Origin of the sequence: Rhodococcus sp. RS1C4 (genome assembly GCF_002258225.1) — a bacterium.
Taxonomy (GTDB): domain Bacteria; phylum Actinomycetota; class Actinomycetes; order Mycobacteriales; family Mycobacteriaceae; genus Rhodococcoides; species Rhodococcoides fascians_E.
Genome location: NZ_NOXZ01000039.1, coordinates 171299 through 228506 on the forward strand (window position 1 = coordinate 171299; position 57208 = coordinate 228506).

The 57208-nt window shown below is 64.3% G+C and carries 47 protein-coding genes, 1 tRNA gene and 1 pseudogene (1 of these 49 only partly in view); 28 read left to right on the top strand and 21 right to left on the bottom strand.

Annotation, left to right across the window (positions count from 1 at the left end; all coding sequences use genetic code 11):
* The 7 genes from trpA to CH289_RS21315 form a co-directional block, all read left to right on the top strand.
* Positions 1–10 carry the 3' end of a tryptophan synthase subunit alpha gene (gene trpA, locus CH289_RS21285; protein ID WP_020112017.1) on the top strand. Its footprint begins 794 nt before the window's first position, so 10 of the gene's 804 nt are visible here — the last part of the coding sequence; its start codon lies off the left edge, out of view; it ends in the stop codon at positions 8–10.
* Positions 10–1044, top strand: a complete 1035-nt coding sequence (gene lgt / locus CH289_RS21290) for a prolipoprotein diacylglyceryl transferase (protein ID WP_019665854.1) — start codon at positions 10–12, stop codon at positions 1042–1044. Before trpA ends, lgt begins: the two co-directional genes overlap by 1 nt.
* A 3-nt stretch (positions 1045–1047) precedes the next feature.
* Positions 1048–1983, top strand: coding sequence for a TM2 domain-containing protein (locus CH289_RS21295; protein WP_094728494.1), 936 nt, complete (start codon positions 1048–1050; stop codon positions 1981–1983).
* A 298-nt stretch (positions 1984–2281) separates the two neighbouring features.
* A complete protein-coding gene (gltB, locus tag CH289_RS21300; RefSeq protein ID WP_026347901.1) occupies positions 2282–6865 on the top strand; it encodes a glutamate synthase large subunit in 4584 nt (1527 codons plus the stop codon).
* Positions 6858–8363 carry a glutamate synthase subunit beta gene (locus tag CH289_RS21305; RefSeq protein ID WP_019665851.1) on the top strand — a complete coding sequence of 502 codons (1506 nt, stop codon included), beginning with the start codon at positions 6858–6860 and terminating at the stop codon, positions 8361–8363. The genes gltB and CH289_RS21305 overlap by 8 nt, the downstream gene beginning before the upstream one ends.
* Positions 8364–8500: 137 nt before the next feature.
* Entirely contained in the window at positions 8501–9919 is a 1419-nt protein-coding gene (gene pyk / locus CH289_RS21310; protein ID WP_027498862.1) for a pyruvate kinase, read from the top strand.
* Positions 9920–10840 carry an acyl-CoA thioesterase gene (locus tag CH289_RS21315; protein WP_019665849.1) on the top strand — a complete coding sequence of 307 codons (921 nt, stop codon included), beginning with the start codon at positions 9920–9922 and terminating at the stop codon, positions 10838–10840. It begins immediately after the preceding gene.
* Positions 10841–10856: 16 nt separating this feature from the next.
* Here the strand turns inward: CH289_RS21315 and CH289_RS21320 are convergent, their stop codons facing one another.
* Positions 10857–11828 carry an alpha/beta hydrolase gene (locus CH289_RS21320; protein ID WP_371828575.1) on the bottom strand — a complete coding sequence of 324 codons (972 nt, stop codon included), beginning with the start codon at positions 11826–11828 and terminating at the stop codon, positions 10857–10859.
* 119 nt (positions 11829–11947) lie between these two features.
* Here CH289_RS21320 and CH289_RS21325 point away from each other — a divergent pair.
* Positions 11948–12862, top strand: a pseudogene (locus CH289_RS21325) (glycosyltransferase 87 family protein); the annotation flags it as partial.
* 198 nt (positions 12863–13060) lie between these two features.
* Here the strand turns inward: CH289_RS21325 and CH289_RS28520 are convergent.
* Positions 13061–13654, bottom strand: a complete 594-nt coding sequence (locus CH289_RS28520) for a DNA-deoxyinosine glycosylase (protein ID WP_080733928.1) — start codon at positions 13652–13654, stop codon at positions 13061–13063.
* Between the two features lie 61 nt (positions 13655–13715).
* Between CH289_RS28520 and CH289_RS28060 the strand changes: the two genes are divergently transcribed.
* The gene (locus tag CH289_RS28060; RefSeq protein ID WP_019665846.1) at positions 13716–13898 is read left to right on the top strand and encodes a hypothetical protein; all 183 of its coding nucleotides are present in this window, start codon (positions 13716–13718) and stop codon (positions 13896–13898) included.
* Here the strand turns inward: CH289_RS28060 and CH289_RS21340 are convergent.
* A complete protein-coding gene (locus CH289_RS21340) occupies positions 13895–14374 on the bottom strand; it encodes an anthrone oxygenase family protein (RefSeq protein WP_094728496.1) in 480 nt (159 codons plus the stop codon). The two genes, CH289_RS28060 and CH289_RS21340, sit on opposite strands and share 4 nt — an antisense overlap.
* A 111-nt stretch (positions 14375–14485) precedes the next feature.
* Here CH289_RS21340 and CH289_RS21345 point away from each other — a divergent pair, with 111 nt between their 5' ends.
* Positions 14486–15451, top strand: coding sequence for an AraC family transcriptional regulator (locus CH289_RS21345; protein ID WP_033188605.1), 966 nt, complete (start codon positions 14486–14488; stop codon positions 15449–15451).
* A 2-nt stretch (positions 15452–15453) separates the two neighbouring features.
* Here the strand turns inward: CH289_RS21345 and CH289_RS21350 are convergent, their stop codons facing one another.
* Both CH289_RS21350 and CH289_RS21360 read right to left on the bottom strand, forming a co-directional pair.
* Positions 15454–16182: an AAA family ATPase gene (locus CH289_RS21350; RefSeq protein ID WP_033188593.1), complete on the bottom strand. Its 729-nt coding sequence runs from the start codon at positions 16180–16182 to the stop codon at positions 15454–15456.
* A gap of 257 nt (positions 16183–16439) precedes the next feature.
* A tRNA-Leu gene (locus CH289_RS21360) sits at positions 16440–16516 on the bottom strand.
* A gap of 159 nt (positions 16517–16675) precedes the next feature.
* Here CH289_RS21360 and CH289_RS21365 point away from each other — a divergent pair.
* Together CH289_RS21365 and CH289_RS21370 are read left to right on the top strand one after the other, a co-directional pair.
* Positions 16676–17293, top strand: a complete 618-nt coding sequence (locus CH289_RS21365) for an ANTAR domain-containing response regulator (protein ID WP_019665841.1) — start codon at positions 16676–16678, stop codon at positions 17291–17293.
* A gap of 172 nt (positions 17294–17465) precedes the next feature.
* Positions 17466–18806, top strand: a complete 1341-nt coding sequence (locus CH289_RS21370; protein ID WP_020112029.1) for an ABC transporter substrate-binding protein — start codon at positions 17466–17468, stop codon at positions 18804–18806.
* 332 nt (positions 18807–19138) lie between these two features.
* On the opposite strand, the gene CH289_RS21375 is transcribed toward CH289_RS21370, so the two are convergent.
* From CH289_RS21375 to CH289_RS21390, 4 genes are read right to left on the bottom strand one after another with little or no spacing between them, the layout of a single operon-like run.
* A complete protein-coding gene (locus tag CH289_RS21375) occupies positions 19139–19948 on the bottom strand; it encodes an ABC transporter ATP-binding protein (RefSeq protein WP_037107722.1) in 810 nt (269 codons plus the stop codon).
* A complete protein-coding gene (locus tag CH289_RS21380) occupies positions 19945–20985 on the bottom strand; it encodes an ABC transporter ATP-binding protein (protein WP_020112030.1) in 1041 nt (346 codons plus the stop codon). Before CH289_RS21380 ends, CH289_RS21375 begins: the two co-directional genes overlap by 4 nt.
* Entirely contained in the window at positions 20978–21967 is a 990-nt protein-coding gene (locus CH289_RS21385; RefSeq protein WP_019665836.1) for a branched-chain amino acid ABC transporter permease, read from the bottom strand. The genes CH289_RS21380 and CH289_RS21385 overlap by 8 nt, the downstream gene beginning before the upstream one ends.
* A gap of 4 nt (positions 21968–21971) precedes the next feature.
* A complete protein-coding gene (locus tag CH289_RS21390; protein ID WP_019665835.1) occupies positions 21972–23261 on the bottom strand; it encodes a branched-chain amino acid ABC transporter permease in 1290 nt (429 codons plus the stop codon).
* 297 nt (positions 23262–23558) lie between these two features.
* Here CH289_RS21390 and polA point away from each other — a divergent pair, with 297 nt between their 5' ends.
* On the top strand, positions 23559–26300 hold the full coding sequence (gene polA / locus CH289_RS21395; protein WP_033188595.1) for a DNA polymerase I: 2742 nt from the start codon (positions 23559–23561) through the stop codon (positions 26298–26300).
* Positions 26301–26398: 98 nt separating this feature from the next.
* Here the strand turns inward: polA and trxA are convergent, their stop codons facing one another.
* The 3 genes from trxA to CH289_RS21410 all read right to left on the bottom strand — a co-directional run bounded on the left by trxA (position 26399) and on the right by CH289_RS21410 (position 28568).
* The gene (gene trxA, locus CH289_RS21400; RefSeq protein ID WP_019665833.1) at positions 26399–26776 is read right to left on the bottom strand and encodes a thioredoxin; all 378 of its coding nucleotides are present in this window, start codon (positions 26774–26776) and stop codon (positions 26399–26401) included.
* 69 nt (positions 26777–26845) lie between these two features.
* Positions 26846–27844: a helix-turn-helix domain-containing protein gene (locus tag CH289_RS21405; RefSeq protein WP_019665832.1), complete on the bottom strand. Its 999-nt coding sequence runs from the start codon at positions 27842–27844 to the stop codon at positions 26846–26848.
* A 187-nt stretch (positions 27845–28031) separates the two neighbouring features.
* Positions 28032–28568 (bottom strand): 2'-5' RNA ligase family protein, encoded by a 537-nt coding sequence (locus tag CH289_RS21410; RefSeq protein WP_020112034.1) that lies wholly within the window; start codon positions 28566–28568, stop codon positions 28032–28034.
* Positions 28569–28588: 20 nt separating this feature from the next.
* Between CH289_RS21410 and CH289_RS21415 the strand changes: the two genes are divergently transcribed.
* The 4 genes from CH289_RS21415 to CH289_RS21430 all read left to right on the top strand — a co-directional run bounded on the left by CH289_RS21415 (position 28589) and on the right by CH289_RS21430 (position 32569).
* Positions 28589–29677: an isocitrate/isopropylmalate dehydrogenase family protein gene (locus CH289_RS21415; RefSeq protein ID WP_037160368.1), complete on the top strand. Its 1089-nt coding sequence runs from the start codon at positions 28589–28591 to the stop codon at positions 29675–29677.
* Positions 29678–29906: 229 nt separating this feature from the next.
* The gene (locus tag CH289_RS21420; protein WP_033188606.1) at positions 29907–30788 is read left to right on the top strand and encodes an ABC transporter substrate-binding protein; all 882 of its coding nucleotides are present in this window, start codon (positions 29907–29909) and stop codon (positions 30786–30788) included.
* Positions 30789–30827: 39 nt separating this feature from the next.
* On the top strand, positions 30828–31811 hold the full coding sequence (locus CH289_RS21425) for an amino acid ABC transporter permease (RefSeq protein ID WP_020112037.1): 984 nt from the start codon (positions 30828–30830) through the stop codon (positions 31809–31811).
* A 5-nt stretch (positions 31812–31816) separates the two neighbouring features.
* Positions 31817–32569, top strand: a complete 753-nt coding sequence (locus tag CH289_RS21430; protein ID WP_019665826.1) for an amino acid ABC transporter ATP-binding protein — start codon at positions 31817–31819, stop codon at positions 32567–32569.
* Here CH289_RS21430 and CH289_RS21435 read toward each other — a convergent pair.
* Positions 32566–33402 carry a class I SAM-dependent methyltransferase gene (locus CH289_RS21435; protein ID WP_019665825.1) on the bottom strand — a complete coding sequence of 279 codons (837 nt, stop codon included), beginning with the start codon at positions 33400–33402 and terminating at the stop codon, positions 32566–32568. The two genes, CH289_RS21430 and CH289_RS21435, sit on opposite strands and share 4 nt — an antisense overlap.
* Positions 33403–33671: 269 nt before the next feature.
* Between CH289_RS21435 and rpsA the strand changes: the two genes are divergently transcribed.
* Complete coding sequence (gene rpsA / locus CH289_RS21440; RefSeq protein ID WP_019665824.1) at positions 33672–35147, top strand: 30S ribosomal protein S1; 1476 nt, start codon at positions 33672–33674, stop codon at positions 35145–35147.
* Between the two features lie 232 nt (positions 35148–35379).
* On the opposite strand, the gene CH289_RS21445 is transcribed toward rpsA, so the two are convergent.
* A complete protein-coding gene (locus tag CH289_RS21445; protein ID WP_019665823.1) occupies positions 35380–35589 on the bottom strand; it encodes a hypothetical protein in 210 nt (69 codons plus the stop codon).
* A 130-nt stretch (positions 35590–35719) separates the two neighbouring features.
* Here CH289_RS21445 and coaE point away from each other — a divergent pair, with 130 nt between their 5' ends.
* Positions 35720–36937, top strand: a complete 1218-nt coding sequence (coaE, locus tag CH289_RS21450; RefSeq protein WP_037160370.1) for a dephospho-CoA kinase — start codon at positions 35720–35722, stop codon at positions 36935–36937.
* Positions 36938–37123: 186 nt separating this feature from the next.
* Here coaE and CH289_RS21455 read toward each other — a convergent pair whose 3' ends face one another.
* Entirely contained in the window at positions 37124–37666 is a 543-nt protein-coding gene (locus tag CH289_RS21455; RefSeq protein ID WP_020112038.1) for a ribonuclease FAU-1 family protein, read from the bottom strand.
* Between the two features lie 66 nt (positions 37667–37732).
* On the opposite strand from CH289_RS21455, the gene uvrB reads away from it, so the two are divergent.
* Both uvrB and CH289_RS21465 read left to right on the top strand, forming a co-directional pair.
* The gene (uvrB, locus tag CH289_RS21460; protein ID WP_019665820.1) at positions 37733–39895 is read left to right on the top strand and encodes an excinuclease ABC subunit UvrB; all 2163 of its coding nucleotides are present in this window, start codon (positions 37733–37735) and stop codon (positions 39893–39895) included.
* A 24-nt stretch (positions 39896–39919) separates the two neighbouring features.
* The gene (locus CH289_RS21465) at positions 39920–40774 is read left to right on the top strand and encodes an SCO6745 family protein (RefSeq protein ID WP_019665819.1); all 855 of its coding nucleotides are present in this window, start codon (positions 39920–39922) and stop codon (positions 40772–40774) included.
* A 12-nt stretch (positions 40775–40786) separates the two neighbouring features.
* On the opposite strand, the gene CH289_RS21470 is transcribed toward CH289_RS21465, so the two are convergent.
* Positions 40787–41641, bottom strand: a complete 855-nt coding sequence (locus CH289_RS21470) for an ABC transporter permease (protein WP_019665818.1) — start codon at positions 41639–41641, stop codon at positions 40787–40789.
* Positions 41638–44526 (bottom strand): alpha/beta fold hydrolase, encoded by a 2889-nt coding sequence (locus tag CH289_RS21475; protein ID WP_094728498.1) that lies wholly within the window; start codon positions 44524–44526, stop codon positions 41638–41640. The genes CH289_RS21470 and CH289_RS21475 overlap by 4 nt, the downstream gene beginning before the upstream one ends.
* A 184-nt stretch (positions 44527–44710) precedes the next feature.
* Here CH289_RS21475 and CH289_RS21480 point away from each other — a divergent pair, with 184 nt between their 5' ends.
* Positions 44711–45163 carry a universal stress protein gene (locus CH289_RS21480; protein WP_020112042.1) on the top strand — a complete coding sequence of 151 codons (453 nt, stop codon included), beginning with the start codon at positions 44711–44713 and terminating at the stop codon, positions 45161–45163.
* A gap of 66 nt (positions 45164–45229) precedes the next feature.
* Here the strand turns inward: CH289_RS21480 and CH289_RS21485 are convergent, their stop codons facing one another.
* From CH289_RS21485 to CH289_RS21495, 3 genes are all read right to left on the bottom strand, one after another.
* Positions 45230–47539: a HelD family protein gene (locus CH289_RS21485; RefSeq protein ID WP_094728500.1), complete on the bottom strand. Its 2310-nt coding sequence runs from the start codon at positions 47537–47539 to the stop codon at positions 45230–45232.
* 118 nt (positions 47540–47657) lie between these two features.
* Positions 47658–48995, bottom strand: a complete 1338-nt coding sequence (locus tag CH289_RS21490; RefSeq protein WP_019665814.1) for a DoxX family protein — start codon at positions 48993–48995, stop codon at positions 47658–47660.
* 126 nt (positions 48996–49121) lie between these two features.
* The gene (locus tag CH289_RS21495) at positions 49122–49811 is read right to left on the bottom strand and encodes an MBL fold metallo-hydrolase (RefSeq protein WP_033188601.1); all 690 of its coding nucleotides are present in this window, start codon (positions 49809–49811) and stop codon (positions 49122–49124) included.
* A 252-nt stretch (positions 49812–50063) separates the two neighbouring features.
* Here CH289_RS21495 and uvrA point away from each other — a divergent pair, with 252 nt between their 5' ends.
* Complete coding sequence (gene uvrA / locus CH289_RS21500) at positions 50064–52988, top strand: excinuclease ABC subunit UvrA (RefSeq protein WP_019665812.1); 2925 nt, start codon at positions 50064–50066, stop codon at positions 52986–52988.
* 219 nt (positions 52989–53207) lie between these two features.
* Here uvrA and CH289_RS21505 read toward each other — a convergent pair whose 3' ends face one another.
* The gene (locus CH289_RS21505) at positions 53208–53558 is read right to left on the bottom strand and encodes a DUF1844 domain-containing protein (RefSeq protein WP_026347894.1); all 351 of its coding nucleotides are present in this window, start codon (positions 53556–53558) and stop codon (positions 53208–53210) included.
* 394 nt (positions 53559–53952) lie between these two features.
* On the opposite strand from CH289_RS21505, the gene infC reads away from it, so the two are divergent.
* The 5 genes from infC to CH289_RS21530 form a co-directional block, all read left to right on the top strand.
* Complete coding sequence (infC, locus tag CH289_RS21510; RefSeq protein ID WP_020112045.1) at positions 53953–54654, top strand: translation initiation factor IF-3; 702 nt, start codon at positions 53953–53955, stop codon at positions 54652–54654.
* 93 nt (positions 54655–54747) lie between these two features.
* Entirely contained in the window at positions 54748–54942 is a 195-nt protein-coding gene (gene rpmI, locus CH289_RS21515; RefSeq protein WP_019665809.1) for a 50S ribosomal protein L35, read from the top strand.
* An 89-nt stretch (positions 54943–55031) separates the two neighbouring features.
* Complete coding sequence (gene rplT / locus CH289_RS21520) at positions 55032–55421, top strand: 50S ribosomal protein L20 (RefSeq protein WP_020112046.1); 390 nt, start codon at positions 55032–55034, stop codon at positions 55419–55421.
* Positions 55422–55459: 38 nt separating this feature from the next.
* A complete protein-coding gene (locus CH289_RS21525) occupies positions 55460–56266 on the top strand; it encodes a TrmH family RNA methyltransferase (protein ID WP_027498865.1) in 807 nt (268 codons plus the stop codon).
* 67 nt (positions 56267–56333) lie between these two features.
* A partial coding sequence (locus CH289_RS21530) for a phenylalanine--tRNA ligase subunit alpha (RefSeq protein ID WP_094728503.1) occupies positions 56334–57208 on the top strand: 875 nt, incomplete at its 3' end.

Here is a 57208-nt window from a genome sequence, read left to right on the forward strand (position 1 = left end):
GGCGTCGTGATGTCCGGCAGCTCCGCGTCGTCCGCAGTACTCGCGTACATTCCCAGTCCTCCTCAGGGAGTCTGGTACGTCGGGCCTCTGGCTCTGCGTGCGTACGCACTGTTCATCATCGTCGGGATCGTCGTTGCCATCGTGTGGGGCGATCGCCGGTGGGTTGCTCGTGGAGGCACGAAGGGCACGGTTCTCGACGTCGCCGTGTGGGCGGTCCCGTTCGGTCTGCTGGGCGGGCGGCTCTATCACGTGGCGACCGACTGGAGCACGTACTTCGGTCCAGGTGGCGATCCCGTGCGGGCACTCAAGGTGTGGGAGGGCGGCCTCGGAATCTGGGGCGCGGTGCTTCTCGGTGGTGTCGGCGCCTGGATCGCGTGCAGGCGACGAGGAATTCCGTTGCCCGCGTTCGGCGACGCCGTGGGTCCTCCGATTCTGCTGGCTCAGGCCATCGGCCGCATCGGTAACTATTTCAACCAGGAACTGTACGGCCGTGACACGACGGTGCCGTGGGGACTCGAGATCTACGAGCGCGTGAACGACTCGGGCCGCATCGATCAACTCACCGGAGTGTCGACGGGCGTCGTGGAGAAGATCGTCCATCCGACGTTCCTGTACGAACTGCTGTGGAGTCTCGCCGTCGTGGCGCTGTTGGTCGTCGTGGACCGCAGGTTCTCGATCGGCCACGGTCGTCTGTTCGCACTCTATGTTGCGGGGTACTGCGCAGGTCGGTTCTGGGTCGAGCTCATGCGCGACGACTACGCCACCCACATCGCAGGCATCCGCATCAACAGCTTCACGTCGGCCATCGTGTTCGTGCTCGCCGTGCTGTACTTCGTCCTCGCCACCAAGGGCCGCGAGGACCCGGCATCGCTCCGGTCCGACGACGACAGGTTCGACGACGACCGGTTCGCGGCCGGCGACAGGTCCGAAGGCGAGGACAGGTCCGGGGACGAACCATCCGACGGCGACGATGCTGCCGAGGTTCCGTCCGGCGACAACGCGGCGCCGGGGACCGATGCGCAGTCCACCTCGAACAAGGAGTGACCGGTGAGCGAGTCCGACAAGAATCAGGAATCCGGTTCCGGTAGCGCATCCGACGGCACCGAGTCGCGGCCCGAGTTCGCCTCGTCGTTCGACTACGACGCAACCGCCGAGGCGTCGCTGTCCGAGCCGCCTGCCACCTCGGAGGCAGGCCCGGTGACGGGAGCCGTCGGCTCCGGTTCCGGGTCCGGCCCAGGCTGGGACGTCCACTCCGGGGTCGGGAACGGTCCGGGTTGGGGTGAAAGTCCCAGCTACCCGCCGCCCAGCACTCCGGACACCACACCGCAGCCGACGGTCGATCTGGGCAAGCGCGCGTCCGCGGCCGGTGATCCGACGGCCGCTCACGCCCCTGATTCTCAGGGTTACCCGCCGTACCGAGCGGATTCACCGACGACTGCATTCGGCGCACCGGGCGGCCCCGTGTACGGCCCGCCGGATCCGAACTATCCGCAACCGGGCCCGTACGACGGACAGGGTTACGGTCCGCAGCAGGGTTATGGCGGATCCCAGGGCTACGGTGCTCCACAGGGTTTCGGTGCTCCACAGGGTTTCGGTGCTCCACAGGGTTTCGGTCCACAGGGTTACGGTCCGCAACCGGGCTACGGTGCTCCGGATGGCTACGGTCCGCCGCCCGGGTATCCCGTGCCACCCGCGTATGCCGTGGGACCGTACGGTGTGGATCCCGTCGCTCCCTACGGCCGTCATCCGGTGACGGGCGAGCCGTTGTCCGACAAGTCGAAGGTGACCGGCGGGGTGCTCGGAATACTCCTCGGTCCGTTCGGTGCCGGACGGTTCTACCTGAATCAGCCAGGGATGGCCGTTGCACAGATTGCGGTGACGTGGTTGACGTGCGGTATCGGCGGAATCTGGCCGTTGATCGACGGGATCATGATGCTCACCGGGAACGTGCGCGATCAGAACGGACGCCCGCTGCGGGACTGAATCCGCCGGCATCGTTCGCTGGTGGCTGCCTGCCGGTGGAGGTAAGCCGGCCTGGTGGTTTCGGTGTTTGTCAAGAGCTACGGTAAGCTCCAGTCATTCGGTGCTGAGACGGCCGAATTCCTTCGCGGGCCAGAGTTGTCCCGGTAGACCCGTTCAGTGAAACAAGAGCTCCCACGAGCCTAGAATCGTGTCGGAGCTGATCGCTAGCGGAGTTGCCGAGGAGAACGAGACGGCGCCGTGATGTTTCGAGTGCCGTTCGCTCTGCGGTGCCTCCCTGGCCGAGAGGGAGGTGGCGGATTTGCTGTTCTCACAGTTGCCGGCGGAGCAGGGGCTGTACGACCCGTCTCGCGAAAAGGATTCCTGCGGCGTCGCGATGATCGCGGACATCGCGGGTCGCCGCTCTCACAGCATCGTCGCCGACGGCGTTCTCGCCCTGGAGAATCTGGAGCATCGGGGTGCTGCGGGCGCCGAGCCGAACAGTGGTGACGGCGCAGGCATTCTGATTCAGCTTCCGGTCGAACTGTTGGCCTCCCTCGCCGACTTCCCGTTGCCCGACGCCGCCGCCGACGGCGCGAACACGTTTGCCGCCGGTATGTGCTTTCTGCCGCAAGGAGTACGTGAGCGGGCTGCCGCCGTGGCTCGGGTCGAAGCGATTGCCGCCGAGGAGGGTCTGTCGGTTCTCGGGTGGAGCGAGGTCGAGGTCGATCCGGACAAGGCCGATATCGGTGTGACGGCACTGGGCTGTATGCCGCACATGACGTATCTGTTCGTGACGGCTCCCGAGGTGAACGGCGTCAGGCCGTCGGGCGTTGAACTGGATCGTCTGGTCTACGGCTTGAGGAAGCGGGCCGAGCGGGTGACACCGGAGATCGAAGCTGCCGGCACCGGGCTGTTCTTCCCGTCGCTGTCCTCGCGGACGATGGTCTACAAGGGCATGCTGACGACGATGCAGTTGCCGCTGTTCTTCCCGGATCTTCGTGACCCGTTGTGCATGAGCGCAATTGCCATTGTGCACAGTCGATTCTCCACCAACACGTTTCCGTCGTGGCCGCTGGCGCACCCGCATCGGTACGTCGCGCACAACGGTGAGATCAACACCGTCAAGGGCAACCGAAACCGTATGCGCGCCCGTGAGGCGATGCTGGCGTCGAGTCTCATTCCCGGTGATCTGGAGCGTCTGTACCCGATCTGCAATCCGGACGGTTCGGATTCGGTGTCTCTCGACGAGGTCCTCGAACTTCTGCATCTCGGCGGGCGCAGTGTGCCGCACGTGGTCATGATGATGGTCCCCGAGCCGTGGGAGAACCACAGCACCATGGATCCGGCGGTGCGGGCGTTCTATCAGTTCCATGCGTCGGTCATGGAGGCGTGGGACGGGCCCGCCTGCGTCACGTTCACCGATGGTGCGTACGTCGGGGCCGTGCTGGACCGGAACGGTCTTCGTCCGGGCAGGTGGTGGCAGACCGAGGACGGTCGGGTCATTCTCGCCAGCGAGGCCGGTGTGCTGGACGTGCCGCAGTCCGAGGTGGTGGCCAAGGGACGGCTCGAGCCCGGCAAGATGTTCCTGATCGACACGGAGGCAGGCCGTCTCGTTCCCGACGAGGAGATCAAACTGCAGCTCGCGTCGGAGCACCCCTATCAGGAATGGCTGCATGCAGGCCTGCTCGAGATCAAGAGCCTGCCCGATCGTGCGCACATCCAGTACAACCACGACTCGGTGGTTCGTCGGCAGGTTGCGTTCGGGTACACCGAGGAAGACCTGCGCGTCGTGCTGACGCCGATGGCCGCGTCGGGCGGTGAGCCGTTGGGATCGATGGGAACCGACACGCCACCCGCTGTGCTCTCGCAGCGGTCGAAGCAGCTGTACGACTACTTCATCGAACTGTTCGCCCAGGTCACCAACCCGCCGCTCGATTCCATTCGCGAGGAGATCGTCACGTCGCTGACGCGAGTGATGGGCCCGGAGCAGAACTTGCTCGAACCGTCCGCTGCGTCGTGCCGTCAGATCGTTCTGCCGTGGCCGGTGTTGGACAACGACGAACTGAACAAGATCATTCACATCAACTTCGACGGCGATCACCCTGGCTTGTCGGCCACTGTGCTGCGGGCACTGTACGAGGTCGAGCGCGGCGGCGAGGGGCTCGCCGAAGCCCTCGAGGATCTGCGTCGTCGTGCCAGTGATGCGATCGCCGCCGGATACCGAACGCTCATCATCTCCGATCGGGACTCCGACCACACGTACGCGCCGATTCCGTCGCTGTTGGCCACGGCTGCAGTCCACCATCACCTGGTGCGCACCAAGGAACGCACCAAGGTCGCTCTCGTCGTCGAGTCCGGTGACGCACGCGAGGTCCACCACCTCGCCCTGCTGATCGGTTTCGGTGCAGCGGCGGTCAATCCGTATCTGGCGATGGAGTCCATCGAGGATCTCGTCGCTGAGGGTGAACTCACCGGTGTCGAGTCCACGGTCGCGGTCCGCAACTACCTGTACGGACTGGGCAAGGGCGTGCTCAAGGTGATGTCGAAGATGGGCATCTCCACGGTCGGCTCCTACACCGGTGCGCAGGTCTTCGAGGCCGTCGGTCTCGACAAGGAGGTCGTCCGCGAGTACTTCAAGGGGACGGTCAGCACCCTCGGCGGTGTCGGCCTGGACGTTCTCGCCGAGGAAGTCAAGCTGCGGCATCGTCGCGCCTACCCGGAGAACCCCACCGACCGGGTCCACCGTCGTCTCGACATCGGTGGTGAATATCAGTTCCGTCGCGAGGGCGAGCTGCATCTGTTCACTCCGGAAACCGTCTTCCTGCTTCAGCACGCGACCCGCACCGGGCGTTACGACGTGTTCCAGAAGTACAGCAGCGAGGTGGACCGGCTGGCGCGGGAAGGTGGTGCGCTCCGCGGTTTGTTCGAGTTCAAGGAAGGCCTGCGCGCCCCTGTTCCGCTGGACGAGGTCGAGTCGGCCGAGTCGATCGTCACCAGGTTCAACACCGGTGCGATGAGCTACGGGTCGATCTCTGCCGAAGCGCACGAGACCATGGCCGTCGCCATGAACAACCTCGGCGGTCGCTCCAATTCCGGTGAGGGCGGCGAGGACACGGATCGGTTGTACGACAAGTCTCGTCGCAGCGCGGTCAAGCAGGTGGCGAGCGGCCGCTTTGGGGTCACGAGCGACTATCTGGTCAATGCCAGCGACATTCAGATCAAGATGGCGCAGGGCGCGAAACCTGGTGAGGGTGGTCAACTGCCCGGCTACAAGGTGTATCCGTGGGTCGCCAAGACCCGTCACTCGACGCCGGGTGTCGGTCTCATCTCGCCGCCCCCGCATCACGACATCTACTCCATCGAGGACCTGGCGCAGCTGATCCACGATCTCAAGAACGCCAACGAGAATGCACGCGTCCACGTCAAACTCGTCAGCTCGGTCGGAGTGGGCACCGTGGCAACGGGTGTGAGCAAAGCGCACGCCGACGTCGTCCTGATCTCGGGTTACGACGGCGGCACGGGTGCGGCGCCGTTGACGTCGCTCAAGCACGCGGGCGCTCCGTGGGAGATCGGTCTCGCCGACGCTCAGCAGACTCTGGTACTCAACGGACTCCGCGACCGAATCACGGTGCAGTGCGACGGTGGGCTCCGCACCGGCAGGGACGTCATCGTGGCGGCGCTGCTCGGTGCCGAGGAGTTCGGATTCTCGACGGCTCCGCTCATCGTGTCGGGATGCATCATGATGCGTGTGTGTCATCTCGACACGTGCCCGGTGGGCGTGGCGACCCAGAACCCGGAACTACGCAAACGGTTCACCGGAAAGCCCGAGTTCCTGGAGGACTTCTTCCGGTTCGTGGCCGAGGACGTGCGCAAGTATCTGGCGCAGCTCGGTTTCCGCAGCATCGACGAAGCCGTCGGGCACGCAGATGCTCTGGAGACGGCCGCCGGTGTGGCGCACTGGAAGAGCAAGGGCTTGGACCTGACGCCGATCTTCGCCATGCCGAAGGATCAGCACGGCGCACCGATGACGCAGCGTCGACGCCTCCGCGGTCAGGACCACGGACTCGATCTCGCGCTCGACCGAACCCTGATCCAGTTGGCCGAGGGTGCACTCGAGGATGCGCATCCCGTGAAACTGGAACTGCCGGTGCGCAACGTCAACCGAACCGTCGGCACTCTGTTGGGTGCGGAGGTCACGCGCCGGTACGGCGGTGCGGGGCTTCCCGACGACACGGTGCGCGTCGAACTGACAGGGTCTGCAGGTCAGTCGCTCGGTGCATTCCTCCCCACCGGGATCACCCTCGATCTGATCGGTGACGCCAACGACTATGTCGGAAAGGGGCTTTCGGGCGGCCGCGTCGTCGTCCGGCCGTCATCCGACGCCACCTTCGTCGCGGAGGACAACGTCATCGCCGGCAACACCATTCTCTACGGCGCCACTGCGGGTGAGGTCTTCCTGCGCGGACGGGTGGGGGAGCGGTTCGCGGTCAGGAATTCCGGCGCGACTGCGGTCAACGAAGGCGTCGGCGACCACGCGTTCGAGTACATGACAGGTGGCCGTGTCGTTGTCCTCGGACCGACCGGACGCAACATGGCCGCCGGTATGTCCGGAGGTATCGCCTTCGTCCTCGGGCTGGACGAGAGCAACGTCAACATGGCCATGGTGTCTCTGCAGACGCCCGATCCCGACGATCTCGCATGGCTGCGGGACACCGTCGAGAACCACCGGAAGTGGACGGGATCCGCGGTGGCGTCGTCGCTGCTCGCGGATTGGCCGCGCCGTTCCGCTCTGTTCACCAAGATCATGCCCGTCGACTATCAGCGTGTGCTGGAGGCGACCTCGATGGCGCGCGCCGAGGGGCGCGACGTCGACTCAGCAATCATGGAGGCTGCACGTGGCTGACCCACGAGGATTTCTGAACATCGTCAAGCAGGAAGCAGCGAAGCGGCCGATCGGTGAGCGGGTCAAGGACTGGAAAGAGGTCTACTCGCACCAGCCTGCCGACGAGCGAGCAGCCGAGGTCTCCGATCAGGCACGCCGGTGCATGGATTGTGGAATTCCGTTCTGCCACTCCGGAACTGCGGGCTGCCCCCTCGGCAACCTGATTCCGGAGTGGAACGACCTGGTGCGTCGAGACCGCTGGGACGCTGCGAGCGATCGCCTGCACGCGACGAACAACTTCCCGGAGTTCACCGGCCGTGTGTGTCCTGCACCCTGCGAAGCTGCGTGCGTGCTCTCGATCTCGGAGAGCGAGACCGGTGGAAGCGTGACGATCAAGCGCGTCGAGCAGACCATCGCGGACCTTGCGTGGGACGAAGGCAGCGTCGTACCGCAGCCGCCGACGATCAGCACGGGTAAGACCGTCGCGGTGGTCGGCTCCGGCCCGGCCGGACTCGCCGCCGCGCAGCAGCTGACCCGCGCGGGTCACGACGTCACCGTGTACGAACGGGACGACAGGCTCGGAGGTCTGCTTCGGTACGGCATCCCCGAGTTCAAATTGGAGAAGTCGGTTCTGGATCAGCGCCTCATGCAGATGCGTGCGGAGGGTACCCATTTCGTCACCGACTGCGAGGTCGGAATCGACTTCACCGTCGAACAATTGCGGGCGAAGTTCGACGCTGTGGTTCTTGCTGTCGGTGCATTGCGGGCGCGGGACAACACCGAGGTCGAGGGTCGTGGTCTGAGCGGTATCCACCTCGCCATGGAGCATTTGGTGCCGTCGAACAAGGAATGCGAGGGCGACGGCCCCACGTCCATCTCGGCCAAGGACAAGCACGTCGTCATCATCGGCGGCGGAGACACCGGAGCCGACTGTCTCGGCACGGCGCACCGTCAGGGCGCCGCGTCGGTGACGCAGCTGGATTACAACCAGGCGCTTCCGGATGCTCGGGACGACTCCAAGTCGCCGTGGCCGTCGTGGCCCCTCGTTCTGCGCACCTCACCGGCCCACGCCGAGGGTGGTGTCGTGCGGCATCAGGTTGCCGTCCAACGTTTTCTGGGCGACGAGAACGGCCGCGTTCGAGCGATGGTCCTCGCCGAGGTCGAGGTACAGCGCGACGCAGACGGCCGACGGATCATCACCCCCATCGGTGAGGAAGTCGAGCTTCCCTGCGATCTCGCGCTCTTCGCGATCGGATTCGACGGTGTCGAGCACAGTCCTCTTCTCGACGACTACGGCCTGTCGCTCACTCGTCGCGGTTCGCTTTCCTGTGGGCCCGACTGGCAGACCACCGCTCCCGGCGTGTTCGTCTGCGGCGACGCTCATCGCGGCGCGTCCTTGGTGGTCTGGGCCATTGCAGAGGGACGGTCCGCGGCGCATGGCGTCGACGCGTTCCTGACCGGTCGCTCCGACCTTCCGTCGCCCGTTCATCCGACGGCTCTGCCTCTCGCAGTGGTGTGATCAGCACCGTTGTGAAGTCGTAGTCTGTACCGATCCAGGTCTGTTCACCTGTGGCAACTCACTACTACCGGCCAGTAGTATTGCGTCGGTTACCTCTGCCGTAGAGAAGGTGAGGGGCACCGACTACGCTCGTGGTCGTGAGCCGACGTACGAAGATCGTTTGCACCCTTGGACCTGCAACCGCCAGCGCTGAGCGAATCCGCGAACTCGTCGAGAGTGGAATGGATGTCGCTCGACTGAATTTCAGCCATGGTGATCACCCCGATCATCAGGCCAACTACGAGTGGGTCCGTGCGGCCTCGAATGCCACCGGCAAAGCCGTCGGCATCCTTGCCGACCTACAGGGACCCAAGATCCGTCTCGGACGGTTCACGGAAGGCAAGACCACCTGGGCCGCCGGTGAATTGGTACGCATCACCGTCGACGAGTGCGACGGCACGCACGATCGCGTGTCGACCACGTACAAGGAATTGGCGCAGGACGCCAAGGAAGGTGACAGGCTCCTCGTCGACGACGGCAAGGTCGGCTTGGTCGTCACCGGAGTCGAAGGCAACGACGTGCTGTGCCGCGTCACCGAAGGCGGACCGGTCAGCAACAACAAGGGTGTGTCCCTGCCCGGCATGGACGTGTCCGTTCCGGCGTTGTCCGAGAAGGACATTGCCGATCTCGAGTTCGCCTTGTCGCTCGGAGTCGACTTCATCGCACTGTCGTTCGTTCGTTCCCCCGCGGACGTCGAGCTCGTGCACGCGGTCATGGATCGCGTCGGTCGCCGAGTGCCGGTCATCGCGAAGCTCGAGAAGCCCGAAGCCGTGGACAACCTCGAAGCCATCGTGCTCGCGTTCGACGCGGTCATGGTCGCCCGCGGCGACCTCGGCGTCGAGCTCCCTCTCGAGCAGGTTCCCCTGGTGCAGAAGCGCGCGATTCAGATCGCCCGCGCCAACGCCAAGCCCGTCATCGTCGCCACCCAGATGCTCGAGTCGATGATCGAGAACTCCCGTCCTACCAGGGCCGAGGCGTCCGACGTCGCGAACGCCGTGCTCGACGGCACCGACGCGGTCATGTTGTCCGGTGAGACCTCCGTCGGCAAGTACGTGATGGAGACCGTCCGCACCATGGCCCGCATCGTCGAAACGGTCGAGAGCGAGGGCGATCCCGTTCCTCCTTTGACTCACGTTCCGCGTACCAAGCGAGGCGTCATCTCCTACGCTGCGCGGGACATCGGCGAACGTCTCGACGCCAAGGCGCTCGTCGCGTTCACTCAGTCCGGAGACACCGTTCGACGGTTGGCGCGCCTGCACACGTCGCTTCCACTGCTGGCGTTCACCTCGATTCCCGAGGTGCGCTCGCAGCTGGCGCTGAGCTGGGGAACCGAGACGTTCCTGGTCCCCGAGGTCGCGACCACCGACGCGATGGTTCTCGAAGTGGACAAGGCACTCCTGGAGCTCGGCCGCTACAACAGGGGCGATCAGGTCGTGATCGTCGCCGGAGCGCCTCCCGGCACAGTAGGCTCGACCAACTTGATCCACGTGCATCGAATTGGGGAAGAGGACCGGTAAGTGACCGACGCGGGGGGAACCGGCGCAGCTACTGCGCCCAGCAGTGATCGTGATGTGACGACCGACCTGGACACACTCCTCGAGCTGCTTCAGCTCGAGGAGTTCGGCGAGGACAAATTTCGGGGAGTGCATCCTCGCCAGGTCGGGAGTCGCACGTTCGGTGGTCAGCTGGTGGCGCAAGCGCTCATCGCGGCGGGCCGAACGGTCACGGGAACGACCCGCGACGTACACGCGATCAACGCGCACTTCATCCGCGGCGGTGATGTGAAGAAGCCGATCGAGTATCACGTCGATCGACACCGCGACGGTCGAGCATTCGCGAACAGGCAGGTCACGGCCTATCAGGACGGCAACGAGATCTTCGTGATGCTCGCCGCGTTCCAGGATTTCGGCACCGGGCTCGAGCACAGTGTCGAACTGCCCGATGTTCCGTACCCGGACGCATTGCCGCCGCTCGGCGACCACTTCGTCGGGTACGAGGACAGGCTGCAGATGTTCGTCGACGCCCTCAAACCGATCGACATGCGCTACGCGAACGATCCGGCGTGGATTCTGCAGGGGACCGGGGAGAAACTCAACCACAACCGCGTGTGGATGAAAGCCGACGGCGACCTTCCCGACGACCCGATTTTCCACGCCGCCACTATGGGATACGCGTCGGACACGACGGTGCTCGACTCGATCATCACCACTCACGGTCTGTCCTGGGGGTTCGACCGCATCGTCGCGGCGACGGTGAACCATTCCATCTGGTTCCATCGACCGTTCCGGTTCGACGACTGGGCGCTGTACGCGACGGAGTCTCCCGTCGCGGCGGGGTCCAGAGGCCTGGCCACGGGTAGGTTCTTCTCGATGGACGGCTTGCTTCTCGCGACCGTGGTGCAGGAAGGTCTGATCAGGCACTTCCCACGGAAGGCCTGACTCGGGGGCCCGACGCTCAGGCCAGGGCAGGCGCGATCGTCGTGGTCCAGGCTTCGCGTAGCTGGTCTTCGAAGAGCGGCCAGGTGTGAGCGCCCCGCTCACGCATGGAAATCGTTGCCGGAACTCCAGTTCGGTGCAGAGCGTCGACGAACAGTGACGTGCAGTAGTTGACGAGCGCTTCGACGACGATTCCGCCGACGGGTGGGAAAGCGCCGACAGGGATACGGTCCACCGGCCCCGGTTGCCCCTCCGATGCGCTGACGTACACCGCTGTGCCGCGCAGTCTTTCGACGTTCACGGCCGGGTCGTGTTCGCGCCACGCAGGGTTGCCGGGCAATCCCCACATGTTGAACGGATTGTTCAGGCCACCCGCGATCATCGTCGAGATTCCCGCCATCGCAAACGGATTCGAGGGTGCAGGGCAGCCGCTGAACGACGCCGCGGCATCGAACACGTCCGGTGCCTGAATGGCAAGATCGAGCGCGGGGCCTCCGCTCATGGACAGGCCGGCGATGCCGTTCTTCCCGGTCGAGCCGAAGTGGCCGTCGATCGCCTGGGGCAGTTCGCGGGTGAGATACGTCTGCCACTTGTAGTTTCCGAGCACCGGGTCGGGGTTCTGCCAGTCGGTGTAGAAGCTGAACCTCCCACCGACCGGCATGACGACGGTGACGTTCTTGTCGGCGAAGAACTCCGCTACCGAAGAGTTTCCGAGCCATCCCACGCCGTCCTCGTTCCCGAGTGCACCGTTCAGGAGATACAGGGTGGGAAGAGTGCCGCCGTGGGAAGGCCGCAGGACGTCGTTCGAGATCACCTTGTCCATGGACGGCGAGTACACGTCGACTACCGAGTGAGTTGCGGACACGGCGCGCACATCGACCACACGGGCGGCTTCGGCGGGACCGGCGTACGCGGGACCGGCGATCGCGAGGACACTCGCAGCGAGCGCGATCACGACGACGGAACGCAACATCAGTAACTTCTGCCACATCCGCATCAATCGATGGTGGCATGGATCGGCGTGACCTCTGCTAACGATCCAGCGTCGAAACGACAAAGTTCACCCGTGTCGTCCGTGACATTTCACGGATTCGCAATATTCTCCGATTCATGCCGGGAACAGACACGTTTCGACGACACGACGGGCGATGGGTCACGTGTGCAGTTGTCGCCGCAGCCGTCGCGCTCGTCGCACACGCGTGGACGTTGGGATTCGCCGGCTTGTACGGACTGTTCGGAAACGGGGTCGACGCCATCGTGTACCGGCACGGCGGCGGGACGTTGCTGACCGGTGAGGGCCTGTATTCGTTCTCGCTGTTCGACACAGCGCTCCCGTTCACCTACCCGCCGTTCGCTGCTGTGGTGTTCGTTACGCTTGCCGTGCTACCGATCTCGGCCACGACGGCGGTCGTGGGCATCGTCAACATCCTGCTTCTCTATCTCGCGGTGCTGTCGAGTTGGCGGATTCTCGGATATCGCGGAGTGCCCACTCATGTCGTCTCCCTGGGGTCGGCGATTGCGTTCACCTGGCTCGAACCAGTTCGAATGACGCTGTGGCTCGGGCAGATCAACCTTCTACTGCTGATCCTCGTGCTGTGGGACCTCGGCCGTCCCGACGGCAGTCGCCTACGAGGAATCGGCGTCGGCCTCGCCGCGGGGTTGAAACTGACGCCGGCATTCTTCGTCGTGTACGCGCTTGCCATCAAACAGTTCCGGACTGCGGCGGTGGCCGTCGCGACGTTCGTCGCCACCGTCCTCGCGGGATCGATTCTGTTGTTCGACGACGCACGCACCTTCTGGACCAGCGCGATCTTCCAGTCCGATCGGATCGGGTGGCTACCGTCGCCGGCGAATCAGTCGGTGCACGGTGTGCTCGCTCGACTCTGGTCCGACGGGTCCCCGCCGATGGTGCTGTGGCTCGGCTGTGTTCTCGTCGTCGGCGCGATCGGACTGTGGTGCGCGGTGGCGGCCGAGCGACGAGGCGCTCGATTGTTGTCGTTGACGATCTGCGGCCTGACAACACCCATGGTGTCCCCGTTCTCGTGGGGGCATCACTGGGTGTGGTGCGTGCCGTTGGTCGTGGTGGTACTGGACTGGGCCGCGAGATCCGCTCGGTCCTGGAGCTGGGCGGTGCCGGCCCTCGTCGTGGCCCCGTTCGTCGCCTGGTACTGGACGGCGCCCAGCGGCACTGCCGTCATCGGCACATTCATGCTCGGCGTCCCGTCATGGGCGTGGATTCCGGTTACGTCGGTCTACCCGATCGTGTTCGTCGTCGTTCTCCTGGTGGCCCTCGTCTCGACCGTAGGACCCAGATATCGCCGGCCGAGGCTGCGCGATCGTTCGCCACGCGTCGAGCTTTCGGTCGAAGGACAGAGAGGCGTGAGCGGGACTGGTCGACGGAAGCCGACGTACAGCGACATCGCGTACGGACGGGGCGACGTGACGAACGAAACTCGTCTCCGCCTTGGCTCCGTTGAAGACGATGCGCCGGATGGAAGGAAATTCGCCGAGCAGGGAGTCGAAGTCGTTCGTCACGACAGTCGAATCGACGATCGCGGAGTCGAGGCTCCCGCGCCGCGTGCATAGCTTCACCACATCCCACACCGCGATTCCACGCGCGAGCAGAATCGCTGTTCGCTCGTCGTAGGACTTCTCCGGGCCCGCACCGAACAACGCACCCATGATCGGCCAGAACGCGTTACGAGGATGCGCGTAGTACTGCGCCGCTCTCAGTGACGCCACTCCGGGCATGGAGCCGAGGATCAACGTGTGCGACGAACGGTCGACTATCGGCGGAAAGCTGTGCACCGTGGTCATCCCACCAGCATGTCAGGCCCAATCGCGTGCGGGCACCGGCGTCGTCGACGACAATGGAGCTATGTTGGATCCACGAGTACTCGACAATCATGAACTCGACGCAGAACTCGCTGTGCTCAAGCGCGGCCGCGACCAATCGATGGACGAGGGTGCGCAAGGCGCCGAGCTCGCCGAGGCGGATGCTCTGATCGAGAAGTTCGAAGCCGAGATCCGTCATCGTCACGAGCAACCGCAAGCAGATTAGATCCGCGCCGCCGCGGTCAACACAGCACACGCCAGAGTGGCCGCCGCAGTCCTGGCATGGTTCCACCGCGTCCAGCGGGTGAGGTAGTCCGCCCACACCGAAGCACCGTGGCTGCTGGACGGGTCGACCGAGGCCAGAGAATCGTTGAGCGGCACGTTGATTGCGACCGTCATCGCTACGCACCCGACCACGTACACCACGGCGCCGGCAACGACGAGCGTCCCCGAATCTCCGCCCGACGCAAGGCTCGTGACGGCCGCGGCCACTGCAGCAGCAGCGGCGCCGAGGAAGACCGTCAGGAACACAGGTGAGACGATCACGTTGTTGATCTGCTGCATCGTGGCAGCGGCGTCGGCGGCGGGTCGCGTTCTCAGCGCGGGCATGACGCCGACCGAGAACGCCAGCAGCACCCCCGCTGTCAGCCCGCACCCGACGGCAGAGGTCGTGGTGGCGATGGATGCAACCTTCTCGAGCACGACGGTGTCCCTTCTGTCGGTTCGTCCAGCATGCCTCCGAGTGGCTGGACGATCCATGCTCGTTCGTCGCTACTTCATGCTCGTTCGTCCACGACGTCGTACGATCGGTCGATGCGCGGCCACGATCCATGGAGAACATCCGACCCGCTCGGCGAAGCCCTGCATTTCGTCCGAATGACCGGTGCGTTCTACTGTCGGTCCGAGCTGGCCGAGCCCTGGGGACTCGCGATGCCCCCCATGGAGGACTGCCTGTGGTTTCACGTCGTGGTCGCCGGACGAGGCCTCCTCGAGGTCGACGGCGCCGAGCCTCGGTGGATCGCCCCGGGCGAATTTGCGCTGGTGCCGGACGGTTCCGGACATGTCCTGTCCAGCGACGCCTCCCTCGCCGACTCCGCGCCCCTCGTGCACGAGTTGCACCACGACTACATCAGCGATCGATACGCCGTCGTCCGCCACGGAGGCACCGGATCCCCGACGACCATGATCTGTGGAGCCGTGCGGCTCGATCACCCGTCGGTCGGAAAGCTGCTCGACTGCCTGCCGTCGCTGATCGTCGTCGAGTCGGCACCGACACCGCAGCTGTCGTGGATGCACAGCACACTCGGCCTCGTCGCCGACGAGGCCCAGCGAGTCCGACCCGGCGGGGAAGCCGTGATCACGCGGTTGTCGGACATCCTCGTCATCCAGGCGCTGCGGTGGTGGATCGAGAACGATCCCGCGGCCGGATCCGGTTGGCTCGGTGCACTGCAGGATCGAGGGATCGGCCCAGCGCTGGCGGTGATTCACCGCTCGCCGGACAAGCCGTGGACCGTGGCGACCCTCGCCGCCGAAGTCTCGATGTCGAGGTCGGCCTTCTCCGCACGCTTCACCACACTCGTCGGTGAAGCACCCATGCGCTACCTCGCTCGGTGGAGGATGCAGTGCGCTCACGACGCACTGAAATCCGGTGACCGCACTGTCGCCGAACTGGCACGTCGAAGCGGCTACGAGTCCGAAGCAGCCTTCGGGAGAGCATTCAAAAGGCTCGTCGGGCAGTCACCGGGAAGCGTCCGTCGCCGAGAGCTACCGGTGCCCTGACACTAGTCCAGAAGGTGACGCAGATACATCGACGGATCGGCGAGGTACCGACGCCAATGCGCGACGAGTTCCAGTTCCTCCCAACTGGTTCTGCGTAGACCGTGGTCACCGACTTCGACGATGTCGGCTCCGGGCACCGACGCCAACACAGGCGAGTGCGTCGCGCAGACGACCTGGGCCCCGGCGTCGGCGAGTTCGGACATCAACGCCACCAGTCGAAGGCAGGCCGTGAAGGACAGTGCCGACTCCGGTTCGTCCAGCACGTAGAAGCCCGGGTCCTGGAACATTGCGCGAAACACCGCGAGAAATCCCTCACCATGGCTCAATTCGGTGGTGTCCTCGTCCCAGTAACCCGGCACGCCCGAGTAACGCTCGGTCAGTTCGACAGCCGTCTCGGCACGGAGAAAGAAGCCTTTCTTCTGCAACCGCGGTCCGCGAAGCATCCGTGCGCCTCGCGGCGTCGTCTCGAGTTCGATGACGTCACCCAGCGGGGTCCGAACGGTGTCCGTGCGCGGCAGTCTCGACGCCCGGCCGCCACGCGAATCGAGATCGAAACCCTCCGCGACAGCCTCGACGATGGTCGACTTACCCGAGCCGTTGTCACCGACGAGCATCGTCACGGGCGCATGGAACTCGAGTCCGTCTCCGACGAGGTCCGCCACGGCAGGAACGGTGAAGGGCCAGTCGTCGACGTGATCGACCGGATCGACGAATGCGCGCTCTACGAACATGAATTCAGGCGGTCACCGGTCGATCGACGTATCCGGTCACATGGGTGCTGTCGGCACTGCACTGGAAGTACACCCACTTCGGTTCCGACCGGTCCGCAGCATCTCCGAACCGGTGATTGACACGCTGAGCGCACAAAGTGCCGGCGCCGGTGTCGTGGCATCGGAGATTGCTGGGTATGTACATCGCTTCACTGTATGCCTAGCGGCTTCACCGTGTGACCAGCGGTGCGGGTCGGTGTACCAGAGACGATGGGGGGTGGTGCCCTCGGTGAGACTCGAACTCACACTGGACGGGTTTTGAATCCGTTTCCTCTGCCAATTGGGATACGAGGGCTGGCGTCTTCGTGCGGTTCACTACTTTAGAAGATGCGCTTCAGGCCCCGTACACCGGTACCCTCGAAGGGTTCGTGGAACCAGGTGAGGTCTGCGGCAGAGTGCCGGGCATGCGAGGATTTCTGCTGGTCGATGACGTGTCTAAGGAGACTGGTAAACGATGAATGCTCCTGCCCAGCAAGAGAGCGCAAAGCCCGCTCTACGGGTCGTGGTCGCCGAGGACGAATCGCTCATCCGCCTCGATCTGGTGGAGATGCTGCGTGAAGAGGGCTACGAGGTGGTCGGTGAGGCGGCCGACGGTCAGCAGGCCGTCGACCTTGCCGTGGAACTTCGCCCCGATCTGGTGATCATGGACGTCAAGATGCCACGACGGGACGGAATCGACGCAGCGTCGGAAATCGCCGAGAAGCGTATAGCTCCCGTCGTCATCCTGACGGCGTTCAGTCAGCGTGAACTCGTGGAGAAGGCGCGGGACGCGGGAGCGATGGCGTATCTGGTCAAACCGTTCTCCAAAGCCGACCTGATGCCTGCCGTGGAACTCGCGGCAAGTCGGTACACGGAGATCTCGTCGCTCGAGAGCGAAATCGCGGATCTCCAGGAACGGCTGGAGACGCGCAAGCTCATCGAGCGGGCGAAGGGCAAGCTGATGGAATCCCAGTCGCTCACGGAGCCACAGGCGTTCAAGTGGATTCAGCGCGCCGCGATGGATCGACGGACGACGATGAAGGCCGTCGCCGACGTCATCATCGAGACGCTCGACGCCCCGCCCGAGGCCTGATTTCGGGCCCGCACGCTACGGCGATGTAAATCTTCGGCTCCTCAGGTCACAGTCAGGTCACGAGCCGTCTTCTCGCCCATCGCGAACCGATGGGGACAGCTAGCGTCTGATCCACACACGCGGCGCATGACTCACGTGCGCTTCGTTTTTGGATCGACCAAGGAGACCCTAGATGGCAAAACGGACCTATGTCCGCACGGCTGCGGTGCTGGGTGCTGCTTCACTGGCACTGTTCGGCTGTTCCTCGAGCGACGATTCCAGCTCGGGGGACAGTTCCAGCTCTGCCAGCGGTGGAAGTTCGGCGGCCGAAGAGACAACGGTGTCGACCGACTGCACGCCGGATCAGGCAACGGCAGGGGCGACCCCCGTCACGACCCCGCTGGTCGTCGGTACGCTGCTTCCCGAAACCGGCAGCCTCGCATTCCTCGGCCCGCCGGAGGTCGCGGGTGTGCGCCTCGCGGTCGACGAGGTCAACGCTGCGGGCGGCGTTCTCGGACAGCCTGTTCAACTCATCCCCGGCGACTCGGGTGACACGACGACGGACACCGCGAACACCACGGTCGACCGTCTGCTCGCGGGTGGAGCGGACGTCATCGTCGGTGCGGCATCGTCCTCGGTGTCACTGAAGGTCATCGACAAGATCGCCAGCGCCGGCGTCGTACAGTTCTCCCCGGCCAACACTTCGGACCAGTTCGTCTGCTACGCGGACAAGGGCCAGTACTTCCGTACCGCACCCACCGATGTACTTCAGGCTCAAGCGCTTTCGCAGCTCATCGCGGAGGACGGTGCGCAGCGTGTATCCATCCTCGCGCTCAACGACCCCTACGGCACCGGCCTCGCCGCCAACACCGTGGAGAACCTCGAAGCAGCGGGCATTCCGTCGGATCAGATCCAGTCGATCATCTACGACCCCAACGCACAGTCGTTCAACGCCGAGGTCGACGACGTGAACAACTTCGCGCCCGACGCCGTCGCAATCGTCGGCTTCGAGGAGTCCGCGAAGATCATCACGCGTATGCACGAGGTCGGCATCGGACCGTCGGACGGCACGCTCGTCTACGGAGTCGACGGCAACATGGGCAACGCCCTCGGCGAATCCGTCGCACCGGGCCTGCTCGACACGATGCGCGGAACCACCCCGCTCACCGACGTCGGCACCGCCTTCCAGGATCGACTCAAGACCGTCGACCCCGCCCTGGTGGACTTCAACTACGCCGGCGAGTCCTACGACGCAGTCATCATCTCGGCCCTCGCAGCAGAGCAAGCAAAATCGACGGCGGGCACGGACATTGCGGCCAACATCAACAGCGTCACCAAGGACGGCGAGAAGTGCACCACCTACGCACAGTGCCTTCCCCTCGTCCAGGCCGGAACCGACATCGACTACGACGGTGTCACCGGTGCGCTGAACTTCAGCGACGCAGGTGAGCCGGCCACAGGTTCCTACGGCAACCTGGTCTTCGGCCCGGACAACACCCTGAAGACGGACGGATACATCGTCGTCGGAGAGTGATCGGTCCTCGGTACTGACTCAGAACACACGGAACCCCGGTCCACCTGGACCGGGGTTCCGTGCTGTCGGTGGCCATGCCGTGCGGTTATCCGTTGGGACCGAATGAACCGTTCGGTCACTCCAAGTGACCGAACGCCACGTTCGCTCCGCCTTGGGCATCCGCCGTTGGGACCGAATGAACGGTTTGGTCAGTCAGACTGACCGAACGCCCCGTTCGCTCCGAACGGGGCGTGCCCGAGCCCGTCTGCGCTGGGGAGCACGAGGACGGCCCCTGAGAATGCAGCAAGACCCGGGCTCGTGGGGTGAGCCCGGGTCTTGTCGGAGTGCGGAAGTTATTTCTTCTCTTTGCTTCCCGCCAGGGTGCCGAGGTAGAGCTCGATGACCTTGGGGTCGTTCATGAGGTTGGTGCCGGTGTCGGTGTAGGCGTTTCGGCCCTGGTCGAGGACGTATCCGCGGTCGCAGATCTGGAGGCAGCGGCGTGCGTTCTGTTCCACCATGATGATGGAGACGCCTGTTGCGTTGATCTTCTTGCAGCGGATGAAGACTTCGTCCTGGAACATGGGGGAGAGGCCTGCGGACGGTTCGTCGAGCAGCAGGACCGATGGTTCCATCATCAGGGCACGGCCCATAGCGACCATTTGTCGTTCGCCGCCGGAGAGTGCGCCTGCTTTGACTTTCTTGCGTTCGCCGAGGAGTGGGAAGAGTTCGCTGACGAAGTCGAAGCGTTCCGCGAATTTCTTCGGCCGCAGATAGATTCCCATTTCGAGGTTTTCCTCGATGGTGAGTGACGGGAAGACGTTCTGTGTCTGCGGCACGTATCCGACGCCTTTGGTGACCAGTACGTGGGCTTCGGCGGAGGTGATGTTGTCTCCGCGGAGTTTGACCGACCCCTTGCGGACGGGGATGAGCCCGAACAGTGTTTTGAGCAGGGTCGATTTTCCTGCGCCGTTGGGGCCGATGATGCCGACGATCTCGCCGTCTTTCAGGAAGAAGTTGCACTCTTCGAGGATGTTGACGCCAGGGATGTATCCGGCGACGAGGTTGTCGGCGCGGACGAGAGCCCCCTCGGCGAGCCGGGCGTGTTCTTCCGGTGTTGCGGCGAATTCGGCGGGTGTCAGTTTGTCGGTGTTCGGTTCGCTCATTTGCCGTCTTCTTCCTTGGCGTGCTTGCCGGTTGCGACGTCGGCAGACGCGACGAACTCGGGCTCGGACAAGTCGCCGCCTGCTTCGAGCTCTTCGGCTTCGGCCTGTTCCAGCGCTTCGGCCAGTTCGGCTGTGGCGCCGACGGGATTGCCGTTCTCGTCGAATTCGAGGGCCTGGTCGTGATGGCTTCCGAGGTAGGCGTCGACGACAGCACCGTTGTTGGACAGGTCTTCCGGGGTGGATTCGGCAATGACGCTGCCCTGCGCCATCACGACGACCCAGTCGCTGATGTCGCGAATGACGTCCATGTCGTGTTCGACGAACACCACCGTCATCCCGTCGTCGCGCAGCGACTTGATGTGGCCCAGAAGGCTCTGTGTCAGTGCGGGATTGACGCCTGCCATGGGTTCGTCGAGCATGACCACGGCCGGATCGGTCATGAGGGCGCGCGCCATTTCGAGTAGTTTGCGTTGTCCGCCGGACATGGAGCCGGCGAGGTCGTCGGCCTTCGCGTCGAGCTTGAATCGCTCGAGCAGTTGGTAGGCCCGGTCGGTGATCTCCTTCTCCTGCTTCTTCCACGTCCAGGGCATCAGCGTGTTGACGATCCGTTCGCCGCGCTGGCCGGTGGCGCCGAGACGAACGTTGTCCAGCACAGTGAGTTTGGACAATGCTTTGGTCAACTGGAACGTGCGTACGACGCCCTTGCGCGCGACCTGGTGGGGGTGCATCCGGCCCAGTGACTGTCCGTCCATCGACCAGGTGCCCGTGTCGGGGCGGTCGAATCCGGTGAGCAGGTTGAACAAGGTGGTTTTACCGGCACCGTTGGGGCCGATGAGGCCGGTGATGCAGCCTCGCTGGATCTCGAGGTGTGCGACGTCGACTGCTTTCAGGCCGCCGAAGGTTCGGGACACTCCGTCGACGACGAGCGTCGGATCCGGTTTTGCCGCACCGGGAGTCTGGGGGACTCCGGCGAACAGCGATGACCTTTCCTGAGCGCTCAGTGGCCGCCGTGCGTCCGCTGTTGTCTTGTCAGGCATTGAGCTGTACCTCTCGCTTGTTGCCGAGAATGCCTTGCGGCCTGAACACCATCATCACGGCGATCAGAATGCCAAGGAGTACGAATCGAGTGGCGCCGACCTGCTGTTCGGTCAGGTTGAGCAGGGGATCGGGACCCGAAATGGCTTGCCGCAGGATGGCGTCGGGGATGGAGAGAAGGAACCAGAACAGCATGGCGCCGAGTACCGGGCCGAACACTGTTGCGGCACCGCCGAGAATCAACGCACCGAAGGCGAAGAACGTCTGCGCGGTGGAGTAGAAGTCCGGGTTGATGGACTTGGTCTGCAGGGCGTTGAACACGCCGCCCATGCCTCCGATGACGCCGCCGAGGACCAGAGCCTGCATCTTGTAGACGAAGACGTTCTTGCCGAGCGATCGCGCTGCATCCTCGTCCTCGCGGACGGCCTTGAGAACGCGGCCCCATGGGCTGTGCGTGAGCAGATAGATGAATCCGCAGAGGATCAGTACGAGCGACCATCCGACCACCATGGCCCACAGGTCGTCACCGTAGAACTTCACGCCGAGGAACGCGTACTGCTTACCGGAGTCGAACGGGCTGAGAGAGGTGAACGGATCGGCGAAGCCGAAAATACCGTTGGTGGACTTGGTGATCGGATCGGACGCCGTCGATCTGAAGACGAGTCTGAGGATCTCCGATGCGGCGATCGTGACGATCGCGAGATAGTCGGCGCGCAGCCGTAGCGTCGGGATGCCGAGGACGAGTGCCAGCAAGCCTGCGGCGCCGAGGCCGACGAGTATGCCCAGCCACAGAGGCTGCTGGTAGGTGATCGTCATGATGCCGACGCCGTAGCCGCCGAGCAGCGCGAAGCCGATCTGACCGAAGTTGAGCAGCCCGGCGTAGCCGAAGTGCAGATTCAAGCCGATTGCGAGCAGTGCGTAGAAAATTGCCGACGGCCCGACCAGTTGGGCGAGCGAGACCTGGAGTGCTCCGAGGATATCCACGTTGTCACCCGATCCTTTGCCGCGAGCCGAGTATGCCCTGGGGTCTGACGACGAGGATGAGAATCAAGACGAGCAGTCCTCCGATGTATTTGAGATCGGGATTGATGATCATCGTCGACCACTGGACCAGCAGTCCGACGATGACGCAGCCGAGGAGGGCTCCGTACGCAGTTCCCAAGCCTCCCAGTGTGATTCCTGCGAACATCAGGAGCAGCAGCTTGAAGCCCATCTCCCACTGAACGCGGCCACCGAGCTCGGAGAGCCCGAACAGGACGCCGCCCAGGGCGGCGAGGCCACCACCCATGCACCAGACGAAGGTGACGACGCGCTCGACATTGATTCCCGACGAGGCGGCGAGGTCACGATTGTCGGCAACGGCGCGCATCGCCTTGCCGATTCGGGTGCGCTGCAGCATCACCGCGACGCCGACGAGGACGACGATGCTGATGACGATGCAGGCAAGGTTGACATTGGTGATCGCCAGCGGTCCCCATTCGTTCTGGGTCTGCGCCTGGTAGTCGGCGAACGGTTCGGCGCGATCGGAGAAGAAGATCAGGATGAGGTATCGCAGTGCGATGGCCAGGCCGATCGACACCACGAGTTGAGCGATCAAGCCGGTCTTCCGTTTTCGCAACGGGCGCCAGATCACTGTGTTGTTCAGCCAGCCGATCGCGATGCCGACGATGATCGCCAGGATCGTCGCCCAGATCAGCTGTATGCCCATGCTGACGTTGAAGACCCACGCGGCCACGGCGCCGAGCGTCACCAACTCGCCGTGCGCGAAGTTGGTCAGGCCCGTGGTGCCGAAGATCAGGCTGAGGCCGACGGCTGCCAGTGCGATGACCAGACCGAAGCGAAGGCCGTCGACGGTAGTCCTGATGAATTTCTCGTAGAACGGCACTTCCGTGGCCGTTCTGGCTTCACCGAAGGAGAAGATGACGGTGTTGGCGCGTCCGGCCTGCACGTCGCGTTCCACCGAGCCCTGGACGCTGACTCCGTCCGGGAGGGTTTCGGAGTCGACTTCGAATGTGTATGTGCCGGGCGACAACTGGAGTGTCCAGCGGCCTCCGTCCTGAGAGGTGGTGCGAACCACCTCGTCACCGGAGGAGTCCAGTGCCTTCACATCGACGTCGGCAAGGCGTTCACCGCCGTTGTTGAGGCTTCCGCTCACGGCGACCGCGTCGGCGGGCGGTGCGTCCGAGATCGCGGTGGGCGGGGGAGTAGGGGTCGGTTCTTGAGCTGCGGCAGTGCCACCGAACGTCACTGCTGCTATGGATCCGAGTATCGCCAACATGAGGATCTGTCTCAGAAGGCGGAACGAACGTCGGTCTGTGTACCGAATTCGGATCTTCCTTCGGGTCCATCGAACATTTGGAGCCACGCACGTCCTCCGGACGGTTGTCGGGGTGAGCCCAGGATTGGGCTCGGCTGCTTGCAATTGTCGGACTCTAACCGTTGGAACCGCACGAAATCGGCGTCTCGAATTTCCGATAAGTATCATTTGTGTTTCGAACTACGTGAACAGGCGAAATCGCAGCAGATTCCCATCCGCGCCCGCCGCTGTCGGACCCTCTACCTAGACTGGGCAACCGTGAGCCCCGTAACCGACGCCAGTGCCGCATCCGCACCCTCGACCGGCAAATCAGCCGACGGTCAGCAACCGACGCTGTTGCTCATCGACGGTCACTCGATCGCGTTCCGCGCGTTCTTCGCCCTGCCCGTGGAGAACTTCAAGACCACGAGCGGCCAGTCGACCAACGCGGTCTACGGGTTCACCTCCATGCTGATCAACCTCCTCCGGGACGAGAAGCCGACGCACATCGCCGCAGCCTTCGACGTCTCTCGGCAGACGTTTCGCGCCGAGCGATTCCCGGACTACAAGGCCAACCGCAGCAAGACCCCCGACGAGTTCGCCGGCCAGGTGGACATCACGAAGGACGTCCTGGGCGCAATGGGTATCCCGGTCATGGCCGAGCCGGGTTTCGAGGCCGACGATATCATCGCCACGTTGGTCACTCAGGCCGAAGCGCTCGGCTACCGCGTTCTCGTCGTGACCGGTGACCGCGACTCGCTGCAGCTCGTCACCGACAACGTGACCGTGCTCTACCCCAAGAAGGGGGTTTCGGAGCTCACCCGGTTCACCCCGGAGGAAGTGACCACGAAGTACGGGTTGTCGCCGTCCCAGTACCCCGACTTCGCGGCGCTGCGAGGCGACCCGAGCGACAACCTGCCCGGAATCCCCGGCGTCGGCGAGAAGACGGCGACCAAGTGGATCGTGCAGTACGGCTCTCTGGAAGAACTGGTCAACAACGTCGACAAGGTGAAGGGCAAGGTCGGTGACGCACTGCGCGCCAACCTGTCCTCGGTCGTCCTCAACCGCGAGCTCACCGAAATGGTGCGCGACGTGCCGTTGCCGTACACCCCGGACCAACTCGAACTGGCACCGTGGGATCGCGAGAAGATCCACGGCTTGTTCGACGACCTGGAGTTCAGGGTTCTCCGTGACCGCCTGTTCGACACGTTGTCCTCGGCCGAACCGGAGGCGGAGGAGGGCTTCGACGTCAAGGGTGGCGCCGTCCCCGTCGGAGAGCTCGCCTCGTGGCTTGCCGCTCACGCGTCGACGGGTGAGCGCCACGGACTGTCGGTCGTCGGTCCTCGTCGCCCGTTCGACAGTGATGCCGTGTCCATCGCGATCGCCGCGTCCGACGGTGAGGGCGGATTCGTCACGACGAGCTCACTCGATCCGTCGGACGAGACAGCGCTCGCGGCATGGTTGGCCGACGAAACGCAGCCCAAAGCCCTTCACGAGGCCAAGTGGGCCATCCATGCACTCCGCGGTCGGGGATGGACTCTGGGCGGGTTGACGAGCGACACCGCACTCGCTGCATACCTCGTTCGTCCGGGGCAGCGAAGCTTCAACCTGGACGATCTGTCCCTGCGCTACCTCAAGCGTGAGCTTCGGGCCGAGGGCTCCGTCGAAGGGCAGATGTCCCTACTGGACACCGAGGACGTCGCCGAAGCCGCGGTGGCCGAGGGCGAGATCCTGCGAGCGCAGGCCATACTCGATCTGGCGGCTGCACTGGACTCGGAACTGACCGACATCGAATCGACGTCGTTGCTGTCCGAGATGGAGCTACCGCTCCTCGGAGTTCTCGCGGACATCGAAGCGACGGGCATCGCCGTCGATCGCACCCACCTCGAGGAACTCCAGAGCCGCTTCGCCGGGCAGGTGTCCGACGCCGCCAATGCCGCCTACGAGGTGATCGGCAAGCAGATCAACCTGGGTTCGCCGAAGCAGCTGCAGGTCGTGCTGTTCGAAGAACTCGACATGCCGAAGACGAAGAAGACCAAGACCGGTTACACCACCGATGCAGACGCACTGCAGGGCTTGTTCGAGAAGACCGAGCATCCGTTCCTGAAGTTCCTGCTGGACCACCGTGATGCGACGCGCATGAAAGTCACCGTCGACGGGTTGCTCAAGTCCATCTCCGACGACGGGCGTATCCACACGACGTTCAATCAGACGGTCGCAGCGACGGGCCGCCTGTCCTCGACGGAGCCGAACCTGCAGAACATTCCGGTACGTAACGAGGCCGGGCGCCACATCCGCGACGGGTTCGTCGTCGGCGAAGGCTACGACATGCTGCTGACGGCCGACTACAGCCAGATCGAGATGCGCATCATGGCCCACCTGTCCGGCGACGAAGGTCTGATCGAGGCGTTCAACACCGGCGAGGATCTGCACAGTTTCGTCGGAGCGCGAGCCTTCGGTGTTCCCATCGAAGAGGTCACCCCGGAGCTGCGTCGTCGGGTCAAAGCCATGTCGTACGGGCTCGCCTACGGGCTCAGCGCCTTCGGGTTGGCTGCGCAACTCAAGATCTCCACGGACGAAGCCAAGCAGCAGATGGAGGCGTACTTCGCTCGTTTCGGCGGCGTGCGTGATTACCTGCGGAACGCTGTGGAAGAGTCCAGGAAGGTCGGATACACATCCACGTTGTACGGCCGTCGCCGTTACTTGCCGGACCTCAACAGCGACAACCGTCAGCGGCGCGAGGTCGCCGAGCGTGCTGCGTTGAACGCGCCCATCCAAGGCACGGCTGCGGACATCATCAAGGTTGCGATGATCGACGTGCACAAGTCGTTGAGCGCGTCGAACCTGAAGTCGCGCATGCTGCTTCAGGTTCACGACGAGTTGGTGCTCGAGGTGGTCGAATCCGAGCGCGACGAGGTCGAGGCACTGGTTCGCGACAAGATGGCGTCGGCCATTTCGTTGTCGGTGCCGCTCGAAGTGTCGGTCGGTACGGGGCGTAGTTGGGACAAGGCCGCGCACTAGGCGCTATCCGGCCCCATCCGACAAGGGCACCGCTCGACCACACAGTTCAGGGCCGGTCGCAGTTGCGACCGGCCCTGAACGCGGCAACGCCGTCCGAATTATTCGCTGTCAGCGGCGGCAGGCTGCTCGGCGATCTGCTTGCGCACCTCGTCCATGTCGAGTGCCTTGACCTGTCCCACCAGATCCTCGAGTGCCGCGGCGGGGAGTGCGCCGGGCTGCGCGAAGACCAGGACGCCCTCACGGAACGCCATGATCGTGGGGATCGACTGGATGTTGGCAGCGGCCGCCAATCCCTGCTCCGCCTCGGTGTCGACCTTGGCGTGCACAACATCCGGGTGGGATTCCGAGGACTTCTCGAACGTGGGCGCGAACTGGCGGCACGGTCCACACCACGACGCCCAGAAGTCCACGAGCACCACGTCGTTGCCGCCGACGATCTCGTCGAAGTTCTGCTGAGTCAAAGTCTGTGTTGCCACGCCTGCCCTTTCGTCGATGTTTGCTTCTCTGGATCCCTCAACGCGCCCCGGGCTCGAAATCATCCCGGGTCATGCAGGTTGCGGCGCCGCCCGGAACGTACGTCGGTACGAGTTCGGCGTCGTACAGCGCAGCCGGACGAAGTGTTGCCGCAGCACAGCGGCATTTCCGAAGCCCACGCGTTCGGCGATGACATCCATCGACAGGTCCGAGTTCTCCAGTAGCTGTTGCGCCGCCAGTACCCGCTGGTCGTTCAACCAGCGGGCGGGCGTGGTCCCGGTTTCGGCCTGGAACCGGCGCGCGAACGTGCGTGCGGACATGTTGACCCTCGCGGACAATGTCTGGACCGACAGTTCGGTATGCAGGTTTTCCGTCATCCAATCCAGCAGTGGCGCAAGGGTATCGACCTCGACGGCGGGGAGGGGCGTGGTCACGAACTGGGCCTGGCCGCCGTCCCGATGCGGCGGTACGACCATCCGTCGCGCGATACCGTTCGCCACGACGCTTCCCTGCTCCTTGCGGACGATATGAAGACACAGATCGATGCCGGCAGCCGTTCCCGCGCTGGTCAGGACATTTCCGTCGTCGACGTAGAGCACGTTGCGGTCGACCTCGGCGAGAGGATATTCCGCGGCCAGTCGGTCCGAGTGTCGCCAGTGTGTCGTGCATCGCCGTCCGTCGAGCAATCCTGCTTTGCCGAGAAGAAAAGCGCCGTTGCACAGGCTCGCGACCTTGGCGCCCCGAGCAACAGCGGCGCGTAACTTGCCGAGCAGGGGTTCCAGTGTGTCGTCGAGTTCCGAGTTGCACAGCGCGGAGCCGTCGGAGGCCAGGTGGGTACCTCCCGCCGGAATCACGATGAGATCGGCGTCGTCCAGCTGGGACAGGTCGTACGGAACGTCGATGGTGTAGCCGAACCGGGATCTGATGGGCTCCGCCACGCCTGCGATCAGAGAGAAGTCGTAGGTGGGCAGTCCCTCGTCGGACCTGTCGAAGCCGAACACCTCGCAGGCGACACCCATCTCGAATTGCTCGGTCAGTGGCAGCAGTGGAACGACGACGCGCTTCAGCATGTCGGCAAGTATGGCAGAAAAACGTGGAACCGTGTCGTATCTGCCACTGTTGGTGTGGAACCCCTGCTAGCAGGCTTGCATCCATGACCATCGCACTGATTTTCCTGGCCACGATCAGCCTGGTGTACCTCGCGACGATGCTCGGTTACGCCCCCGACACCCATGCCGAGGTGACTCAGTTCGGTGACTACAAGTTCTGATGACCGGGCCGCGTCGCGAGCCACTCACGCTTGCCGTCACCGTCCCATCGACGCAGTGCCACCGTGTGTCCGACGAGGTCCGGTTGTGCCGAGTCCAGGCGCACGAGCGCTTCGGCCAGCTCGACCCGCGTCATCCGTCGTGCAAGCGTGACGTGTGGTGACCACTTACCGGGCTGAGTGTGGGATCTGTTGCCGTCGGCGTCCCCCAGAATCGTTGCCGCTCGAGAGTGCAGGTCGAGCAGCTTCCTCGAGGGGACGACTGCACGCGCGAGGGTGATGTGCTTGCCCCGGAACAGCACGTAAGCCCCGAGCCGAATCGGGAACTCCACAGCGAGGTACTCGTCCGCGATGCGCGCGTCCAACCCCTCCATTTCGTCGGCGACCGCCAGGGTCACATGTGGCCTGTTGGACTCGCCGGTGTGTCGCGCCTGGCTGGGCAGGTCGGCGTCGAGCAGGATCTGCCACTCGCGCCGGACCGCGGCATCGAGGGATTCGTCGAGAAGCAATTCGAGAGACTGAACCATAGTCAGTCATGATTGCCGATATGGCACACGACGGAGTCACGAAGGTGAGAATCGGCTCGATGCTCGGCGACGGCATCGGGCACGAGATCGTTCCGGCGACCCAGCGCGTCGTCGACGCCGCTGTGGGGGCGGAGCACGCCCTGGCCGTGGAGTGGGTCGAGTTGCCGCTGGGGCACGCGGCGATCGAGTCGCACGGAACGCCGGTTCCGGAGTCCACGCTCGCGGAACTCGATGCGCTCGATGCCTGGGTACTCGGCCCGCACGACAGCGCGTCGTATCCGGAGCCTTTCAGGTCTCAGTTGACGCCGGGCGGTGTGATTCGCAAGCGATTCGATCTGTACGCGAACATCCGCCCTGCCAAGGCTCATCCCGGTGTCCGGGCGGTGTCGAACGGGATGGACCTCGTCGTGGTCCGCGAGAACACGGAAGGGTTCTACGCAGACCGCAACATGTTCGTCGGCAGCGGGGAATTCATGCCGACGCCGGACGTCGCTCTGGCAGTCGGCGTGTTCACCCGAGCCGCGTGCGAACGGATCGCCCGAGAAGCATTCGTGCTGGCACGAACGCGGTCGCGGCACGTCACCATCGTGCACAAGACCAACGTCCTGTCGTTGACCACGGGGTTGTTCCGCGACGTCTGTCGCGGCGTGGCCGAGAGCTTCCCCGATGTGAGCGTCGACGAGCACCACATCGACGCTCTGACTGCGCACCTCGTTCGACGGGGAGAGGATTTCGACGTCATCGTCGCGGAGAACATGTTCGGCGACATTCTGTCCGACCTCGCGGGTGAGCTGTCCGGATCGCTGGGAATGGCACCGTCGGTGAACACGTCCGAGAACAAGGTGATGGCGCAGGCAGCGCACGGATCCGCACCGGATATCGCCGGAACGAACAGAGCCAATCCGACGGCGTTGTTCCTCTCTGCCGCAATGCTTCTCGAATGCCTGGCGACCCGAGACGGCGACACGCGGCTCGCGCACGCTGCCGGGCGGATCCGGCACGCCGTCGACGGTGCCCTCGAATCCGGAGTGGCCACAGCCGACCTCGGCGGCACCGCGTCGACCGGTGAGTTCACCGAGACCGTTCTCGCGAGAGCGCTGCGGATCTGACTGCGCCCCGCGTGCCGAGGCCGCCGAAGGTACGAAAATGCCCTGAGGTTCGACGCGCCCGCGTTACTGTTCGATTACCCGGACAGCACGGGCGACGAACGTCGCCTAGGGTTCGTAGGTCCGGCTCACCGCTCGACGTGGTGCGGCCGTGCAGGACTGTCGCGTTGGATCGTGTTTGGATTTCGGAGGATTTCTCGTGTTTGATCGCTCGTACTCGAAGACCGCTCGGATGTTGTTGGCAGTGGGCGGCGCCGGGGCGCTGTTGCTCTCGGGCTGCGCCCAGAACACCGAAGAAGGTGCTTCACCCGCAACCGACGAGACGACAGCTGTCGAGGTGACCAAGGTCGACGAGATCGCGGCGACCCTGCCGGAGAAGAACGTGTCGTCAGGGACTCTCGTCGTCGGTGTCAACGTGCCCTACTCGCCCAACGAGTTCAAGGATTCCTCGGGCAAGATCGTCGGTTTCGACGTGGACCTGATGAATGCAGTGGCAGGCGTGTTGGGCGTGACGGCACAGTACGAGGAAGCCGACTTCGATCGGATCATTCCGTCGATCCAGGGCGGTACGTACGACGTCGGGATGTCGTCGTTCACCGACACCAGGGAGCGTGAGCAGACCGTCGACTTCGCCACGTACTTCAACGCGGGTACGCAGTGGGCGCAGCAGACGGGCGGAAGCGTCGACCCGACGGACGCCTGCGGGCTGAAGGTCGCCGTGCAGACCACCACGATCCAGGATCAGGAGGAAGTTCCTGCGAAGAGCGAAGCGTGTGTCGCCGCAGGCAAGCCCGCCATCCAGATCGAGAAGTACGACAGCCAGGACGATGCCGTCAACGCACTCGTACTCGGGCGTGTCGACGCGATGTCCGCCGATTCACCGGTCACCGCGTACGCCATCAAGCAGACCGGCGACAAGCTGGAGGCGGCCGGTGACGTGTTCGACTCCGCTCCGTACGGTTACCCGGTCGCCAAGGGATCGCCGTTGGCGGCAACCCTGCAGCAGGCAGTGCAGCACCTGATCGACAACGGTCAGTACCAGACCATCGCAGAGAACTGGGGCGTCGAGGCGGGCGTCATCGAGGAGTCGCAGATCAACGGTGCGGTCAACTGATCCGCGGTCTGCTGCACTCACTCGTCGAAAGGACTTAGTGTGACCTCCTCGGCTTCGCCCGGTGCCGGCCGTTCCGGATCCTCGGACGGTTCGAGCACGGATCCGGCGCCGATCAAGGCGATTCCGTTGCGCCACCCGGGACGCTGGATCACCGCGGTCATCGTCATCGTGTTGTTCGGGCTGTTCGTGTACGGGGCTGCAACCAACCCTGCCTATGGTTGGGGCACGTACGGGCGCTACCTGTTCGACAGCCGGATCGGCAACGGTGTCTGGATCACCGTGCAACTGTTGGTCTACTCGATGGTCATCGCGATCGTGTTGGGCGTCGTCGTCGCGGTCATGCGATTGTCTCCCAACCCGGTGCTGCGCAGTGCCGCGTGGATCTACCTCTGGATCTTTCGCGGGACCCCGATCTACGTCCAGCTCACGTTCTGGGGACTGGTTCCGGTCATTTACCGCGAGGTGGCGCTCGGAATCCCGTTCACCGTTCAGTTGGCGACGTTCGATCTGCAGTCGCTGTACTCGGCGTTCTGGTTCGCGGTGATCGGGCTGGCCCTCAACGAGGCCGCCTACATGGCCGAGATCGTGCGCGCCGGCATCAACTCGGTCGGTGAAGGTCAGGTCGAGGCGTCGACGGCACTCGGCATGTCCTGGTCCCAGACGATGCGTCGGACGGTGTTGCCGCAGGCGATGAGGGTGATCATTCCTCCCACCGGTAACGAAGTGATCAGCATGCTGAAGACCACCTCGCTGGTCATCGCTGTGCCGTTCACGGGTGAGCTGTACGGGCGCGCCCGTGATATCTCGGGAGTGAACTTCGAGCCTGTGCCGCTGCTGCTCGTGGCGTCCACGTGGTACCTGGTGATGACGAGCATCCTGATGGTCGGGCAGTTCTACCTCGAACGCTATTACTCGAAAGGTGTGTCTCGTAAGTTGACCGGTCGCCAGTTGCAGGCCCTCGCCGATGCGCAGGGTGGCAAGCCGTTGCCCGTGCAGCGCTCCAGCGAAGGCGGCCCGTCGTGAGTCCGATGGTCAAAGCGCAGCAGGTGTGCAAGAACTTCGGCGCGCTGCAGGTTCTCAAGGGGATCACCCTCGAGGTCGACAAGGGCCAGGTCCTGTGCATGGTCGGACCGTCGGGATCGGGCAAGTCGACGTTCCTGCGGTGCATCAATCACCTCGAGCAGGTCAATGCCGGCCGGTTGTACGTCGACGACGAGCTCGTCGGGTACGAGGAGAAGAACGGCAAGCTCTACGAACTGCACCCGAAAAGGGCCGCACAGCAGCGCCGTGACATCGGAATGGTCTTCCAGCACTTCAACCTGTTCCCGCACCGAACGGCTTTGGACAACATCGTCGAGGCGCCGACGCAGGTCAAGGGCATCAAGAAAAAGGATGCGACGGCCCGAGCGAAGGAACTACTCGACCGGGTGGGTCTCGCGGACAAGGCCGACGCCTACCCGGCCCAGCTGTCCGGCGGCCAGCAACAGCGGGTAGCGATAGCGCGGGCACTGGCGATGGACCCCAAGCTCATGTTGTTCGACGAGCCGACGTCCGCACTCGACCCCGAGCTGGTCGGCGAAGTCCTGGGAGTCATGAAAGAACTCGCGCGCGACGGAATGACCATGGTCGTGGTGACGCACGAGATGGGCTTCGCCCGTGAAGTTGCGGACCAACTGGTGTTCATGGACGGCGGCGTCGTCGTCGAATCGGGCGACCCGAGATCTGTTCTGTCCAACCCGCAGCACGAGCGGACGCAGGCGTTCCTGTCGAAGCTGCTCTAGCTCGGTTTCCGAGCGCTGAAGATCGCGGTTCCGGGGAAGAGCTGACCGCGGAGTGGGCTCCACTGACCCCACTCGCGGTCCAGCCACTCCGGCCAGTCCGGTTCGACGATGTCCACGACCTCGAGTCCGGCGCCGACGATCTCGCGGACCCGGTCTCCGATCGTGCGATGGTGCTCGACGTACGTCGGCACGCCGTCGGCATCGAACTCGACGTACGGAGTTCGGTCGAAGTAGGGGATCGTCGCTGTCAGTCCGACCGGTCCCGGATCGTCGGGGAAGATCCACCTCATCGGGTGGTTCACCGCGAACACCCAGATTCCGCCGGGACGAAGTACGCGCGCGACTTCCTTCATCACCCCGGCGGAGTTCGCCACGAACGGCACGGCACCGAAAGCCGAGCATGCGATATCGAAACTCGAATCGAGGAACGGAAGCGCCTCGGCGCTCGCCTGCACCAGCGGAACGTGATCGCCCGCGGCGGCCATGGCATCGACGCCGGTGCGCAGCATCCCTGCCGAAATATCCAGGCCGACGGCGCGGGCCCCCTGGGCGCCGAGCCACCGAGCACACGGCGCGGACCCGCAGCCCACTTCGAGGACATCTCGTCCGGACACGTCGCCGAGCAGGTGCACGTCGCCCTCGTGAAGACCTTCGGGGCACCAGACGAACTCTCCACGTTCGGACCCGACACCCAGAAACTCCCCGTGAGTGCGGTGGTACTCGTCGGCGTCGGAATCCCACCACGATCGGCTGGCTCGGTCGCTTGCCTCGGAGTCGATACGCGCACGGCCCGGGACGGCGGGAGACTGCGGGGTGTCGGTCACCGGAAACACGTTAGCTGGATTGCTCGAGCGTGGTGCTGTCGCGTTTGCCCACCTGTGACCTGGTCGAGTACCCTTACTGACGCGAGTGTGTTCACGCTGCCCCTGATCCGTCGAGGTTCGAGGGTGCGCGGGAACATTTTCGTTCTCGATCTGTTCTTGCATCACGAGCAGTAGGTGTCTTTCGACGCATACGGTTCTCGTTCTGTTCAGAACTACGTTCTACAGTCCGACCGAACATCCATCAACCGATACCCAACCCGTCCGGAGCAACTCAACACATGCCCTCAACCACAACCTCACCGCAGGTAGCCGTCAACGACATCGGCTCCGCAGAGGATTTTCTCGCCGCTATCGACGCCACGATCAAGTACTTCAACGATGGTGACATCGTCGAAGGCACCATCGTCAAGGTCGACCGCGACGAGGTTCTGCTCGACATCGGTTACAAGACCGAAGGCGTCATCCCTTCCCGTGAGCTCTCCATCAAGCACGACGTCGACCCCAACGAGGTCGTCTCCGTGGGCGATGAGGTCGAAGCTCTCGTCCTCACCAAGGAGGACAAGGAAGGCCGCCTGATCCTGTCCAAGAAGCGTGCGCAGTACGAGCGCGCCTGGGGCACGATCGAAGAGCTCAAGGAGAAGGACGAGGCCGTCAAGGGCACCGTCATCGAGGTCGTCAAGGGTGGACTCATCCTCGACATCGGTCTCCGTGGCTTCCTTCCCGCCTCGCTCGTCGAGATGCGTCGCGTCCGCGACCTCCAGCCGTACGTCGGCAAGGAGATCGAGGCCAAGATCATCGAGCTCGACAAGAACCGCAACAACGTGGTCCTGTCGCGCCGCGCATGGCTCGAGCAGACCCAGTCCGAGGTTCGCAGCGAGTTCCTGCACCAGCTCCAGAAGGGCCAGGTCCGCAAGGGCGTCGTGTCCTCCATCGTCAACTTCGGTGCCTTCGTGGACCTGGGTGGCGTCGACGGACTCGTCCACGTCTCCGAACTGTCCTGGAAGCACATCGATCACCCCTCCGAGGTTGTCGAGGTCGGCACCGAGGTCACCGTCGAGGTTCTCGACGTCGACCTGGACCGCGAGCGCGTGTCACTGTCGCTCAAGGCAACGCAGGAAGATCCGTGGCGCCAGTTCGCTCGCACCCACGCGATCGGCCAGATCGTGCCCGGCAAGGTCACCAAGCTCGTTCCGTTCGGCGCATTCGTTCGCGTCGAAGAGGGCATCGAGGGCCTCGTGCACATCTCCGAGCTGGCCGAGCGCCACGTGGAGGTCCCGGACCAGGTCGTCGGCGTCGGCGACGATGCACTCGTCAAGGTCATCGACATCGATCTCGAGCGTCGTCGTATCTCGCTGAGCCTCAAGCAGGCCAACGAGGACTACGCAGAAGAGTTCGACCCGTCCAAGTACGGAATGGCCGACTCGTACGACGAGCAGGGCAACTACATCTTCCCCGAGGGCTTCGACTCCGAGACCAACGAATGGCTCGAAGGCTACGAAAAGCAGCGTGAAGAGTGGGAAGGCCGCTACGCCGAGGCAGAGCGTCGCCACAAGATGCACACCGCTCAGATGGAGAAGACGGCCAAGGACGAAGCTGCCGAAGCCGCCAACACCAACTACTCCTCCGAGTCGGGTCAGGTTGCCGACGCCGAAGGTGATGCTCCCGCAGCATCCGCTCCGGCATCGACCGGCGGATCACTCGCCAGCGACGCACAGCTCGCTGCACTGCGTGAGAAGCTGTCGGGCAACGCCTGATAGACACTGTCCACCCCTAGGGGTGTGACCACAGCCCCGGCCCTCCCTTCGAGGGCCGGGGCTTCGTCGTTCGCCCCACCTCCTTCGAGACCGAATGTGCCGTTCGGTCACTTGAAGTGACCGAATGTTCCGTTCGGTCACCGAAGGGGCGGGAGGTGGTGCATCCGGGAAAACAAGAATGGACCCGATTCCGCGAGGGAATACGGGTCCATCGTCGTTTCGACGGGGTGGCTCAGCCTGCGACGGCGGGACTCCACTGAGCGACGGCGCCTGTCCGCTTGCGCATGGACGCGAAGCTGTGACGAGCCGGGCTGAGCAGGTTGGTGAACCAGTTGCGCCGATGGTCGGCCAACGCCAGGGCAACCTCGGGGATCAGAATGACGTGAACTCCCGATTCCATGCCGAGACGGTGCCGACCCGGTTGGATCTGATTGCTTCGCATCGAAAGTCCTTTTCGCTAGCAGTGGGTCGGCAAATACTTATCTCGCACGACGAAGATAACGGACACGGAGCCGAACCTGGTGCATTTGAGGCTGGTGTGCTTCGGCGTGTTTCGGTGAGAGACTGGGGACATGTTGAGACTCGGCCTCACCGGAGGCATCGGAGCAGGGAAGTCGACCGTGTCGAAGAGGCTGGCGGAGTTGGGCGGGGTGCTCGTCGACGCCGACGTGATCGCTCGCGAAGTCGTAGAGCCCGGGACTGTGGGTCTGCAGGAGTTGGTGGAGGCGTTCGGCGACGACATTCTGGCTGCCGATGGCTCGCTCGATCGGCCGGCGTTGGCGGCCAAGGCATTCGGTGACGATGCCTCTCGCGCGACGTTGAACTCGATCGTCCATCCGCTCGTCGGGAAGCGTACTGCCGAAATCATCGAGGGCGCCGCGGACGATGCCGTCGTGATTCAGGACATCCCACTTCTGGTGGAAGGCAAGATGGGTGCGCTGTTCCAACTCGTCGCTGTCGTGTTCGCCGATGCCGAGGAGCGGGTGGAACGACTTGTAGGCCAGCGGAAGATGCCGGAGACGGATGCGCGGGCCAGGATTGCTGCTCAGGCAACGGACGAACAACGCCGCGCGGCGGCGGATATCTGGATCGACAACAGCGGCGCTCCGGATGATCTCGACGACGTGGTGCGTGATCTGTGGACCGAGCGCCTGGTGCCGTTCGAGAGGAACATCAGAGACGGCGTGATCGTCAGAACACATCCTGAACTCGTTCCGGCAGATCCTCGGTGGGCAGCTCAGGCCGAGCGCATCAAGGCGCGCATCGCGGTTGCGGCTGGAAGTTCAGCTGTGAGAATCGATCACATCGGCTCGACGGCGGTGCCCGGTCTCGACGCCAAGGACGTCATCGACATCCAGGTCACCGTCGCGAGTCTCGACGACGCGGATGCACTCGCGGAACCGTTGCGTCGGATAGGGTTTCCCCGCAACGCCAACATCGCCGCGGACAACCCCAAGCCCGCCTACGGAATCGGCGGTGAGGCTGATCCTGCGTTGTGGACCAAGCGTTTCCACGGTTCGGCGGACCCGGGCCGGACGGCCAACATCCACATCCGCGTCGACGGGTGGCCAGGGCAGCAGTTCGCGCTCGTCTTCCGTGACTGGCTGATCGCCGATGTCGACGCGACCGCCGAGTATCTGGAAATCAAGCGCGCCGCTGATTTCGCGGCCAAGGATCGGTCCGATTACCAGTCCGCGATCGAGGCTTACGTCGGCGTGAAGGAGCCCTGGTTCGACCGAGCCTACGTGCGCGCCTGGGAATGGGCGGAGCGCACGGGTTGGAAGGCCTGAGAGTGAGCTCGTCGCCCGCTGCCGCATGAATGGACCATGCAAGCCGGCAGACCGTATGAATGGAACTTTCAAGCGATGGCGTCCCGCGCTGGAGCGAACCTCCGAAGCACTCCAGTCGTGTGGATGATCCGTTCGAGCGGTAGGGGACCGAACCCTCGTACGTGAGACCTCGACTTCTGCGTGACCTCAAGTGTTGCGTGGACGCCAGGTCGTGGGCATGCCCAGGGAGTCGAGCCAGGCGTCGAGGTCGTAGTCGTGGGAGGCGAGGCCGGCGACGGCGAGGACGGAGCGGTTGACTGCGAGGTCGGCGGTTGCGGTGTCGAGGTGGCCCTCGACTCTGGCTTCGAGGAGTTCGTCGGCGTCGAGGTAGTCGAATCCTCGTCCGGTGCGGACGCTGAGGTCGAGGTAGTGGTCGACGGAGGTCCAGGCGTCGACGCCGGGTGTGAACTCGCCGATGTCGATGTAGTAGTCCTGGTCGCGTTCGCTTCCTGGGGTGTAGTGGAAGATCGAGGCGCGCAGCCCGAGGCTGGGCAGTAGCCAGGACTGCAGGTAGTCGAATTGTGGGTGGTCGGACGGCCGCGCCATGTAGAGGCCCCACGGTTCGACGCGGTACTCGTCCACCGGGCGCACGAATCCCTTCGGGTCGGTGTTGGTGAGACCGACGACGTCGAAGTACTCGACCTTCGGTGGGTGGACGTGTACGTGTGGTGCCGCGGCGGGTGCGTCCATGGGTGAACAAATTACCTGGACGCGGCTCGAAAGGAACCTGTCGGTGGTCGCGTCTACCCTGGTTTCATGGCGTTTGCATCCGAACATCCCGTGGTGGCTCATTCCGAACACCGTCCGGTCGGAGAGATCGAACGGACGGGTCCGGCGTTCGAGGTTGTCAGTGAGCACAAGCCTGCCGGTGACCAGCCGACGGCTATCGCCGAGCTGGAACGCAGGATCAAGGCCGACGAGAAGGACGTGGTCCTCCTCGGTGCCACCGGAACGGGTAAGTCGGCGACCACGGCGTGGTTGATCGAGAAGCTGCAGCGGCCGACGTTGGTGATGGCGCCCAACAAGACGTTGGCGGCGCAGCTGGCCAACGAGCTTCGCGACATGCTGCCGAACAATGCGGTCGAGTACTTCGTCTCCTACTACGACTACTACCAACCCGAGGCGTACATCGCTCAGACGGACACCTACATCGAGAAGGACTCGTCGATCAACGACGACGTCGAGCGGCTGCGGCATTCCGCGACGGCAAACCTGTTGTCCAGGCGGGACGTCGTCGTGGTCGCGTCGGTGTCGTGCATCTACGGCCTCGGTACCCCGCAGTCGTACGTGGATCGCTCCATCGAACTGCAGGTCGGCGTCGAGGTGCCCCGGGACGCACTGCTGAGGCTCCTCGTGGATGTTCAGTACACGCGCAACGACATGGCGTTCACACGCGGATCGTTCCGGGTGCGCGGCGATACGGTCGAGATCATCCCGTCCTACGAGGAGCTGGCGGTTCGCATCGAGTTCTTCGGGGACGAGATCGAGGCGCTGTACTACTTGCATCCGTTGACCGGTGACACCGTCCGCCAGGTCGATTCCGTCCGTATTTTCCCGGCGACGCACTACGTTGCCGGTCCGGAGCGGATGGAGAAGGCGGTCGCGAACATCGAATTGGAGTTGGAGGAGCGCCTCGCCGAGTTGGAGAACAAGGGCAAATTGCTCGAGGCCCAGCGACTTCGCATGCGCACGCAGTACGACCTGGAGATGATCAAGCAGGTCGGGTTCTGTTCGGGCATCGAGAACTACTCGCGTCACATCGACGGCCGCGGACCGGGTACCGCTCCGGCGACGTTGATCGATTACTTCCCGGAGGATTTTCTTCTCGTCATCGACGAGTCCCACGTGACGGTGCCGCAGATCGGCGCGATGTACGAGGGCGACATGTCGAGGAAGCGCAACTTGGTGGAGTTCGGGTTCCGGCTTCCCTCGGCAACGGACAATCGACCGTTGACCTGGGAAGAGTTCACGCAGCGTATCGGTCAGACGGTGTATCTGTCGGCGACGCCCGGCAAATACGAGTTGGGGCAGACGGGCGGAGAGTTCGTCGAGCAGGTCATCAGGCCCACCGGTCTCGTCGATCCCAAGGTCGTGGTCAAGCCCACCAAGGGGCAGATCGACGACTTGGTTCACGAGATCCGCGAGCGCGCGGACAAGGACGAGCGCATCCTCGTCACCACGTTGACCAAGAAGATGGCCGAGGACCTGACGGATTATCTGCTCGAGCTCGGCATCCGCGTCCGGTACCTCCACTCGGACATCGACACCCTCCGGCGCGTCGAGCTTCTCCGTCAGCTCCGCCTGGGCGAGTACGACGTTCTGATCGGAATCAACTTGCTTCGTGAGGGACTCGACCTTCCCGAGGTGTCCTTGGTCGCGATTCTCGACGCGGACAAGGAAGGGTTCCTGCGGAGCGGCACCAGCTTGGTCCAGACCATCGGCCGTGCGGCACGTAACGTCTCGGGCGAAGTCCACATGTACGCGGACAAGATGACGGACTCGATGACGTATGCCATCGAGGAGACCGAGCGGCGACGTGAGAAGCAGATCGCGTACAACCTCGAGAAGGGTGTCGATCCTCAGCCACTGCGCAAGAAGATCGCCGACATCCTGGATCAGGTGTACGAGGAAGCCGAGGACACCGAGGAGTCGGTCGAGATCGGCGGCTCCGGGCGCAACGCGAGTCGTGGGCGCCGTGCGCAGGGGGAGAAGGGCAGGGCCGTCAGCTCGGGTGTCTACGAGGGCCAGGATGTCAAGTCGATGCCGCGTGCAGAGCTTGCGGCCTTGGTCCAGAATCTCACCGATCAGATGATGAACGCCGCCCGCGAGTTGCAGTTCGAGCTTGCCGGACGACTGCGCGACGAGATCCAGGATCTGAAGAAGGAGCTGCGCGGAATGGACGCGGCCGGGTTGAAGTAACCGGCTTTCGCTACGGTTCAACCCATGGATGCTTCTACTGCCGGCCGGAGTGCCCGCGCACTCGAACTTCTGCACTCGTTGAGCTATTTCGTCCCGGAGACCCAGGACGCCTTGTCGGGTGCCGGCCTGGAGGGGCGTGCGCCGTACTTCGCCGGTCGTGCGGCTCCGCTGGGGGCAGTCGGTGCGGGCGTGGTGGCCGCAACGTTCTACAACTTCAATCGTGAACTGATCGAGCCGTTGGTACCCGCGGCGTGGAAAGCGGTGTCGCCGGAACGAGTCGTCGAGATCCGTTACCGAGCTGTCGGTGACGCCTACACCCGTCTGCTGGGGCAAGACGTGGTGTCGTCGCCTTCCATGGCCGAGGCCGCCGAGTTGGCATCGATCGCGGCGAGCCACATTCCCGGCGACGACGGACGTCCCCTGTACGCCGCGTACGCCGAGCTCGACTGGCCCGAGGTGCCCCACCTTCGTTTCTGGCACGCGTTGACGCTTCTCCGTGAGCATCGGGGCGACGGGCATATCGCGGCATTGCAGACAGCCGAGTTGAGCGGAATTCAGGCGCTCATCACGCATACTGCAACGGGCAAGGGGTTCGAGAAGGAATTCGCTCGGAAGCGTCGCGGGTGGTCGACCGAACAGTGGAACGACGGCCTGGACTCTCTTCGGGACCGTGAGATCGTCGACGCGGACGGTGCGCTCACCGAACACGGCAACGACCTCCGCGAGCTGGTGGAGGACATCACCAACGACTTGGCCCTCGCGCCCTGGGCTGCTCTCGGTGAGGAGGGCGCAGCGCGCCTCGTAGAGCTCGCGACACCGTGGCGGGACACGGTCATCGATCAGGGCGTGTTCCCGAACGGTGTGTTCAACAAGAAGTAGGCCAGGTGTCGGTCAGCTGGTGATGTCCTTCGTCGAGAATCGCTGCCAGGCCGCAACTCCGAAGACCGCCGCGTAGGCAAGGGCCGAGAAGGATCCGACGACCATGTCGTTCCATTCGATCGTGGGCGACAATGCGTCGATCCACGTGTTCGCGTAATGACCCGGCAGGTAATTGCGCAGCGAGCCGAGGGCGGTGATCTGGTCGAGGATCTGCATCAGGATGGAGGTCATCACCGCGCCGCCGACGGCTCCGAGCGGTGCATCGGTCAGGACCGAGAGCAACATCGCCAGGCCCGCGACCCACAACAGGTTGATGCAGATGTAGAGCACGGCAATCGCCAAGCGGCCCAGAGCCTCGGTGTAGGACAGGCCGTCGCCGAACGGTGTCACCAATGGTTCGGCGCCGTACAGCACCGTGCCGAGAGCTAGGGACACCACTACCAGCGTGACGATCGCCGCGATGGACAGCGTTGCGGACACCAACGCTTTCTGCATCAGCAGGCGTGTGCGCGGAACCGGGATCGCCAGCAGATATCGGAGTGACGACCAGGACGCCTCGCTGGCCACCGAATCGCCGAAGAACAGCGCGACGACGACGATGAGCAGAAATCCGACGGACATGAACAGTGCGAACACGGTGAAGTTGACGCCTCCGCGCGTGCCGAGTTCGATGAGGCCGCCTGCATCGGAGTCCGCCGAGTTGCTGCCCACCGCGAACGCGATCGCCAGGATCACCGGGAGCAGGGCGAGAAATCCGATCGAGAGCTGTGTCCGACGTCGCCCGAACTGGCGTCGCAGTTCGGTCCGGAACGGGAGCGTCTTTCCAGCCGAGTAGCCGTCCACTCGTCCATCCGAATGCGCGCTCATGGGGTCTCCTTCGTCGACGCCGCGGGCAGGGCGTCGTTGTGGACGAGGTCGAGGAACACGTCTTCGAGTCGCGTCGACTGCGAGAGGCCGCGAAGCTGCAGACCGTCGTCGAACAGCGCCCGGGTGACCCGTGCAGGGTCGAGCGCGCCGAGGTCGACTCGGAGTGTCGTGTCGTCGACGACGGCTGGGTGCAGGTCGAGCCGTTCGAGAACGCGCGCGCCGCGCTCTGCGTCGTCGACGCGCACTTCGGTCTGGCCTTTGGCTTCGGTCAGTTCGCGGACGGTGCCGGAGCTGATGACCGAGCCGCGGTTCATGACCACGACGTGGGTGCATGTCTGTTCGACCTCGGCCAGCAGGTGGCTCGAAACCAGCACGGTACGTCCTGTCTTCGCGTAGTTGATCAGGACGTCACGCATCGTGCGGATCTGGGGCGGATCGAGACCGTTGGTGGGTTCGTCGAGGACCATCAGGTCCGGTAGTCCCAGCATCGCCTGCGCGATGGCCAGACGTTGCCGCATGCCTTGGCTGTAGGACTTCACCTTGCGTTCGATGGCGGCGCCGAGATCGGCGATCTCCAACGCCTCCTCCAGGTGGGCGTCCTCGGGCGGTCTACCGGTCGCCTGCCAGTACAGCCGCAGGTTCTCCTTGCCGCTGAGGTGTGGGAGGAAGCCGGATCCTTCGACGAAGGATCCGAGGCGGGACAACACCGGCGATCCTGGTGACACCTTGTGTCCGAACACCCGGATTTCACCCGCGGTCGGAGTAATGAGACCCATGAGCATGCGCAGTGTCGTCGTCTTGCCTGCCCCGTTCGGACCGAGGAGACCCAGCACCTGGCCCTTCTTCACCTCGAAGCCCACGCCGTTCACGGCTTTGAACCCGTTGGAGTAGGTCTTCTCGAGTCCGGTGATGACAAGAGGTGTCTCGACGAGTGACTCGTCGACCTCGGCGACGATCCTGCGGCGTCCCCGAACGACGTTGACGCCGATCAGCGCGGCCACCGCGAGTGCGATCACACCGATACCGACGAGCGGAGCCGTCGGCACGGAACTGCTGCTCGTCGAAGTGCCTTCGACGGACGGGACCGACAGGGTCGGGTCGTCGAGGGACACGACGAATTGGGCCGGCTCGAGCGGGACCGCGTAGGCCTGATCGGTCGTCGACACGGAGATCTCGATGTGGTGGCCCTGTGGAACTGCATAGCTGATGCCCGGCAGCGTGACGGTGACGGGGATCGACCCTTCCGTGGCGGTACTCGGCAGTCTCACGGCAGCGACGCCGCCACCGGGAAGCGTGCGGCGACCGTCGGGCGCGACGTCGTAGAGCTTGACGAAGACAACTGCTTCCTGGGGCTGAGCGAATGCACCGATGCGGAGATTCACACGCGACGAGCCTGTGATGTTGAGTGGTTTGGCGAGTGGCGTGCCCTCGAACGTTGCCGACTGACCGGGAATGTCGGCCGACAGCGCAGCACCCGCCGGAGTAGCGGTCAGGGCGGACAGAGCCGAACCGAGACCGGGGACGGACGAGATCGCCGACGGGGATGCGCCCGGTGGCCTCACGATGGTCTGCTCGGCCGGAGGAGGGGCCTGCGCCGAAGGATCCTCTTGCGCGCCGTCCGCGGTGGCCGCGGATTTCGGGGACAGATCGACATCGACGAATTGTGCCGACGACGGCTTCGGGTCGCCCGCGAGGCCTGGGTAGTCCGGGGCGGTCATCCGGCGGTTCCGCGTTCGTTCCTGTTCGACGGCGGATCCTTGTACGGCATAGTTGAACGGTTGTTCGCTGCTCTCGGCGGCGTCCGTGCCGCGGAGCTTCGCGTCGAGGAAGTCCTTCATCGCGTTGTCGGAGCCGCCGTTGGTTCCGCCCCCGTCGTGCCCACCGCCGAACCACCGGACCTCCACGTCACCGCCGGCCTCCGAGATCTGGCGGGCGGTCGTGTCGGCCTGGTCGAGTCCGAACAGCGTGTCCTGCAGACCCTGCACGAGAAGCGTCGGGGCGGTGATGTTCGACGCGACGGCTGCGGGTGAGTGCGCGCTGAGGAGAGCGAGTAGTTCGGGTGTCGGCTCTCCGGTCACCGCAGACTGCGCGTACGCGGCACAGAATTCGGGCGCGAAACGGCCGCAGCCCGTCGAGGTCGCGTCGGCGCCGCCGCTGGTGTCCGGCGGCGGCGTGCTTCCGGCGCCGAAGAACACGCCCGCCCATCCTCGTTTGAGGACACCGGGTCCTCCGTACACGGATCCGGCGGGTGAGTCGATCGCGGCCAGTGAGGCGCGTGCTTCGTCGCTGGTGACGCCGTAGTTGGGGAACAGGGCCTGGCCGAGGTCGTTCCACGTGATGGCTGCGGCGACCGCGTCGATGCGTGGATCGGTTCCGGCGACACTCAGGGCGAGCGCGCCACCGTACGAACCTCCCGCGACACCGACACGTGGATCGCCGGGGCCATCGAGGAGAGTTTCGGGCCGCTCGGCGAGCCAGTCGATCAATGCGCGGCCGTCCGCGACTTCACCGTCCGGGTCGTTGAGGGAAATTGCTCCTCCGCTGTCACCGAAGCCGCGTGCACTGTAGGTGAGCACGAGAAAACCGTCAGCGGCAAGCGAGCGAGCTTGGCCGTCGACCGACAGTTTGTCGCCGCCGAATCCGTGGGCCAGCAACACGGCAGGCGCGGGCGTCACCTCGGGCACGTACAGGCGGGCATCCAGATCGATCGTCTCGGCACTGCCCGGGGCCTCCGGTACGGTGATCCTCGTGTCGAGGGTGGACGCCGCATCCTGGGAGGCGGGGGAGCGGAATACGAAGAAGATCGAGACAGCCAGAACGATCGCAACGAGAAGTACGGCGAACGCGGCGGTTCCGGGCGACCGAAGCGGCCGGGGGATGTGCATGTGAACCAATGTATGTGAGGCGCGAGAGTCGTGTTGTCGGCGAACTCCGCCTCACATCCGGCGGATGCAGATAGGGTCATCGAAACGGGTACGGGGACGGGCAGATCGGCTTGTGATCGACCACGACCGCACCCGTAGAAGCATCGTCGAATGTGTGACAGAACACCTACAACTGGAGGAATGAATGAGTGCCTATCGCACCGTCGTCGTCGGAACCGATGGGTCCGAGTCGTCATTGCGCGCAGTGGAGAAGGCTGCGTCGATCGCCGGCGACGCGGACGCGACGCTGGTGATCGCCTGCGCTTACTATCCGGCCGATCCCAAGGACACAGGCAAGGCAGCCGATGCGTTGCGCGAGGATGCGTACCAGATCACCGGTTCCGCTCCGACGCACGACATCCTCCGGACCGCGCGTGAGCATGCGGTCAAGGCAGGCGCGAAGAACATCGACGAGCGTGCGATCGTCGGCGCCCCCGTCGAGTCCTTGCTTCAGCTGGTCGACGATGTGAAGGGGGATCTGCTCGTCGTCGGAAACCGCGGACTCAATTCGCTGACCGGTCGGTTGCTGGGTTCCGTCCCGTCCGACGCAGCGAGGAAGTCCACCAGCGACGTCCTCATCGTTCACACCGTCAGGTAGACGAGATCACTGTGGCCCGGCGGACTGTCCGCCGGGCCATAGTCGTGCGGTCAGGCACTGCGTGGGTCAGTGGACGAGGGCCTCGAACGGTGCGAGCGAGCGGAGTTCGACGGGCAGCGGACGGCTGTGCACGACACCCAGACGCTGCGTCGCGCGCGTCAGAGCGACGTAGAGATCACTCATGCCCATGGGGGATTCGTCGATGATGTCCGAGGGCTCGACGATGAGAACCGAGTCGAATTCCAGTCCCTTCGCGTCCTTGACCGTCGACACCGTCACGGTGTCCGATCTCAGATGCGCGAACGTGTCGACTCTGTCGTGGGGTGCCAGCACGACGCTGATGCCTGGGCGTGGGTGCTCGGCAAGACGCTGTTCGACGGTGCGCGGCAACGAGGTCTCGGCGACTTCCTGCGCCCACGGCACATTGCCGGAATCTCGTACCGATCGTGGCACCGACTGAACCGGGTCGATGGCCGCGAGAACGTCACGGGCGACGGTCATGATTTCCGACGGCGTTCGGTAGTTGACCGTCAGCTCCGTCTTCTTCCACCGCTGTGCGACATACGGTTCCAGTACTCGAGCCCACGACGTGGTACCGGCGGGGTCGCCGGTCTGAGCTACGTCTCCGACGAGGGTCATCCACCGATTCGGTATGCGCCGCATGACCATTCGCCACGCCATGTCGGACAGTTCCTGAGCCTCGTCGACGATGACGTGCCCGTACGTCCAGGTGCGGTCACCGGCGGCGCGTTCGGCCGTGGTGAGACGAGCCCCGGAGTCCTGTCGGCTGGCGAGCTGACTCGCATCGATCAGGTCGTATGCCATCAGAATTTCGGGGTCGAGCTCGTCTTCGAGGTCCTGCGGTGCGGACCCCGTGAGAATGTCCAGTGCTCCCTGCGCGTCGGCGATTTGGTTGCGCCACTGACGATTTGCTTGTTCGCGTTCCGCGTTGTCGTCGATGCCGAGCAGTTCGGCGAGTTCGTCCAGCAACGGTGCGTCGGCGGACGAGAATCCGCGTCCGCGTCGGACCAATGCGTCACGCTCCGCGGGGGTGAGGTCCGGCGAAGCCGACGCGATGCGGTCCGGGGAAGCGAACAGGTCTCGGAGTACTTGCTGGGGAGTGAGATCCGGCCACAGCTCGTCGATCGCCGCCATGACGTCGGCGTCTTCCTTCATCTCGTCCCGCATGTCGGCGATGTCGTCCCGGCTGAGAAGGCTGCCACCGTCGACCACGTTCTCACCCAACTTCGCCGCCAGTTGTTGTGCGAGCCCGTCCACGACGGACGCCACGAACAGCGGCCGCGCCAGGTTGTGGGGCCGCCGCGACGATCTGGCCCGGCCCCGAGCACGGGTGACGATCTTGCGGTCGAGGGTGATGTCGTAGGTGTCGAAACGCAGTCGCTTCGGTTCCGACGGCACCTCTTGGCGATCGCGTACCGCCTTGGTGAGCACCGCGACCATCGACGTCGATCCCTTGACCTGTGCAGCGAGTGTGGAGTCCTCGAGCGTCGCCCGCACTCCCGGGTAGAGGTTGCCGATGGTGGAGAGCAGCACTCCGGTCTCGCCGAGCGAGGGGAGTACCTGGCCGATGTAGTCCAGGAATGTGGCGTTCGGCCCGATGATCAGCACACCGCTCTTGGCGAGCTGCTGACGATAGGTGTAGAGCAAGTACGCGGCACGGTGAAGTGCCACGGCGGTCTTACCGGTACCAGGCCCTCCCTGCACCACCAGCACACTGCGGTGCTCCGAGCGAATGATGGCGTCCTGTTCGCTCTGAATCGTCTCGACGATGTCGTTCATCTGCCCCGTGCGGGCCGCGTCCAGAGCCGACAACAACGCGCTTTCGCCGGCGACACCGGTGGAATCGGAACTCAGGCCGACTTCCTGCGCGGCGGCGAGATCGAGGTACTCGTCGGCCAAAGACGTGACCCGACGACTCCTCGTGCGGATGTGGCGCCGACGAAGCACGTTCTCCGGCGCAGCAGGCGTGGCGAGGTAGAACGGGCGGGCCATGGGCGCACGCCAGTCGAGCAGCAGGGTTTCGTAGTCGTTGGCCTCGTCGAGAATCCCGACGCGGCCGACGTAGCGGACCGGCGAGTCGTCACCGTCGGTGGACAGGTCGATCCGTCCGAAGCACAGGCCGTTCTCGGCGGCGTCGTACTTCGCGATGTCGTCGGTGTAGAGATGCGTGAACGATTCCCGTTCACTTCGCGCCTGCGGTGTGCCCCCGGTTTCGAGCAGGACGGTGCTGAGCCGATTCTGCGCGTACTTCCGTAGGGCGTCGAGTTGGTCGTAGAGCATTGTGACGTAGGACTGCTCGCGATCCTGGTCGGTCACGTGCTGATCGCTGGTGACCGAAAGGCCGTCGTCCGGCAAAGGTTCTCCTCGGGAGTTCGGCGAATAGATGCGCGAAAATCGCCCAAGTAGTCTACGACGAACGAGAGCCCCACCGCAGAACTGCTGCTCGCGGATGGGGCTCTCGGGTCGGTTCGACCTACTTGGAGTACTTCTGCACGCGCTTGTCGAGCTCCTTGCGCGCCTTCTCGACCTTCTTGTCCAGCTTCGCGCGAGCCTTCTCGGTTGCCTTGTCGAACTCACGGCTCTGCTTCTCCGCGCGCTTGCGTGCCCGGTTGCTCAGGGTCTCCGTGCGGTCCGCAGCCAGCTCCGCCAGTTTGCTTCCGCGTTCCTGAGCGACGTCGGCGAACTCCGCCGCACGCGCCGACGCCACGTCGGCCCATTTTCCGCTTCGGTCCTGGGCGGCATCGACGAGGTCTGCACCGCGATCGGCGGCGGTCTCGGCCCACTTGGAGCCGCGCTTCTGGGCCAGCTCGGCCAGCTCTGCGCCGCGGTCCGCGGCTTCCTCGGCCAGCTGCGAACCACGCTTCTGTGCCTTCTTCGCGAGTTTCGAGCCACGCTTCTGAGCGAGTTCGGTCAGTTCCTCGCTGCGATCGGCGGCGGTCTCGGCCCACTTGGAACCGCGCTTCTGCGCGACCTTCGCCAGATCCTGTCCACGATCGGCTGCTTCCTCGGCGAGCTTCGAGCCGCGCTTCTGCGCGACCTCGGCGAGGTCGTGGCCCCGATCTGCGGCCTTGTGGGCCCATCGTGAGATGACCGGCTGGGCGGCGTCGGCGAAGTCGGATCCCTTGTCCGCCGCGACGTCGGCCCAGTGCGACACGACGGGCTGTGCTGCCTCGGCGAGATCGGAACTCTTCTCGGCAGCGACGTCGGCCCACTTCGAGACGACCGGCTGTGCTGCCTCGGCGAGGTCCGCGCTACGGCTCGCAGCCACCGACGCGATCTCGCGGATGCGGCCGGTGGCGGCACCGAGGTGGTCGGCGGTGTCGTGAGTCCCCGGCAATGCCGAGACGACGGATTCCTGCGCCTTGCGTGCAGCCCTACGTCCACGCCATGCGAGGGACGGCTTGCCCTCGGTGTCGACGGCGGCGATCAGAAGACCACCGAGCAAGCTGACGTTCTTGAAGAACTGGGTGCGCTGTGCGGCCTTCGCGGCGGGATCGGTCTCGTTCCAGAAGGCGTGGCCCGCGACAGTGGTGGGCACGAGGCTGCCTGCCAGAGCGAGCGACGCGATCCGCGGGGCCTTGCCCGTCGCCAGGAGGATTCCACCGCCGACCTGAATCGCGCCGTTGATGCGGACGAGGGTCTCGGGATCGCTCGGCACGTTCGATGTGACGCTGTCAGGAAGTGTGTCCTGCCCCTGCTCGATCAGGGGTGCCGCAACCTTCGCCTTCCCGGCGGGGTTACGCAGCGCGTCGATCCCTCCGGCGATGAAGATGGTCGACATCAGCGGACGAGCGATACGGCGGACCAGCATTGACAGCCTCCTGGATGGGTCGATGAACGTCGATGTTCGACGCGGACACCCCTCCGAGGACAGGTGCCTGCGCCGCTCCACCGTATCCATACCCGGGGTTCGGGCATCTCAAGCGCGCCGAGAAGATCACCAGCCGCGCGAGCGCCACTCGTCCAGCGATCCACGCTCGGCGCCGAGCGTGGTGTCCTTGCCGTGCCCTGGATAGACGACGGTGTCGTCCCCGTACTCGTCGAACAGTTTCGACGAGACGTCGTCGAGCAACTGCGTGAAATCCTCGGGTGTGGAGGTCTTTCCGACACCGCCGGGGAACAACGAGTCGCCGGTGAAGAGATGCGTGACACCGGACTTGCCGTCCGTGAGAGCGAGCGCGATGGACCCGGGTGTGTGACCACGCAGGTGAATCGCTTTCAGTGTGAGGCTGCCCACCTCGATGGTGTCGCCGTCGGCCAACAGGCGGTCCGGGGTGACCGGCAGCGGTTCCGCATCCAAGGTGTGTGCAGCCGTGGGCGACGCCGTTCCGCCTGCGATGTCCTCGAGCGCCTGCCAGTGATCCGCATGCTGGTGAGTCGTGACGATCAAGCTCAGGGTCGGCGCGTTCTCGTCGATGAGCTGTGACAGGCGCTCGGCCTCGTTGGCGGCGTCGATGAGAAGCGACTCGCCGCTGGTGGAACAAACGACGAGGTAGGAGTTGTTGTCCATCGGGCCGACCGACATCTTCGTGATCGTGCCGCCGGAGATCTGCCGTCGCTGAGGCGTCGATCCCGGGGAAACCGCGCCGGTGTACTGGTCGTCGATGACCATGAGGTGCTCGTCCATTGCGAGGAGGCTACCGTCGGCGCGAGCACGTTGCCTGTTCGACCCTGTGTAAGTCCTGGGCCTCGCGTAGCCACCGAGTGCTGCGGCGCCGAGCAAACGTGTCGGTGGGTCGGCCTAGCATTGCTCGTGCGTGAACTGGATCTTCACGTGTGCATCACAACAGCATCGGTTGGATCGGTTCGGTCGGTGGTACCCGAGAGTCGTCGGTATCGGCGTCCGATGTTCGAAGACTTCCGAAAAGAAGGGAAAATTGTGGCGGATCGCCTGGTCGTTCGAGGTGCGCGGGAACACAACCTGCGGGGGGTCGATATCGACCTGCCGCGCAACAGTCTCGTGGTCTTCACCGGGCTCTCGGGTTCGGGTAAGTCGTCGCTGGCGTTCGACACCATTTTCGCGGAAGGTCAGCGACGCTACGTCGAATCGCTGTCTGCCTATGCCCGTCAGTTCCTCGGTCAGATGGACAAGCCGGACGTCGATTTCATCGAGGGTCTGTCGCCCGCGGTGTCCATCGATCAGAAGTCGACCAACCGCAACCCGCGCTCGACCGTCGGCACCATCACCGAGGTGTACGACTATCTACGTCTGCTCTTCGCGCGCGCCGGCACGGCTCACTGCCCGGTGTGTGGGGAGAAGATCGCCAAGCAGACACCTCAGCAAATCGTGGACCAGGTGCTCGCGATGGAGGAGGGCATCAAGTTCCAGGTGCTCGCTCCGGTTGTCCGTACCCGCAAGGGCGAATTCGTCGACCTGTTCGAGTCGCTGAACACTCAGGGCTACTCGCGAGTCCGCGTCGACGGCGTGGTGCACCAGTTGACCGATCCCCCCAAGCTCAAGAAGCAGGAAAAGCACGACATCGAGGTCGTGGTCGACCGCCTCACGGTGAAAGCCAGTTCGAAGCAGCGGTTGACGGACTCGGTCGAGACGGCGCTACGCCTCGCCGACGGGATCGTCGTCCTGGATTTCGTCGACATCGACGAGAACTCGCCCGATCGCGAGCGTCGCTTCTCCGAGAAATTGGCCTGCCCCAACGCGCATCCGCTGTCGATCGATGATCTCGAGCCCCGGTCGTTCTCGTTCAACTCGCCCTACGGCGCGTGTTCGGAGTGCCTCGGGCTCGGTGTGCGCAAGGAGGTCGACCCGGATCTGGTGGTACCGGACCCGGATCTGTCCTTGGCCGACGGTGCCATTGCGCCGTGGTCGATGGGCCAGACATCGGAGTACTTCGGTCGGCTGCTGTCCGGGTTGTCGGACGCAATGGGCTTCGACCTGGACGCGCCCTGGAACAAGCTGCCCGCGAAGGTGAAGCGCGCTGTCCTGGAGGGCAGCGAGCACCAAGTGCACGTCAAGTACAAGAACCGGTACGGGCGTACCCGTTCTTACTACGCGGAGTTCGAGGGCGTCATGCCCTTCCTGCATCGCCGGCTGGAACAGACAGAATCCGAGCAGATGAAGGAACGCTACGACGGGTACATGCGTGACGTCCCGTGCCCGGCGTGCGGTGGCGATCGTCTTCGGCCGGAAATCCTCTCGGTCACCATCGAGGCCGGGGGATTCGGGGCGAAGTCCATCGCCGACGTCTGCCGTCTGTCCATTTCCGACACCGCCGACTTCCTGAACAGCCTCACCCTCGGGGCCAAGGAAGAGGCCATTGCAGGTCAGGTCCTTCGGGAGGTCCAGGCCAGGCTCGGGTTCCTGCTCGACGTCGGCCTCGAATACCTCTCGCTGTCCCGCGCAGCCGGTTCCCTCTCCGGCGGAGAGGCTCAACGCATCAGGCTCGCCACGCAGATCGGATCCGGTCTCGTCGGCGTCCTGTACGTCCTCGACGAGCCGTCCATCGGCCTGCACCAACGGGACAACCGTCGACTCATCGACACCCTCACACGACTACGAGATCTCGGGAACACCCTGATCGTCGTCGAGCACGACGAGGACACCATCCGTACGTCCGACTGGGTCGTCGACATCGGACCGCAGGCGGGCGAGCACGGCGGACGCGTCGTACACAGCGGGTCCTACCAGGACCTGCTGAAGAACGAGGAGTCCCTGACGGGTGCCTACCTCGCGGGTCGCCTCGAGATCCCGCTGCCCGACCTCCGGCGTGTGGTGGACAAGAAGCGTCAGGTCACCGTCGTCGGTGCTCGCGAGCACAACCTCAAGGGAATCGACGTCAGTTTCCCGCTCGGTGTGCTCACCTCGGTCACCGGCGTGTCGGGATCGGGAAAGTCGACGCTCGTGAACGACATTCTCGCGACGGTCATGGCGAACAAGCTCAACGGTGCTCGACAGGTCCCCGGACGGCACACGCGAATCAACGGACTCGACCAGCTGGACAAGCTGGTGCGCGTCGACCAGTCGCCCATCGGGCGTACGCCGCGCTCCAACGCGGCCACGTACACCGGTGTGTTCGACAAGATCCGAACGTTGTTCGCGGCCACCACCGAGGCGAAGGTGCGCGGGTACCAACCAGGCCGATTCTCGTTCAACGTCAAGGGCGGTCGGTGCGAGGCATGCTCGGGCGACGGCACGCTGAAGATCGAAATGAACTTCCTTCCCGACGTGTACGTCCCGTGCGAGGTGTGCAACGGAGCTCGCTACAACCGCGAGACACTCGAAGTGCACTACAAGGGAAAGACCATCTCCGAGGTACTGGACATGCCGATCGAAGAGGCAGCCGAGTTCTTCGAGCCCATCACGTCCATCCACCGTTACCTCAAGACCTTGGTCGAGGTCGGCCTCGGTTACGTCCGGCTCGGTCAGCCGGCGACCACGCTGTCCGGTGGTGAAGCGCAGCGAGTGAAGCTGGCGTCCGAGCTGCAGAAACGCTCCACCGGTCGGACCGTCTACATTCTCGACGAACCGACGACCGGCCTGCATTTCGAGGACATCCGCAAACTGCTCGGCGTCGTCAACGGACTGGTGGACAAAGGCAACACCGTCATCGTCATCGAGCACAATCTCGACGTCATCAAGGTGTCGGACTGGATCATCGACATGGGTCCGGAAGGCGGTTCCGGCGGAGGCACCGTCGTGGCCCAGGGCAACCCCGAAGAGGTCGCTGCAGTGCCGGAGAGCTACACCGGCAAGTTCCTGCAGGAGGCTCTCACCCGCGAGCCTGTGAAGGAAACCAAGAAGGCACCGGTCAAGAAGCGGCGTCCCCGCAAAGCCGCAGCCGTCTGACCTCCCCGACCGTCTCTGCACCGAACGTCACATTCGCTCCGGTTCTTCCCGCTCTTTCCGGAGCGAATGTGCCGTTCAGTCACTTCAAGTGACCGAACGGCACATTCGGTCCCTCCAAGTGACCAGACGGCACGTTCAGTCCCTTCAAGTGACCAGACGGCACGTTCAGTCCCTTCAAGTGACCAGACGGCACGTTCGGTCCGACAGGGGAGCGGGTGATCAGTACACCGGCCCCGTGTATTTCTCGCCGGGACCCTTGCCGGGCTCGTCGGGGTAGGCGGAGTTTTCGCGGAAGGCTTTCTGCAGTGCCTGGAGTCCTTCGCGGATGGGGCCTGCGTGGGGTCCGAGGTATTCGACCGAGGAGGTGACGAGTCCTGCGAGGGCGGTGATGACTCGTCGGGCTTCGTCGAGGTCGAGGTGGGGGCTGGAGGAAGGGTCGGCTTCGGACAGTCCGAGTTTTTCGGCTGCGGAGCTCATCAGCATCACGGCGGCGCGGCTGATCACCTCGACGGCGGGGACGTCGGCGAGTTCGCGGACGTCCGGCTCGTCGGCATGTTCGGGGTTGCTCATGTCTACGAGGATGTCACGGCGATGGTGAACAGCGTCCGCCAGCGCCGATTCGGCGAACAGCCTGGTCGGCTGGTACAGTTCTTCAACGACCGTCTTCGACGCGTTCTCCAGCTGGGGATTGTTACTCGAAGGCAGCAAGTGGAGCCCGACTCCCACCGGCTTTCAGCTCAGGTTGATTCCGGTCCGGTCACTCGGACAGGCGCCGTAGAGGCGCAGTGCCGAGCTTCCTCGCGAGAGGGGATGTGCATCGCGTGCGGTGTTCGTCCGGCCGGTCGACTTCGGGCCCTGCTTCAGCGGAAATGCTGAGCAGGGTTTTTGCGTTGTACGGGTCAGTGCCGCAAGGCATGGACGTCCCGGCGGCGCCGTCGTCGTAGGACAAGCGGGCAGGCGGGCTGTGCCAGGCGGTCGGCTCGACCCCACATCGCACTACCTAGGAGGCCCCATCAGCACTGAGACTCGCATTAACGACAACATCCGTGTTCGCGAGGTTCGTCTAGTCGGACCGGGCGGTGAACAGGTTGGCATCGTGCGTGTTGAAGATGCACTCCGCTTGGCTCTCGAAGCCGATCTCGATCTCGTAGAAGTGGCTCCCGACGCTCGTCCGCCGGTCTGCAAGATCATGGACTACGGGAAGTTCAAGTACGAGGCAGCACAGAAGGCGCGTGAATCGCGCAAGAACCAGACTCTGACGGTGATCAAGGAGCAGAAGCTCCGCCCGAAGATCGACGCACACGACTACGAGACCAAGAAGCGAAACGTCGTTCGCTTCCTCGAAGCCGGCTCGAAGGTCAAGGTCACCATCATGTTCCGCGGACGCGAGCAGTCGCGTCCCGAGCTCGGCTTCCGCCTGCTCCAGCGTTTGGGAGCGGATGTAGCTGATCTCGGCTTCGTGGAAACGTCCGCGAAGCAGGACGGACGCAACATGACGATGGTCCTTGCCCCTCACAAGGGTGCCAAGACTCGCGTCAAGGCGCAGGAGAGCGCGGCAGCTCCGCCGGCTCAGCGTGCGGCAGCTCCGGCTCCGGCCGCCGAGCCCGCACCTGCCGAGCCTGCAGCGGGAGATGCTCCGGCTGCGGCGACGCCGCCGAGCTCCTGAACCAAGCACGACCAGTAAGACGATCCGTGCCGGTGATCACCGGCACGGATCGTGCCGAGCAAGACCGAAGAGCAACACAGAACTGAGGACTCCATGCCCAAGCAGAAGACCCACAGTGGCGCCAAGAAGCGATTCAAGGTGTCCGGCAGCGGCAAGATCCTGCGTCAGAAGGCCGGCCGTCGCCACCTGCTGGAGCACAAGGCCACCAAGGTGACCCGCCGTCTCGACGGCGTTGCAGTCGTCACGAAGGCTGACGAGCCGCGGATCAAGCGCCTGCTCGGCATCTGATCTGGACTTCGTAGTCGGCGCACTTCGCCGGCGTCATCCCATACCATTCGGGGTTGTGTGACTAGCCCCCAGATCGACAGGATTTACCAGTGGCACGCGTAAAAAGGGCGGTCAACGCCCAGAAGAAGCGCCGTTCGATTCTCGAAGCGTCCAAGGGCTACCGCGGACAGCGCTCACGTCTGTACACCAAGGCCAAGGAGCAGCAGCTCCACTCGCTCACCTACGCATACCGCGACCGCAAGGCTCGCAAGGGTGACTTCCGCAAGCTGTGGATCACGCGTATCAACGCTGCAGCTCGCGCCAACGACATCACGTACAACCGCTTCGTTCAGGGTCTGAAGGCCGCAGGCGTCGAGGTCGATCGCAAGATCCTCGCCGAGCTCGCAGTCTCGGACGCTGCTGCATTCGCTTCCTTGGTGGATATCGCCAAGGCTGCACTGCCTGCCGACGTCAACGCTCCTGCCGGAGAAGCAGCCTGAGTAGGTTGACGCACGACGATCTCGATCCGAAACGACCCGTGGACACGCTCACCGAGCGAACGCCACGGGTCGTTTCGGCTGTGAAGCTCCTTCGCGCCTCCGAGCGAAAGAAGACGGGTCTTTTCCTCGCCGAGGGCACCAACTCCGTCGCCGAGGCGTTGCACGCCGGCGTCGCGCGCGAGGTGTTCTTTCGCGAGGACTCGGCAGACCGCAACGGTGTCGTGCTCGACCTCGCGCGCACGACGGGCGTTCCGGTTCACGCGATCACCGAACGCGCCGCCAAGGGCCTGTCGGACACGGTGACTCCGCCTGGGGTGGTTGCGGTGTGCCGCACCGTCGATGTGGATGTCCGGGTGGCTCTCGCCGGAACCCCGCAGCTGGTGGCTGTTCCTGTGGAGGTGTCCGAACCGGGCAACGCCGGAACTGTCATACGGGTCGCCGACGCAGTGGGTGCGGACTCGGTGATTCTGCTCGGAGATGCCGTCGATCCGCACAACGGCAAGTGCGTTCGTGCGTCGGCGGGCAGTGTGTTCCATCTCCCGATCGCTCGCGAGCGGTCGGTGAACGTCGGGCTCGATGCGCTGCGTGCGGCCGGCGTCACGATTCTCGCGACGGCAGCCGACGGTGATGTGGACCTCGACGATGCGGACGAGCTCCTGAGCCGACCGACGGCGTGGTTGTTCGGCAACGAAGCGCACGGGTTGGCACCCGCGGTTGCAGCGGCTGCGGACCATCGCGTCAGAATTCCGATTCACGGCCGAGCCGAAAGCCTGAACCTGGCGACGGCGGCGGCGATCTGCCTCTACGCTAGCGCGCGAGCTCAGCGCAGGTCCGGGCATAAATGACTTTGTCGCTCGCCTAGAATCGTCCTTCAGGGACATCAATCCACACCATCAAGGAGTTGCAGCACTCGTGGCGAAGAAAGAAGCCGACAACGCCCAGCCGGTAGATCCGAGCGTGCTCGAGCCGGCTGCGCTCGATGCCGCCGCCGACGGGGCCGAGAAGGCTTTTGCCGCTGCTCGTGATCTGGACGAGTTGACGCAGGTGAAGATCGAGCACATCGGCAACCGGGCGCCGCTCGCGTTGGCGCAGCGTGCTCTGGGATCGATCCCGGGTGATCGGAAGGCCGATGCCGGTAAGCGAGTGAAGGTCGCGCGCGATCGCGTACAGAAGGCTTTCGATGCTCGCCGCGAGGTTCTGCTCGCCGAGCGCGATGCCGCGATCCTCGTCGCCGAGACCATCGACGTGACCCTGCCGTCGACGCGTCGTCCGGTCGGTGCTCGGCACCCGATCACGATCATTGCCGATCAAGTTGCCGACGTGTTCGTTGCGATGGGGTGGGAGGTCGAGGAAGGCCCGGAGGTCGAGACCGAGCATTTCAATTTCGACGCCTTGAACTTCTTGCCGGACCATCCTGCTCGAACGATGCAGGACACGTTCCACATCGCACCGGAGGGGTCGCGCCAGGTTCTTCGTACGCATACGTCGCCGGTGCAGGTGCGGTCGATGTTGTCGCGTGAGGTGCCCATCTACGTCGTCTGCCCTGGGCGGACGTTCCGCACCGACGAACTGGACACAACGCATACCCCGGTGTTCCATCAGGTCGAGGGCCTCGCAATCGACAAGGGTCTGACGATGGCGAACCTACGCGGCACGCTCGATGCTTTCGCTCGGGCGCTGTTCGGCGAGGAGACTCGTACTCGTATGCGGCCCAACTACTTTCCGTTCACCGAGCCGTCCGCCGAGGTCGATGTCTGGTTCCCGAAGAAGAAGGGCGGGCCGGGCTG

Coding starts and splice junctions, on each gene's coding strand:
- lgt (WP_019665854.1), top strand. CDS start 10: ATGTCCGGCAGCTCCGCGTCGTCCGCAGTACTCGCGTACATTCCCAGT.
- CH289_RS21320 (WP_371828575.1), bottom strand. CDS start 11,828: ATGTGGCAGAAGTTACTGATGTTGCGTTCCGTCGTCGTGATCGCGCTC.
- CH289_RS28520 (WP_080733928.1), bottom strand. CDS start 13,654: ATGACCACGGTGCACAGCTTTCCGCCGATAGTCGACCGTTCGTCGCAC.
- CH289_RS28060 (WP_019665846.1), top strand. CDS start 13,716: ATGTTGGATCCACGAGTACTCGACAATCATGAACTCGACGCAGAACTC.
- CH289_RS21345 (WP_033188605.1), top strand. CDS start 14,486: ATGCGCGGCCACGATCCATGGAGAACATCCGACCCGCTCGGCGAAGCC.
- CH289_RS21350 (WP_033188593.1), bottom strand. CDS start 16,182: ATGTTCGTAGAGCGCGCATTCGTCGATCCGGTCGATCACGTCGACGAC.
- CH289_RS21365 (WP_019665841.1), top strand. CDS start 16,676: ATGAATGCTCCTGCCCAGCAAGAGAGCGCAAAGCCCGCTCTACGGGTC.
- CH289_RS21370 (WP_020112029.1), top strand. CDS start 17,466: ATGGCAAAACGGACCTATGTCCGCACGGCTGCGGTGCTGGGTGCTGCT.
- CH289_RS21375 (WP_037107722.1), bottom strand. CDS start 19,948: ATGAGCGAACCGAACACCGACAAACTGACACCCGCCGAATTCGCCGCA.
- CH289_RS21380 (WP_020112030.1), bottom strand. CDS start 20,985: ATGCCTGACAAGACAACAGCGGACGCACGGCGGCCACTGAGCGCTCAG.
- CH289_RS21390 (WP_019665835.1), bottom strand. CDS start 23,261: ATGTTGGCGATACTCGGATCCATAGCAGCAGTGACGTTCGGTGGCACT.
- CH289_RS21405 (WP_019665832.1), bottom strand. CDS start 27,844: ATGCTGAAGCGCGTCGTCGTTCCACTGCTGCCACTGACCGAGCAATTC.
- CH289_RS21410 (WP_020112034.1), bottom strand. CDS start 28,568: ATGGTTCAGTCTCTCGAATTGCTTCTCGACGAATCCCTCGATGCCGCG.
- CH289_RS21415 (WP_037160368.1), top strand. CDS start 28,589: ATGGCACACGACGGAGTCACGAAGGTGAGAATCGGCTCGATGCTCGGC.
- CH289_RS21420 (WP_033188606.1), top strand. CDS start 29,907: ATGTTGTTGGCAGTGGGCGGCGCCGGGGCGCTGTTGCTCTCGGGCTGC.
- CH289_RS21430 (WP_019665826.1), top strand. CDS start 31,817: ATGGTCAAAGCGCAGCAGGTGTGCAAGAACTTCGGCGCGCTGCAGGTT.
- rpsA (WP_019665824.1), top strand. CDS start 33,672: ATGCCCTCAACCACAACCTCACCGCAGGTAGCCGTCAACGACATCGGC.
- CH289_RS21445 (WP_019665823.1), bottom strand. CDS start 35,589: ATGCGAAGCAATCAGATCCAACCGGGTCGGCACCGTCTCGGCATGGAA.
- coaE (WP_037160370.1), top strand. CDS start 35,720: ATGTTGAGACTCGGCCTCACCGGAGGCATCGGAGCAGGGAAGTCGACC.
- CH289_RS21455 (WP_020112038.1), bottom strand. CDS start 37,666: ATGGACGCACCCGCCGCGGCACCACACGTACACGTCCACCCACCGAAG.
- uvrB (WP_019665820.1), top strand. CDS start 37,733: ATGGCGTTTGCATCCGAACATCCCGTGGTGGCTCATTCCGAACACCGT.
- CH289_RS21465 (WP_019665819.1), top strand. CDS start 39,920: ATGGATGCTTCTACTGCCGGCCGGAGTGCCCGCGCACTCGAACTTCTG.
- CH289_RS21470 (WP_019665818.1), bottom strand. CDS start 41,641: ATGAGCGCGCATTCGGATGGACGAGTGGACGGCTACTCGGCTGGAAAG.
- CH289_RS21475 (WP_094728498.1), bottom strand. CDS start 44,526: ATGCACATCCCCCGGCCGCTTCGGTCGCCCGGAACCGCCGCGTTCGCC.
- CH289_RS21480 (WP_020112042.1), top strand. CDS start 44,711: ATGAGTGCCTATCGCACCGTCGTCGTCGGAACCGATGGGTCCGAGTCG.
- CH289_RS21490 (WP_019665814.1), bottom strand. CDS start 48,995: ATGCTGGTCCGCCGTATCGCTCGTCCGCTGATGTCGACCATCTTCATC.
- CH289_RS21495 (WP_033188601.1), bottom strand. CDS start 49,811: ATGGACGAGCACCTCATGGTCATCGACGACCAGTACACCGGCGCGGTT.
- CH289_RS21505 (WP_026347894.1), bottom strand. CDS start 53,558: ATGAGCAACCCCGAACATGCCGACGAGCCGGACGTCCGCGAACTCGCC.
- rpmI (WP_019665809.1), top strand. CDS start 54,748: ATGCCCAAGCAGAAGACCCACAGTGGCGCCAAGAAGCGATTCAAGGTG.